This window comes from Nonomuraea sp. NPDC050643 (assembly GCF_040654715.1).
GTDB lineage: Bacteria > Actinomycetota > Actinomycetes > Streptosporangiales > Streptosporangiaceae > Nonomuraea.
In genome coordinates this window covers 55,572-112,108 of sequence record NZ_JBFAIM010000038.1, presented here as the reverse complement: position 1 = coordinate 112,108, position 56,537 = coordinate 55,572, and the positions used below count along the sequence as shown (strand labels likewise).

The following is a 56,537-nucleotide window of genomic DNA, read 5'->3' as shown; positions in this document are numbered from 1 at the left end:
AGCCGTTAGACCACTGTATGTGCATCCGGGAGCTCTATCGGGTCGTCCCAATAACGGTCGTTTGATGGACGGTGGTGCAGGGACTCCGGACTGTCGTTTCCCGTAGTCATGTTCACTGACGTCCTGGGGTTATAGGGCTGATTGCAGTGGACTTCGGAAACTTCTGATTCCTGTAGTCCTCTGCACTACCGTCGGCCTTGTCCGGACTCGTGTTCACTACGGTGAGGTCGGCATGGTCGACGACGTGGCGGGTGTGGCGGAGCTGGGTGTGCTGACGGCTTCGGCGGCGGAATGGTCGATGGCCGCCCGCCGAGCGGAGGTGATCGGCGGGCTGGCGCGGGAGCCGCAGGTCCGCATTGCGGAAGCGGATGAGGCGGCGACGCAGCTGGGCATCTCTCGCCGCCAGGTCTATGAATTGCTGAAGCGGTGGCGGGCGGGTTCGCAGGTCGCATCTGATCTGCTTCCGCGCCGGTCCAGTGGTGGCCGAGGGCGTGGTCGACTGCCGGAGGAGATCGAGGCGCTGCTGCTGGAGGTGATCCGGTCGCGGTATCTGACCAGACAGCGTCGGACAGTGAGCGCGGTCTACAAGGAGGTCGTCCGGCAGTGCCAGATCCGCGGGTTGACGGTGCCGTCGCGAGGGACGTTGGAGCGGCGGATCGGCCAGCTGGATCCGGTGGCCTCGGTCACGGCCCGGCAGGGCGCGGACGCCGCTCGGGCCCTGCGGTCGGCAGGTGGAGAGCCGCCGGTGATCGAGGGGCTGCTGGAGCAGGTGCAGATCGACCACACGGTCGTGGATCTGGAGATCGTGGACGAGCGGCACCGGCTGCCGATCGGCCGCCCGTACGTCACGGCCGCGATCGACGTGGCATCCCGCAGCGTGGTGGGCCTGGTAGTGACGCTGGAGGCGCCGTCGGCGTTGTCGGTGGGATTGTGCCTGGCACATATGGCGACCGACAAGCGGCCGTGGCTGGAGCGGCTCGGGGTCGAGGCGGCCTGGCCGATGAGTGGCAAGCCGCGCGAGATCTTCACCGACAACGCCGCGGAGTTCAAGAGCGAGGCGTTACAGCGGGGCTGTGACCAGCACGGGATCAAGCAGAGCTATCGGCCGCCGGGGCAGCCGCACTTCGGCGGGATTATCGAGCGGCTCATCGGCACGATGATGGAGATGGTGCACGAGCTGCCGGGCACCACGTTCTCCAATCCCGCCGAGCGCGGCGGGTATGACAGCCAGGCCAGCGCGGTGCTGACGCTGGCGGAGTTGAACAAGTGGCTGGCGCTGGCGGTCACGGTCTACCACGGCCAGGTGCACGGCACGCTGAAACAGACGCCGGCCGGTCGGTGGGAACAAGGCGTCGCCGAGGGCGGCCGTCCCGCGACGGTGTCGAGCGAGACGGCGTTCCTGGTCGACTTCTTGCCGGTGGAGCGGCGCACGCTGACCCGCACGGGTTTCACGCTCGATCACGTCCAGTACTACTGCGACGCCCTCAAGCCGTGGATCGCCCGGCGCAGGCAGCTGGAGAAGATCGTGCTGCGCCGCGACCCGCGCGACATCTCCCGCGTCTGGGCGCTCGATCCGGACGGGGACTCCTATCTGCCCGTGTCGTACCGGACGATGTCCCGGCCGCCGATCAGTCTGTGGGAACAGCGCGCGGCAGTTGCTCGGCTTCGGGAACTGGGCCGCGATCAGGTGAATGAGACGGCGCTGTTCGCGATGGTCGAGCAGATGCGGCAGATCACGAAGGACGCGGCGGCCAAGACCCGCCGGGCCCGCCGGGAGGGCGAGCGACGCTCCGCGACTCCCACCACGCGATGGATCCCACCTGCGCTAGTATCGCCGGCCGCGGCGCAGGATCTTCCGGTGGGGGAGCCGGTGTGCCCGTTCGAGGTGATCGAGCAGTGGTGAGCAGCAAGCCGGACATCGAGCTGGAGATGGGGCCGGAAGAGGAGCTGTCTCATCTGCATGAGGCTGCCCGGCTGGTGGCACGGCTGCCCGCCGCCGAGCGGCTGGCCCGGGTCCGGGCGGATCGGTGGATCGGCTACACCCGCGCCACGCAGTCGCTGGCTCGGCTGCACACGCTGCTGGACTGGCCTGCCAAGCAGCGGATGCCGAACCTGCTGGTGATCGGGCCGACCAACAACGGCAAGTCGATGATCGTGGAGAAGTTCCGGCGCTCCCACCCGCCGATCTCCCATCCGGACGCCGAGGAGATCCCGGTGCTGACCGTGCAGATGCCGTCCGACCCGCAGGTGGCCCGCTTCTACACCGCGCTGCTGACCGCGCTCGGCGCGCCGCTGCGGCCCCGCCAGCGGCTGGGCGAGCTGGAGCAGCTCGCGGTGCGGCTGCTGCGGCAGGCCGGCGTACGGATGCTGGTGATCGACGAACTCCACAACGTCCTGGCCGGGCGCGGCGATACGCGCCGTGAATTCCTCAACCTGCTGCACTTCCTCGGCAACGAGCTGAAGATCCCACTGGTCGGCGTCGGCACCCGGGACGCCTACCTGGCGATCCGCTCTGATGACCAGCTGGAGAACCGCTTCGCCCCGTTCACGTTGCCGCGCTGGCAGCCCGACCGGGAGGCGAGCATGCTGCTGGCCAGCTTCGCTGCCGCCTTCCCGTTGCGCCGCCCCTCCCACCTGGCCACCCCGGAGATGACCGAATACCTGCTGACCCGCAGCGAAGGCACCATCGGGGAACTGGCCGCGTTGCTCACCGAGGCCGCCGTCGCGGCGATCGAGTCCGGCGAGGAAGCCATCAACCAGCGCACCCTGCTCATGGCGACCTACCAGGGGCCGACCGAGCGGCGCCGCCTGTTCGAACGCGAACTCACATGAGGCCAGGTGAACGCGTCCGCCGCTGGCCGGTGCACCCGCCACCCCATCCCGGCGAGGCGCTGACCTCCTGGCTCGGCCGCCTGGCGAGCACCTACCACCTGTCGGTGCCGCAGCTGCTGCGGCACAACCTCGGCCCGGCCTCCGCCCTGCTGGACGACCCAGCCGCCGATGATCTGGACTGGGATCCGTCGCCAGCGATCCTGCACGCGCTCGCCGAGCGGACCGGCACGCCGGTCGGCCGACTACGCCGGATGACGATCGGCGGGTGGGTGCCCTGGCTGGCCGACACCCTCGACCCGGACCACGGCGCGGAAACCTTCCCTACCTACGTCCGGCAGGACTCCGTCCTGCTGTGGCCGGGCGAGGCCGGCCGCAACGTCGTCCAGCGATGGCGGCCCTGGTTCCCCCTGCCCCGTCACACCCCCCGGACCGTACGACGAGTCTGCCCTGTCTGCGCCGCCGAGCCCGGCCGCGGGATCCCGTTGACCGCCAGGATCCCGCTCATGCTCAGCTGCCCCACGCACGGGCGCCGCCTCGAAACCGAGAAGGCATGCTGGCTCGCCGAGGCGCTGGACCAGCCTACGCCGGACCGCGCGGCGCCCGAGCACATCCTGGTCATGGACCGGCTCACCTTCCAGGGCCTGAGTTCCGGCACGGTCAGTCTGCCCCGCCGATCCGTGCACGTCGGCGTCTGGCTCCGGTTGCTGCGCACCTTGCTGGACGAGGTCAGCCTGTCCACCTCACAAGTCCGCCAGCATGCGGCCGCCGCCCTGGAACAGATCTGGGCCACCGCCGGCTGGCCGCCCCGGGGTGGCATCACGGTATGGCGCCCGTACGAGACCTTCGACACCGTGCGCCAGGAAGCGCTGCTGGAAGCCGCCGCGACCGCGCTGAACCTCATCCGGACCGGGAAGATCACCGCGCGCGGCAGCCTCGGCCCGCTGCTGATGGTCCAGCCGCACCAGCCCGTTTACGAGGGCGACCGGCCCGGCGCGTCGCAGCGGGCGCGCACGGCAGGGCGGCAGGCCATGCACCAGTCGTGGGCCCAAGCCCAGCACGAGGTGGAGGAATGGTTCGACGCCGCGCGCATCGACGAGGCCACCGCGCGACACATCTTTGGCATCCTCACCTGTTTCTCTCGGACGAGGGAGGCCTACGACCGGGAACGCGACTTCATGATCGGCCAGGGCATCCCCGCCTCGTTCCTTCCCGATCCTGAGCCGGGCCGTTTTGCTTCCTCCGGAGGTGTCCGTTAGAGGTCCCCAACCGGACACCCGGACGCGCCGCCACGGAGATCACCGAAGCGCAGCTCGGCAAGCCGCACCCGTGTCTCAGATAAGTGGTCCGCGAAACTGTCCGGTGAAGGGAGGCTAAACCGTACGGTGGACAGGTGGCAGAACTGATCGGCTACGCCCGATGCTCAACCGTCGCCCAAGACCTCACCGCCCAGCGCGACATCCTCACCGGCCTCGGCGTGCCCGAGGACCGCATCTACCTCGACAAGGGCCTGACCGGAACCAACCGCGCCCGCCCCGGCCTCGACCAAGCCCTGGCCGCCGTCCGCTCCGGCGACACCCTGGTGGTGCCCAAACTCGACCGGCTCGCCCGCTCAGTGCCCGACGCCCGCGACATCGGCGACACCCTGCTCGCCCGCGGAGTGCGCCTGTCGCTGGGCGGCAGCATCTACGACCCGGCCGACCCCATGAGCAAGATGTTCTTCAACATGCTCGCCGTGTTCGCCGAGTTCGAGGCCGACCTGCTCAAGATGCGCACCCGCGAAGGCATGGCCATCGCCCGCTCCAAGGGCAAGCTCAAGGGCCGGGCGCCCAAGCTGACCGCCCGGCAGCAGGCCGAACTGGTCCGCATGCGCGCCAGCGGCGACTACTCCATCGCCGACCTGATGGAGCTGTTCTCCATCGGCCGGGCCACGGTCTACCGCGTCCTCGAACGCGCCGCCGGCAGTCCACCCCCCGCGGCCCGAAGTGCTGCGCCCGCGCCCTGATCATGCTCCGGCAACCGAGCGTTTCTGAGAATCCTCTAACCGGCCCCGTGCATGCAGAGGACTCCCTGTGCACGGCTGCAGGTCGCGACGCGGCCAGGCATGGCTGTGGCCACTGGAGGTGCGGTAGATGATGAGACGTGGGTGACGCCGAACTCGTCGGCGACCTGGGGCATCGGATGGCGCCGCAATCGGCGCTAATCGAACCTGGGTGAATCCGGTGACCTCGCTAAGATTTTTGGCCATAAAAATTTGCTCAGGTCAGCAATTTGACATAGCCTCAACTGTGATCGGTCCTGGGAGACCGCTACCGAAACCTCCGAGTGGGGAAAAGTGGACAAGCACTACGAGTCGGTGAGAGTGGGCTCGCTCACGGTCGATCCGTCGATGGACACCAATCGTCTGTACATGCAGCGCGATGAGAACACCGCTTGGACCGCGAAGATCACCGAGAACTGGGACGTGGAGATGCTCCTGCCGGCCCTGGTCTCGAAGCGAGCCAACGGCGAGATGGTGATCATCGATGGTCAGCACAGCAACCAGGCCTGCATCATCAAGGAAGGACCGGATTTCCTCCGCGACGCGATGGTCTACGAGGGACTCACCATTCAGCAGGAGGCGAAGCTCTTCCTCGCTGCGAACAAGCACCGCAAACCGGTGAGGCCGTACGACAACTTCCGGGTCTCGCTCACGGCAGGCGACCCCATCGCGATCCGCGTCAACAACGAGGTACAAGCTCTCGGCGAGGATCTTCAAGTAGCCGCCAGCCCGAGTGCAAACCGTGTCGGCGCCGTCCAGGCCCTGCTGGCGATGGGCAAGAAGCCGGGAATGGTCAAGCGGGTGCTGACGCTGGTAAGCGCGGCCTGGGGTCGCGACGCGAGCACCTGGGACAACCTGATCCTGAGGGGTGTCACCATGGTGCTGGACGTGCCGGGGAACTGGGAACTCGCTGACGATGCTCGGCTGATCAAGATCCTGAAGAAGGGCGGCGCTCCGGCGATCTGGAAGCAGAACTCGGTGCGCCTGACCACGAGCGGTGGTGGCTCGTCATCCCGGTCGGTGCCGATGGCACAGGCCATCGTGGGCGACTACAACATGGGACTGGATCGCGAAAAGACCCTCGTACTCGGCCGACCCAAGAAGGTGGCGTCCTCCAGCACGACAGCTGCGGCATAGTCGACCCGCGCCTGCATGACGAAGGCCCGGTCCTGGTGGGGACCGGGCCTTCGTCATGCTGCGACCAGAACCGGTCCTGGGAGATCAGCGCTGCCGCGAACACGGCAAAGATATACGACGCCTGCTCCGAAGACTGTGCGGACGGGACTGCGCAAAGGAAATCAGACATCCGTGCACGCGAACTCGGACATCGACGGCTTGCACGGCACACCCCCGGGCGAGCACTACGCCCCGTCGCCCTTGGCCAAGATCTCCATTGCAGAGGACTTCGGAAACCTGTGCAGTCGACTTCGGGAATCGACAAACGATGTCACTTCTCGAAGCCGGGTGCGCGGGTGTCCTGGGCTTTCGGGGGCCCGTGCAGAGGACTCTGAAGCGCCGGATTGACCATAGTCCTCTGCGCTACGGTGCGTTTGTTCCGTACTCGTGTGCGCGACGGTGAGGCCTCGGCATGGACGATGGGCGAGCGCAGATCATCGAGCGGGGTGTGCTGACCGCCCCGGATGAGACGTGGGACATGGCAGTACGTCGCACCGAGGTGATCGGCCGGTTGGCCGCCGAGCCGCGGGTGGGATTGGCGGCCGCGGACGCGGCGGCGGATGAACTGGGCATCTCCCGGCGCCAGGTGTACGTGCTGCTGGGCCGGTGGCGTGCGGGTGAGGGTGTCGTGTCGGATCTGCTGCCTGGGCGCTCCAGCGGTGGCCGGAGACTCGGCCGGGTGCCGACGGCGGTCGAGACGGTGATGGCCGAGGTGATCCGGTCGCGCTACCTGACCCGGCAGCGACGCTCGGTGGCGGCGGTCTACCGGGAGGTCGTACGCCGGTGCCGGACCGGTGGGCTGCCAGTGCCGGCCCGCAGCACGCTGGCGCGGCGGATCGAGGCGCTGGATCCGGTGGCGGCCGCCACGGCGCGGGAGGGTGTCGAGGGGGCGCGCCGGCTGCGGTCGGCGGGCGGCGACCCGCCGAGCATTGACGGCCTGCTGCAGCAGGTGCAGATCGACCACACGCCGGTCGATGTGGAGGTGGTCGATGAACGGCATCGGCTGCCGATCGGCCGCCCGTACGTCACCGCGGCGATCGATGTGGCCAGCCGGTGCGTGGTCGGCCTGGTGGTGACCCTGGAGGCACCGTCGGCGCTGTCGGTGGGGCTGTGCCTGGCGCACACCGTGTGCGACAAGCGGCCGTGGCTGGAGCGGCTCGGCCTGCAGGCGGTGGTCTGGCCGATGAGCGGCAAGCCGCACGAGATCCACGTCGACAACGCCGTGGAATTCCACAGTGAGGCGCTGCGCCGGGGCTGCGTGCAGCACGGCGTCACGCTGGCGTACCGGCCCAAGGGCATGCCGCACTTCGGCGGCGTCATCGAGCGGCTGATCGGCACAATGATGCAGATGGTGCACGAACTGCCCGGCACCACCTTCTCCAGCGCGGCCGAGCGCGGCAGCTACGACAGCCAGGCCAGCGCGGTGCTGACCGTCGCCGAGCTGAACCGGTGGCTGGCCCTGGCGGTGGCCGCCTACCACGGCCAGGTGCACGCCACGCTGGGCCAGACACCCGCCGGGCGGTGGGCCGAAGGCGTCGCGGCCGGCGGCCGCCCCGCGACGGTGACCGGCGAGACCGCGTTCCTCATCGACTTCCTGCCGGTGATCCGACGGACGCTGAGGCGGACCGGCTTCACCATCGACCACGTGCAGTACTACAGCGACGCGCTCAAGCCGTGGATCGCCCGCCGGGATCGGCTGGAGAAGTTCGTGCTGCGCCGCGACCCGCGCGACCTGTCCCGGATCTGGGTGCTGGACCCCGACGGGCACGCCTACCTGCCGGTGCCGTACCGGACGCTGGCGCGCCCGCCGATCAGCGTGTGGGAACAGCGCGCCGCGATCGCCCGGCTGCGCCGGGACGGCCGGGCCCAGGTCGATGAGAACGCCCTGTTCGCCATGGTCGAGCAGATGCGGCAGATCACCGAGAACGCGGCGGCCACGACCCGCCGGGCCCGCCGCGATGCCGAGCGCCGCTTGGCGACCCCCGCGCCGCGACCAGATGCGCCGGCGCCCCCGCCACCACCCTCGCTGCCGGCCGAGGAGGGTGCGGACGATGAGCCCGTGCAGCCGTTCGAGGTGATCGAGCAGTGGTGACCAGCCGGCCAGGCATCGAGCTGGAGCCGGGCCCGGAAGAGGACCTGTCGCACCTGCATGACAGCGTCCGGCCGGTGGCCCGGCTGCCCGCCGCCGAGCGGCTGGCCCGGGTACGGGCGGATCGGTGGATCGGCTACACCCGCGCCAGGCAGGCACTGGACCAGTTGCACACGCTGCTGGACTGGCCGGCCAAGCAGCGGATGCCGAACCTGCTGGTGATCGGGCCGACCAACAACGGCAAGTCGATGATCGTGGAGAAGTTCCGGCGCTCGCACCCGCCGATCTCGCACCCGGATCGCGAACAGGTCCCGGTGCTGGTCGTGCAGATGCCGTCCGATCCGCATGTAGCCCGCTTCTACACCGCGCTGCTGAGCGCGCTTGGCGCGCCGCTGCGGCCCCGGCAGCGGCTGGCCGAGCTGGAGCAGCTCGCGGTGCGGCTGCTGCGGCAGGCCGGCGTGCGGATGCTGGTGATCGACGAACTGCACAACGTGCTGGCCGGGCGGGATGGGGTGCGTCGCGAGTTCCTCAATCTGCTGCGCTTCCTGGGCAACGAGCTGAAGATCCCGCTGGTCGGCGTCGGTACCCGGGACGCCTACCTGGTGATCCGCTCTGATGACCAGCTGGAGAACCGCTTCGCTCCGTTCGTGCTGCCGCGCTGGGAGGCCGGCCGGGAGGCGAGCATGCTGCTGGCCAGCTTCGCCGCCGCCTTCCCGCTGCGCCGCCCCTCCTCCCTGGCCACCGCGGAGATGACCGACTATCTGCTGGCCCGCAGCGAGGGCACCATTGGGGAGTTGGCCGCGCTGCTCACCGAGGCCGCCGTCGCGGCTATCGAGTCCGGCGAGGAGGCCATCACCCAGCGCACCCTGCTGCTGGCCGGCTACGCCGGGCCGACCGAGCGGCGCCGCAAGTTCGAACGCGAGTTGCTGTGAGGAGCGCGGGCGTGCCGGACGGGGCGCGCCGCTGGCCCGTGCACCCCGAGCCCGCCCCCGGCGAGGCGCTCACCTCCTGGCTCGGCCGTCTGGCCGGGCTGTACCGCCTGTCGGTCGAACAGCTGCTGACCTATAACCTCGGTCCGGCGTCAGCGCAGTTCGACGTCGTACGCCCACGCGACGCAGCCCTGGACTACCAGGTGCCCGCTTTTGACGTCGTACGCCCACGCGAGGCAGACCTGGACTACCAGGCGCCCGCTGCCGTCTTACGAGCGCTCACCGCGCGGACCGGCATCGCGGTAGGCCGGTTGCGCCGGATGACGATCTCCGGGTGTGTGCCGTGGCTGGCCGACACTCTGGATCCCGCCGACGGCCAGAAGGCATTCTCTGCCTATGTCCGGCAGGACTCGGTAGTGCTGCCGCCGGGCCGGGCTGGATATCACGTCGTCAACCACTGGGTGCCCTGGCTGCCAGCGCGCAGCCGCCCATGGCGGACGGCACGACGGGTCTGCCCCACCTGCCCAGCCGACCGCGGCATCCTCCTGCTCGCCGCGCTCCCCCTCATGATCAGCTGCGCTGAACACGGATGCCGTTTGGAACGAGTCCACGAGGTTCGCCGGGCTCACCGCTACGGCGAGCCGATGACCCCCCGCCCGGTCCCCGACGCCGTCGCCGCGCTGGACAGGCTCACCTTTGAAGGCATCGCCACCGGGAGTGTCACACTACCCTCGCGCACGGTGCACGTCGGGGAATGGCTACGCCTGCTGCGTACGCTGCTGGACGAGGTCAGCATGGTCGCCTCCCGGGCCGGCCCCGGCTCGGCCACCATGCTGCACCAGATCTGGGACACCGCGGACTTGCCGTTCCGGGCTGGTCTGATCCTCTGGCGGCCGTACGAGCGGCTGAGCCCGGCACATCAGGAAGCGATGCTGCACGCGGCGGCCACCGCAGTGCAGCTGGCCGCTGACGGGAGGATCATTCCCGGTGGCACGCTCGGCGCGGCGCTGCAGCCCGCTTCCCATCGGCGGTAGGGGGGAATACGCCTCGGCTTAGTCGATGAGGTTCACAGCGCGGCGGAAGGTCGCGGCGTCTACTTCCAGGTCCGCGAGGACCTTGCGCCAGTTCGCAGTCTCGTCTTCGTCCATGTCGACCCAGTTCTGGTCGCCGAACTCGCGGGCGAACTCGCCGACGTGCTCGGCGGTCTCGGCCAGCTTGTTCAGCACAGTGCCGACGCTCATCCCGCCGGTGGGGGTGGTACGGAAACGGTAGAGCAGCAGCGGCAGGTCGGCGGCCGCAGTGGCCATGGCGGTGGCTTGCCGCTCGATCTCGCGGTTGATGTTGCCCAGGTCGGTGAGTGGACCGGTGTGGATCAGTTCCACCGCTGGGATGAGCCCGGCGTTGATCGCTGACTCCAGGTAGTTGCGGGCGCCGGGGAGGCTGTCGTTCCGCTCCTCCTCGGTCAGTTCCTCCCACGTCGGCACAAACGTGCAGTCGTGGGCGAACTGCTGGCGGGCCTTGGCCAGGGTCAGCACACGCGGGTCGTCGAGCGGGATCTGCGGCAGCGTCACAGCGCGCTCCTCAGGGAGTCGGGGGCTGGTCAGTGTGCTTGCTCTCAGCAGCGACTGCGAGGGTCTTGTGGACGACTCCGACGGAGACCTTCACCCCGGCGGCGATGGTGCGGATGGATTCCCCGCGTCGGCGACGGTCGAGGATCGCGGCGCGCTTGTCGTCGTCGACCACGGGGCGGCGGCCTCCGACTCTGCCTTGCTTTCGGGCCGTCTCCAGGCCGTTCCTGGTCTTGCGGACGATGTCGCGGCGGCGGTCCTCGGCCAGGGCGAGGGCCAGGTCGAGGATGAAGGAGCGTTCGGTGTGCTCGCCGGCGCCGATGCCCTCCAGGACCTTGACGCCCACGCCCTGCTGGAACAGGTCGTTGAGGACGATCAGTCCTTCCAGGAGGTTGCGGCCAAGCCGGTCGACTTCCTGGACGGTCAGCAGGTCGCCCTCGCGGATGTAGGACAGCGCGGTGAGCAGGTCGGGCCGGTCACTGGTGGCGAGCTTGCCGCTGGCCTTCTCCTCGATGACCTTCAGACAGATCGGATCGAGGGCGTCATGCTGCCGCTGGGTCTTCTGCTTGTCGGTGCTGACCCGGACCAGTCCGATGAGCGCCATGGCGAGCACCTCCGTTCATCAAACGTCACGTGCGAGGTACCTGAACGGTAGCAGGGCACGGCCGAAGATGAACGGCAAAATGAACATCCAAACCGGACACTGCGCACGGAGCCCCGTTCGGCCGGGCGTCCTGGGGTTGCGTTCGTCAAACGCTCGTTAGATGAACGCCGCACCTGACGGCCAGGGAGTCGCAGAGCCTGGGAAACGCACCCCACGTTTCTGGCAACCGCCAACTCGTTAGGGAGTCACCGTTGTGCTGGTGGTGTCGGGGATCAGTCCACAGTTCAGCGCAGACTGGAGCCAGTTGCGCACCTCGGGAAGGGACTGGCGGCGCTCTTCCTCGGTGAGGTCGTCCCAGAGCTGTGACGTGCCACGGTTGATGTCGCTGTTTCTGCCGCACTCTTGTCGTGCTGGTTCAGCGAAGCTTCAGGGCGGCGGCTCTGGCCCGCGATCACACCGCTTATCGCGGGCCGGGGCCACGCTCGAGCTACTTGGGAGAACCGGCTTCCCGCAAGCTACCTTTCGGTAGAGCAGCGCTCCGGCCTAGCGATGGCGCGAACCTCAAGGGTGCCTCTGTCGCGTGGCATGGCCTCGGGCATGCGGACTACCGGCTTCGCCAAGGCCCGCGTGGTTGGGGGTTTGCGTCGACGGCATGGCGGCGGGATCAACCACGGCGGACGTGCGTTCGTCGCAGGCGCAGGAGTTCGAGGACGATCCTTTCCGCTACAGGAGTGATCTGCATAACACATCTTCACTATCTCTTTTGCCTGATCTCCCACTCAGGATATAAGCTGCAATAGACAACCTGGCGGGTCTCGCCCGGCCCGCAAACAGCTCGTATGTGCGTGCAGGCGTGCACACCTTCCATGGTCACGTCAGGTCGAGGCGACGCGCGAGCTCTCCTAAGACAGGATGTCAAAATGGAAAAGGTTACCAGAGAGCAATTTCAAAAAGATCCGGCTCTCTATATGGAGAAGGCGGAGAAGGAACAGTCGGTCGCCGTAGTCGCCCACGATGGTAGCGTAGACTTCGTAATCGGTAGCTCATCCTCAGGTGTTCTACCAGTAGATGAGGCAGAAACTGCCGAGCTGGATAAACTCGGATATCTCGACGCAGAGTGAGCCCAGCTTAATTCCAACGGGATTCAGCCTTCGCCCCCCTTAGCGAGATCAAGGGAGGACAGCATGACCCATGAGGATCAACCACGGCTTGCTCGATCTGAAACGCGTCGTCTTAAAGACGATCGCGTGGGCACATGGTCCAATCTCGACGATTACCTCAAGTTCTTCATTGATATTAATTGGCTTCCTGACGGATCGACCGAGGAGACTCTTGTCGACCACCCTGAGGTCTGCAACGAAATAATCCGCCATTGGCTAGGACAGGGGCAGACCTCCTGTCGGTTCGCTTCTGGCCTGGCACGAAAGCTGCTACTAAAAGAGCAGAACCCGGAACAGGAACCGGAAATTGTCAAGTGGCGGGCATTCATATTCTCCCGAAAGCTCAGTGGCGCGACCTTCTGCGACGACATGCGGAATATCTTGAGGTCCGCTAAGGATCCTGGCGTCGAGGCGATCCATTTCGTGTTCCCATACGTCAGAAGCCCGGGCGCGTTGGTTGACCTAATAAACGCGTTGTCCTCATGTGACGGATGGTGGTGGGTCCCGATATCACAGGACTCCCAAGGCAATCCCACGCCGCGAGACGAGATGCTTATCTCGCTACGTTATCTAATCTCAACGGAAGAATCGGTCGCGAGCTGGACTCTCGGTTTTGGACCGTTTGATTTCCTCGCATTCACTCGGCGAGCGCCCATCACGACCATCGCAATGCGAGTAAACTCAAAGAAGCGGGTAACGACCGACGCTCCTGACCAACTGGGAAACATGCCCGTACATCTAGCGGACATGGATTCCTTGATTTCGAGAGAGAAGTTCCCCGGAGTAGTGTGTTCTACGGAGAACAACAAGAAAAACATCCTTAACGACGAGCTGCTTCGGGCGGCGCGAGCCAGAGTAACGTTTAGAATACCTATGGAATATGCCGACAGGCTGATTCACAAGCCGTCCCCTTGATTAGGCAGCCCCGCTGTAAATCTCAGCGAGTGTCGCAGACCCCGGCCCGTTCGGCGCATAGGCGTGTGGGGAGGCGTCGGTGCACGTCAAGAGTCGATGGGAGCCCCTTGGATGCGACTTGGGGCAGCTCAGGGAATGAACAAAAGCGGTGAGAAGGAAGGGCAACTTGAGCACGGTGCGTTCTACATGAGAGGAGCCGCTCATGCCGCCACCGACCGAGCCTGCCGGGACGCCGTTTCGGAACGTCGATAGCTTCGCCACGCCACCGCCCCCGGGCGAGAGCGTCACCGCGACAGTGCCCGCTATGCCGTTCCTCTCGGTTTACGAGCTCGCCGAGCCGGTGGAGGCGGACCCGGCGGCCGACTCGTACATGACCTTCCTCAACGAACTGCATGACGAGGAGATCGACGAGGCGCTCTTCGAGCTCGTAGACGAAGCCGCCGGACTATACCGGGACGGGCTTCAGAACGGCCAAGGCGACCCGGGGACCGCGAGGCAGGCGCTTGAGCAGCATTTCTCCCCGTTGGCGAGCGAACTGGAGGCGATGCTCGACCATCTGGCCCACGAGTTCACCGAGCGCGCCCCAGCCGGTCTTGAGGATGCCGAAGTCGGTTCGCTCGTCGATGCCTATCAGCCGGCGAACCGGCTCGGCCCTAGCTTCGAGCGCTTCTTCGGCGGGCTCAAGAGGCTCGTCAAGAAAGTGGCCGGTGCCGCCAGGAAGGGCATCGGAGCGCTCGCCAAGCTCGGCCTTGGCCCGGTCCTCGCCAAGCTCAAGGGCCTGATCAGGCCGCTGCTGCAGAAGGTGCTGACCGCCGCCATCAACAAGCTGCCGCCGGCGCTGCAGCCGATTGCCCAAAAACTGGCCCGGCGTCTGCCCTTCCTACGCGAGCTGGAGGAGGAGCCAGAGCCGCAGACAGATGCCGGTCTCGACGTCACCGAGCTGCAACACGAGTTCAACCAGCAAGTCGCGGACCTGGCGTTCGCCGACAGCGAGCCCGCGCTGGAGCTGGAGCTGGCCCAGGTGCGGGCGCAGCCCACCTTGCCGTCGGCGACGCTCGCCGAATTTGAACGGGCGCAGGAGCTGTTCATCGCCCGGCTGAGTGAGCTCAAGGACGGTGAGGACCCGACGCCCCACATTGAGAGTTTCCTGCCGGCCCTGATCCCGGTCATCCGGCTGGGCTTCCGGCTGGGCGGCCGGAAACGCGTGGTGAAGTTCCTGGCCCGCCTGATCGGCAAGCTGATCAAGAGATTCGTGGGCCCCCAGTACGCGCCAGCGCTGTCGAAGGCGATCGTGGACGTCGGCCTGCGGATGATGGGTCTGGAGGTGAGCCCGGACGAGGAGAACCGGGCGGCGCCGGCGGCGGTCGCCGCCACCGTCGTCGACACGGTGCGGCAGGTCGCTGCGCTGCCTGAAAGCACGCTCGACGACCCCACTCTCCTGGAGGCGTTCGCGCTCGAGGCGTTCGAGCAGGCGGCCGCCGCCAACCTGCCGCCGGTGCTGCCGGACGCCGTTTATCGAGAACGGCCCGATCTGCGGGTCACTGGTGGCGTGCGGGGCTGCTGGCTGCCCAGGCCGGGCTACAAGAAGTTCAGCCGGGTCTTCACCACCACGCTCACGCCGCAGCAGGCCGAGGCCGTGCCAACCGTCGGCGGCGTGACGCTAGCCGACTTCCTGCAGGAACAGCTCGGCGTGGCGCCCGGCGACACCGTGGAAGCCGAGGTGCATGTGTACGAGAGCGTGCCGGGCACGACGCTGCCCGACCTTGTACGCGCGGAGGCCGCGGTCGTGCCCGGACTCGCCAGCGGCGTCGAGCAGGCCGCCGCCCAGTTCCATCCGCTCACCCCGGCCGCCGCGGGCGTGCTGCTCGGCGAGCCGCTGCTCGGCCGCCCGGTCTCGGCCAAGGCGATGGGCAGTCGGCGGGCACTTGATCTTGGCCAGCGGCTGTACCACCTGGCTGTCCGCGGCCAGCGCGCGCTCCTAGCGGCCCAGCCCGACGGACGCGCACCGATGCGGCGCCACAGCGGGGTACACGTGACGATCGATTTCCCTGCCGGCGCCATTTGGGTACGGCTGTTCCTGGGAGAGTACCGCGCCCAGAAGCTGGCCGTCCGGCTGCGCCAGGCGGGGCACCCGGGTTCGGCGGCGGTGTCCCTGAACGGCCTGCTGGAGCGAGGGCTGCGGGCCGCGCTCAGCGGCCGGGTGCGTGGCCGGGTACGGCTCGTGCATGAGGCCCTGACCCCCGAGCAGGCGCTCGGCACCGGACTGCGGCTGCTCGCCCCCGCCGCCGTGGAGTCACTGGCGGGCAAGCTGCGGGAATGGCTGATTGCCGCGCTCACGGACTTCCTGTCCAAGTGGGGAGCGCGGCTCGTCGCCGCCACAGAGGATGCCAAGGACGGCGTCACGATCATTTTCACCCTGCGGGGCGTACCTGGCCTCGCCGCGCTGCGCCAGGCGCTCAAGGGAGGGCCGTGGACGTCGTCTGGCCAGGGGGCGCCTTCGGTCGAGGTGGACGTGGTGGCCGGGTATGACCATGGCTGAGCCAGACCTCGACGCATCACGCACCCAGGTGGCCCGGCAGGTCGCCCATTGGGCGGCAGCCGCGCGAAGCCTGCGCGATCTGGACGAGATGGCTTCCGCGCAAGCGTGGGCAGGGCTGGAAAGCTACCTCGGGCTCGCCATACGACGCCACCTGACCGGCGTCGTCGACCGGCTCCTAGGGGAGGCCGCCACGCTCAAGGCCGAGCTGGCGGCCGCCGAAACCGCTGCGGCGCTGGAGCTGGTACAGCGGCACGTGCTCGCGTTCACCCGGCGCTACCTGCGCGCCGAGATCACCGTTGACTTCTACACCGACGCTGTCAAGACCCGGACCAACCCCCGCATCGCCGGGCTGCTGCGCGCCTGCGACACACTCGCCTACCGCAGCCTGGCCCAGCCCCTGGACCAGCTCGGCCGGCCGGTTCCCGTCGTGCTGTCATACGTGGACACCGGCCGGGGCGCCGCCATCCTGAAAGCGGGGCTGCGGCTGTGGGACGGCGCAAGCGAGAGCCCCGCTGCCGCAATCAAGATCGCCAGGCACAACCTGCTCCGCCCGACGGCGCTGATCCACGAGGCCGGGCACCAGTTCGCCCACGCCTGCGGCTGGACCGGGGAGTTCGCCGCGGCGCTGCGCCGCGACCTGCCGTCCGGCGCGGCCCAGGCATGGTCGGAATGGGCGTCGGAGGTGGCCGCCGACGCGTTCGCCTTCGCCCACACCGGCTACGCCGCCGTCGCGGCACTGCACGATGTGGTGGCGGGCGAGACCGCCGAGGTCCACCGGGCGATCCCCGGCGATCCTCACCCGCCCGCCTACCTGCGGGTCCTGCTGGGCGTCCAGATGTGCCGCGCACACTACGGCGCGGGCCCCTGGGACGACCTGGCCGAGGCGTGGATCGCCGCCCACCCGGCGCGCGAGGCGGATCCGGGCACCGACGACCTGCTACGCGACTGCCTGCCCGCGCTCGGTGACGTCGTACGGCTGAGCATCGACACCCCCATGAAGGCGTTCGCGGGGCGGCCGCTGGGCGCCCTGGTGCCCCCGGCCCATGTCCATCCCAAGACACTCGACGAGCTGGAGCAGCGTCTGGGCCCGGCACTTTACAACTCGACGCACTGGATCTGGACCGAGGCGCTGCGCCTGCTGGCCCTGACCGGGCTCCGGATGGCAACCCAGCCGGACCAGGCCGCGGAAACCGTACGTGTCCAGGAGAGCTGGATGCTCCGGCTCGGCGGCGTCGTACCGGCGACATGAGCGAGGAGATAGAGATGACCACTGACATTCCACCGCTGCCGGACGAGGTCAAGGAGGCGATCGCCGCCTACGACGAGCTCAGCAAGGTACTGGCGGTGCCCGGCGACGGACAAGAGTGGCCGGCCGACCGTACCTGGCACCTGCCCCCCTTCGGGGCTGCGCAGGACCCGCAGCCCGATACCGGGGAGTCGGAGATCCCCCACGAGAACGAAGGGGCGTGACGGCGATGTTCAGACGCTTCGCGGGCAGCATCCCTGACGGGGCAAGAAGGCTTTTCCGCCTCCACCCTTTCCAGCTGTCCGCCCTGCTGGAGCTGGCATGGGATCTGCGGGCGAACGACCAGGCCGTGATCCTGGGCGAGCCTCGCCATCGGAGCGACCTGCCCGGCCTGTTCGCCGCCCTCGGCAGCGCAGCCGCGGGCGGTTTCCGGGGCCAGCCGACGAATGTCCAGTGGGATCACCTGATCTACGCCTACATGATCGAGAACACTCGGGTGTACGACATCTTCCAGCGTGTGATCGGCGAGTTCGTCTCGGGGGAACGGTTGGGCGTGCCGGACCCTGCCAGCCAGCACTGGCTTCGCAACACCGAGGAGCTCTTCTATCGGGAACCCCCGGCGTTCACGATCAGCGCCATCACCAGCTACGTCCGACCCGACCTGGACGCGATCCGGCGTAACAGCTACCAGCGCATGTTCGACATGGAACTCAACCACGGCATGGACGACAACCGCCCGTACACCTATCCGAGGGCCGACGCGGCGAACCGCACCTTCGTCGCGACCTTCGAGGAGTTCCTCCGTGAAGTCTGGATTGCCATCATCAGCGTACGCAACGAGACGGGCACCAACCCCACCGACAACGCGAAGATCGCGGACCTGGCCGACAAGCTCCGGGACATGCTCCTGGCGCGCCGGCAGAACGGAAACCTGTCGCGGGAAGAGCATGTCTTCACCGCGATGATGTCCTGGTTCCACCTCACGCTGGAATTCAACTCGCCCATTGTCGACACACTCCGGGCCCAGGCCCCGAGCCCCGAACAGCGACTCTTCAAGATCGCAGAACGGGTGGGGCTGCCCGCGCACGGGCTGTCCAAGAGCTTCTTCGACATCGCCGATCCGATCTCCAGGATCCTCATCGCGATCGAGAAAGGCCTGTTCGCCAACGTGGCGGCGGTCCCCGCACTCTACACGCCGACGGGCGCCCCGGTCCGTGACATCGGAACCATCATCACGCACTGGTCCGTGATCTCCGGCCGCGACATGAAGGCCGGCAAGGTGGCGGCGAGCTGAGCCGAAGCTCCGGCAGCAGGAGGTCATCGTGTCCGAATACCAGATCCACCCGTCCGAAAACCTGGAATCGCCCCTCCTGTACGTGGAGCCGGACCGCACGCCCGATGCGGATCCGCCCGGCGTCGCAGCGTTGGAGGCCGAGACTCCGTTCGCGGGCCCCTGGCAGCCATCGGTGACCACGCCCGCGCCGGAGGAAGGCCTGCCGTCGATGATCGAAGGGCTGCCGGTGGCCGTCCCGTCCTCCTGGCAGGAGGAGGCGTCACCGGCTGCCCGACCCAATGACGACGCCGACGACGGGCACAGCCGCCTCCGCGTCCGTCAACGGCCGGACGAGGCGATCGCCGTACCCGAGGTGCGTCAGGCCGGGGAGTCGCCCTTTGAATCCCTGGCCTCGCTGTTTGAGGCGGAGGTCCCCGCACCGGAGCCACCCCAGTGGGTATCGCCCATGGCAGAGTGGTCCGGCCATCCCTCGCGCTGTCCGCGCGACTCCGACGACGAGACCCCGCTGGAGGAGGCCTGGGGTGAGAACATCCCTGCCGAAGCCTACGAGCCGGAGGTTGAACCGGACCACGAGGACGACACCCAGGAGTTCGAGACCGGTGGCGGAGTCGTCACCCCCCAGATCTCCGAGGCCCTCAACCGGAGAGACTGGGCAGCGGCGCTGCGGGTGGCGATCGAGCAGGGCTGGCGCGACGACGCCGCGCTCACCAATCTGGTCTTCTTCGCCCAGCACCCCGAACTCGGCGGAAAGGCCCTGGACGCCAGGGCCCCCGGTGACGCAAAGCTGGCCCAGGAATGGGTCCGCATCCGAGACCATGAGGTCTGGGCCGCAGTCCAGACCTCAGCTCGCAACGCGTCGTTGGCCGTGTCCGAGGAACTGGTCGCGGACGGACACCGGCAGTTCTGGGGCAAGGCGGGGCGACGCTTCAAGGACTTGATCGTCTCCGCCGCTCGGGACGTCGACCTCGACCCCGGCCTGCTAGCGGCATCGCTGCTCGCAGAAAGGGGGCGGGCCCTATATCTCACTTCGGAGAAGGTCAGATCGTACGGGGTCGGTGCCGACGACTTCTACGACCTTCGCTCAGCTCTGGAAGCAGCCGTGCCGGCCTATCGCCACGTCGGCTGGGACAAGAGGCAGACTCCAGAAGAACACCTCAACGACGCCGACAAACCGCGGATGATCAAGACCATCAAGCTCGATTCCGGGCCTGATGCCCTGCTCGCCAGCGCCGTCTGCCTCAAGTACGGCGAGATCGTGCTGCGCAAGTTCGCCGCGGATCGGCACCGTGACTTCGACGCACTCCCCATCGAGGTGCGGTTCGCGCTTACCCGGATGACATTCCCCGCGGGCCGGCGCGGGGCCCAGACCCGTCTGGCCCTCGTCCTCGACGGAAAGGACGTACTGGTGCGTGACTGGACGCCGCCCCGCAGGAAATACACCGAACGCAACGCCACAATTCGCGCCGCGCAAGCACTGCACCTCTCGGAATGGATCTTCCATACGAGGGCGCCCGCCCCTACGTCAACACTTCCTCCGTCCACGCCGGAGGCTGGGCCGACGTGGGAGACGAGCCCTGCGTGGGAGGCCGAGCCCGCCGAGGGGACCTTCAAGGACGCGCAGACATCGCCCACCAACGACTTGGTCACCGAGGTCACCGAGACCGTCCATCGGCTACTGCTCCCCTCCATGTCGTTCGAAGGCAGTGGCTGGTTGATCGGCCGGACGCTGCGGGACGTCGCCGCGCGCATCGCCGTCCAAGACGCCATCGACCGAGGTGAGCGTAATGAGAACGCCTTGACCGACATCGGCTTCTCGGCCAGGCACCCGAGCCGACCACCCGGCGCGATCCGCCGCGACGACCCGCAGTTCGCCGAGCTGAGCACCGACTGGTGCAACGTGCGCGACAGGATCGTCCGCCCCGCGCTGGCCGGACGCTCGGCGCGAATCGGCTATGACCGCGCTGGCGCCCTGGCCTACGCCCGCAAATACTGGCGTCGGCCATGCGACGACCAATTCATCGCGACCAGGACGAGCGCCAACTTCATCAAGGTCCCGGTCGGCACCGTATTCGAGCACGAGTTCGCGAGCGACGGAACCTCGAAGGAACGCGAGCACGCTGCGCTGCCCGATGGCTCCGTCATACCGTTTGAGCAACTCGACGACTGCACGCACTTCATCTCGTGCTGCATTGGGGAGCGCCCCGGTGAGAGGTGCGGCGGCATCAAGCTCACCTACCGGCAACTCGGCTCACCGCCCCACGCGCCGTACGGCATCGTGCGGGCCAGCACCATGGTGGACCTCCTGACCGGTCGGATGAAGGGTCACCCGAAGCATGCCGAGATCGTCGCGGAGAAGACTGAGGACGAAAGCCAGGTCGCCCGTCTCGAACCCGGCGACCTCATCGCCTACTTCCACAAGCAGCACGGGACCTACACACACCTAGCAATGCTGCTGGAGGGGGGCTTGATCGCCTGTCACTCCTACGCTCGCTCCGATCAGGCTGAGTGCACCTGGTCCAACAGGTGGAACATCGGTCGCGGCACTCACCTTTGGACCTTCCTTCACCTCGGCAGGTGACCCACGCGCCGGCTCCGATGGTTATCTCGTGTAGTCAAGCGAACTGGCTGGTCAGCCGCTTGAAGGTCTGTCAGGGTCGGGTAGCCGGGGCGCATTGCTGCTATGTAAGGGACTGTACAAAGAACGGCTCTGTCTCTCTTTCGGTGGTGACGGAGCGTTAGGCCAACAGGATGCGGTGGCGGAGCAGCATGAAGCCGGCGCGGCCGTGCATCTGGCGCATGATGCGCTTGGTCTTTATGTGGTGTTCACGCCTTCGGTGCCGCCGTTGTGGAAGGGCAGAGTGACGGCCGCGTGGACGGCGTCGCGGTCCTGGTCGAGGCCGCGGATGAAGGCGTGCACGTGAGGGAGGTCGGCGGCGCGGGCGGTGGTGATCCACGTGCTGAGGCGGTCGGCGTTGCCCTTGCTCGGCCGGAGCAGGTCGGCAAAGTCGCGGACGAGCCCGGCCAGGTCGATCATCTCGGGGCAGGCCGTGGTGAGCTCGTTGAGCAGCCGGCGATGCTCGTCTTTGAGGTTGTCGGGCCGGGTGAGCAGGAGCCGGGCGAGGCGGCGTGGGGAGATGAGCAGGCGGTCGGCTTCGACCCGGCCTTGGGTGATGTAGCGGTAGAGGAGATTGAAGCTGCCCGGGTAGCCGAAGGCTTTGATCTCGTTGAACAGGTGCAGGACGGGGACGGCGGGGTCGTCGGTTCGGCGGCGTTGAGGTGGTCGCGGTAGGGGTCGACGAGGGTCGGCCGGTACTGCGGGGCGCGTTGCAGGCGTTCGGGTTCGGACACGCGCGCGTAGCGTTTGACGGTGTTGAGGCCCAGATTGAGGCGGCGGGCGCACTCCAGCAGGCCAACTCCCTTGCCGAGCAGGTCGTGGACCTGGTGCCAGCGCTCGCGGGTGGTCTGGGCGCGTTTGCCGTCCTTGATCGGGGGTCCGGCCTTGGCCCAGCAGGCACTATGTGTGGCGACTTCCTTGGTGACGGCCTCACCGAAGTTGTTGGGTCGGACCGGGGCGCCCTGCCGGGATTACTCCCGGTGGGTTTCCCCGGTCCGCCCGCCGAACCCGGCGTGCGGCTCTCACCGCACCGGGCTCTCCACGAGTTCATGCCGTTGGAGTAGGGCCGGTCAGGACCTCCGGCCAAGGGCCGTCCACCGATTACTCATCGTGAGTAGCGGACCTGGGTCGTCGGGCCGGCCGCCATCGCAGCGTCTCGAATCCTTCGCGCCCCCGACCTCTGCACATTTGGCGAACCCGACTCTGTGCCGGAATCCGTACGCCGACACCCGGGCTGAGTTCGGTCAACTTGGCCTACGTGAAAGAAGAGATCATCATCCTCTGACCTGCTGGAAGGGTCCGGCAACCCTAGATAACCATCGGCTCGGTCTCCTGCCCCCTGCTCGATAGATGGTCTGCACGCCCCGTCAGCGTGCAGACCACTTCGCGCATCCGTGCACACGACTTCGAAAAGTGACAAACGATTCAAATGATCTTGGTCTTCTCTTGAGTTTCGGGACCGTTTTAGAGTCATCCAGGTCTTTTGAGCAGTGCTCAAACGACCCAGCTCAAGATCTACAGACGTGCCGAGGGTTGCAGGTCGCGAATGGATCCTGGATCTTATTCAAGCTATGGAAGATGGATGGTCGCCGCATCGACCGCGCGTAGACGCGGCCGAAGGCGGCTTGACCAGTGCTTGGACGGGTCTGCGGTCAAGCCGGGCGTGTCCCGCCCACCAACCCTTCAGCCATGGTCTTCTGTTGGGTGTCGTTCGGGCCTGGCTTTATGGTCCGGTCTCAGGCGGTCGGTATCCGGCAGCACAAATCGGCTCATTTCGACCTTGCTGTCGGCCCGCCGATGTGCCGGACGCGTGCCGAAGAGCATGTAACGAGCATGAACTCGTCCGTCTTCGTCTCACAGAAGACGGACGATAATCGAGAAAGTGCAGGTCAGGTGGGGTATGGAGTGGTAGGGCGCCCGGGGCTCGAACCCGGAACCTACGGATTAAAAGTCCGCAGCTCTGCCAATTGAGCTAACGCCCCTCGCACCAGCAAGGGTACAGAGATTACCGCGCTGTCCGCGACGCCTCCATCACCGATAGGCCGCCAGCCCGGTCAGCGCCTCCCCCAGCACCAGTGTGTGGACCTCTTGGGTCCCCTCGTACGTCAGCACACTCTCAAGATTGTTCATGTGCCTGATCACAGGGTACTCCAGCGTGATCCCATTCCCGCCCAGGATGCTCCGGGCCTGCCGGGCGATGTCCAACGCCGCCCGTACGTTCGCCATCTTCCCGAAGCTGATCTGCCGTGGCTCCAGCCGCCCGGCGTCCTTCAGTTCGCCCAGATGCAGCGCGGTGAGCCCGGCCTGAGCGGTGCCCACGTACATCCAGGCGAGCTTCTCCTGCGTGAGCTGGAAGGCGCCGATCGGTTTGTCGAACTGGACGCGGGTCTTCGCGTATTCGACGGCCGACTCCAGGCACGCCCGCGCGGCCCCCACGACGCCCCAGATGATGCCGAAGCGGGCCTCCGACAGGCACGACAGCGGGCCCTTCAGGCCGCTCACCCCGGGGAGGACGGCCGAGGCGGGGAGGCGGACGTCGTCGAAATAGAGGGAGGAGGTGACCGAGGCCCTCAGGGACAGCTTCTTGTGGATCTCAGGGGCGGAGAAGCCGGGGGCGGAGGTGGGGACGACGAAGCCGCGGATGCCGTCGTCGGTCTGGGCCCAGACCACGGCCACGTCCGCGATGGAGCCGTTGGTGATCCACATCTTGGAGCCGTTCAGGATCCAGTCGGATCCGTCTTTCTTGGCGTACGTCCGCATGCCGGCCGGGTCGGAGCCGTGGTCCGGCTCGGTCAGGCCGAAGCAGCCGATCGCCTCGCCGGCCGCCATCCGGGGCAGCCACTCCTCTTTCTGCTCGTCGGAGCCGTACCGCCAGATCGGGAACATGGCCAGCGACCCCTGCACGGACACGAACGAGCGCAACCCCGAGTCGCCCGCCTCCAGCTCACGGCAGGCCACCCCGTACGACACCGCGTCCGTGCCGGCGCAGCCGTACCCCTTCAGATGCATCCCCAGCAGACCGAGAGAGCCCAGCTCGGGCGCCAGTTCGCGCGCGGGGAAGACGGCCTCCTCGAACCAGTCGCCCACGTGCGGCAGGACGCGGTCGGCGACGAAGGACCTGACCGTGTCGCGGATCAGGCGCTGATCCGCGTCGAGCCGGTCGTCCAGGCGCAGCAGGTCGTCCATCGCGGGAGCCTCTCCGTCGAGCCGAGTCACATAGGGGACTACCAGGGTTCTACCAGGGGTAATCCTGATGTGCGAACATCCGCCATCCGGGCAGTCTTGAGGCATGAGCGAATACAACGTCAAGAAGCTGCGTCGGACTCACAAGGGCAGGATCGTCGCGGGCGTCTGCTCGGGCATCGGCGAGTACGTCGGGATCGACGCCAACATGGTACGCATCGCGCTCGCCATCGCGACCCTCTTCGGCGGGCTCGGCGTCGGCGTCTACGCGATCGGCTGGCTGCTCATGCCCGACGAGGAGCACGACACCTCGATCGTCCAGGACCTGATCAGCAAGCAGCAGGCCAAGAGCGAGCACACCGACTGGAGTGGCGAGCAGAAGCCGCAGGCGTGATCATGCGGCGGCCTCGGCGCGCACCCGGGCGGTCTTGTCGCCCCGAGACTCGGTCCAGATCATGGCCAGCACCGCCGCGCTGGTCAGCCCGGTGACCCCCGCCAGCGCGACCACCGGCTCGGGGCCGAGTCTCTCCGCCGCGAACCCGCCCACCAAGATCCCGATCCCCTGTACGGCCATCAGCCCCGACTGCACGAGCCCGAACGCCTGGGCGCGGCGTTCGGCCGGTACGGCCTGGACGAAGGCGGCATTGGCCGCGAGCTGGTACGCCCCGCCGATCCCCGACAGGACCCACGCCGCGAGCACCACGGCCAACGGCGGCCGCATCGCGGTCACGACCAGGGGAGCGCAGCTCAGCATGGCCATCCACCCCATGAGCCGCAGCCGCCGCGGCGGCGAGACGAACCTGCTGAACAGGAACGCCCCCACCACCGTCCCGGTCGGCATCGCCGCCATCAGCAGCCCGGTGATCACGGGAACCGGCAGCGTGCCCGTGTAGAGCGTGGCCGCGTACGGCACGGCGATGCCCTCCGGCAGGATGTAGAACCCGCACAGCCAGGCGAAGAGCACCAGCGTGCGCAGCTTCCGCGAGCCGAACACCAGCCGGGCGCCGCCCACGGTCATCGTCCACATGGACGGTTTGGCGCCGTCGAGGTTCGCGGCGGGGCGGCGGCGCACGCCCGAGACCAGGATCAGCGCCGAGCCCAGGAACGTCGCGGCGTCGAGGGCCAGCGCGCGGTACGGGCCCATGGTCGCGATCAGCGCTCCGCCGGCCGCGAAACCGATCATCTGCACGGCCTGGTTCGTCATGTTCTGCAGGGCCGAGCCGATCACGTACGCGTCGCCTTCGAGCACCTCCGGCAGCAGCGCGGCCCGCGCGGCCGAGAACGGCGCGCTGAGCAGCACCACGAGGAACACCAGCGCGCACAGCACCGGGAACGGCATGCCCGGGATCGCCATCGCGCCCACCAGCACGGCCCTGATGAGGTCGCAGGTCAGCATGACGCCCCTGCGCGCGAACCGGTCCGCCAGCCCCGCCAGCAGCGGGCCGCCGACGATCGACGGAAGATAGGTCAGCGCGTAGACCGCCGCCGTGGCCAGCGGCGACCGCGTGCGGTCGTAGACGAGGACGGCCAGCGCCACCTGGGCGAGCTGGTCGCCCAGGAGCGAGAGGCCCTGGCCGTACCAGAGGGCCCGGAACTCCCGGATGGCGATGACTTCGCGGTAGGTGATCTGTCGTGCTCCGGCACGGCGATGCCGTCCCGCCGGCCGTCGCGCCATTGGACTCCGCTGTACCTGACTCAGGGTGCTCGGTATGTCACCTAAGGTGCCCGACCAGCACCGTAGCCCGCAACCGAAAGCGGCCAACCAAAAGCAAAGGGTTACCAGCCCAGCTCATGGAGCCTGGCGTCGTCGATGCCGAAGTGGTGCCCGACCTCGTGGACGACCGTGATGCGTACCTCGTCGATCACGTCGTCTTCGGTATCGCAAATCTGGCATATCGGATTGCGGTAGATCTCGATGCGGTCGGGCAAGACTGCGGAGTACCAGTCGCCGCGTTCGGTGAGGGGGACACCGGTGTACAGGCCGAGCAGGTGGGGCTCCGGCGGATCATCGACGACCGTGACGACGACATTGCTCATGGCACGCGTGAGGTCTGGAGGAATCGTGTCCAATGCCTCGGCCACGAGTTCCTCGAACTTCTCTCGCGAAACCTCGATCACACTTGCCATTGTGCCCCGTCATTCGGGTAGGCAAGAAGCTGTATGAAGTTCGTCCACAGGTCAAAGGCAGTCATCCGATCGCGCGGTGCCCGGATCGCGGCGGTGCTCATCGTGGCCGCGGTGGGCTCCTGGCTGGGCATTTTCCTCAGCGGGACCGTACGCGCTCAGGTGGGTCCGGTGGAGACCGGAATGTCGCTCCGCCCCGCCTGGAACGGCGAAACGGTCGTGGACGCCAGCCCGCTCGGCACGCTCACCTTCCGCACCCATGACGCGCCCCTCAGGCTGCGCATCACGCTCGAGAACATCGACCAGGAACGTGCCAAAGCGTTCTTCGAGGACCCGCGCCTGGCCGACCGTCTCCCCGACGTGATCGAGAGCGACCTCCTCGACGGCGTGCGCGCGCTCGTCATCCGCTCGTTGCTCTGTGCCGGGGCGGGAGCCCTGATCGCCGTCCTGATGGTCTTCAGGCGCCCGAGAGTGGCTCTGCTGGGCCTTCTGGCGGCCTCTGTGGCCCTCGCGGGCACGGGAGCCCTCGCCGCCCTCACCTTCCGCCCCAGTTCGCTCGTCGAGCCCCGCTACTCGGGCCTGATCGCCGCCGCGCCGTCGCTCGTCGGCAGCGCGGAGTCGATCGTCACCAAATTCGAGTCGTACCGCTCCCAGCTCACCAAACTGGTCACGAACGTCTCGAAGCTCTACGAAACGGTCTCGACCCTGCCCCTGTACGACGCCGACCCCAAATCCATCCGGGTCCTGCACATCTCCGACATCCACATCAACCCGATCGCCTGGAACGTCATCCGCTCCCTCAAGGACCAGTTCGCGGTCGACGTGATCGTCGACACGGGCGACATTTCCGACCACGGCACCAAGGCGGAGAACAAGTTCGTCGACGAGATCGCGACCCTCAAGGTCCCGTACGTGTACGTACGCGGCAACCATGACTCCATGGCCACCCAGAAGGCGGTCGAGAGACAGAAGAACGCCATCGTCCTGGACAACAAGGCGCAGTCGGTGGCCGGCCTGAACATCTACGGCCTCGGCGACCCCCGCTTCACCCCGGACAAGTCGGTCGCCGTCGACTCGAACCCGGAGACACTCGGCCAGTACGCCCGTAACCACCTGGCTCAGGTGGGCAAACCGGACCTGATCGCCGTACACGACCCTGACATCGGCCGCGGCTTCTCAGGCGCGACGCCCATGATCCTCGCAGGTCACACCCACGAACGTAAGACGACCATGCTCCCGACGGGCACCCGCATGCTCATCCAGGGCTCGACGGGCGGAGCCGGCCTGCGCGCCCTCGAACACGCCCAGCCGACCCCCGTACAGGCGTCCGTCCTCTACTTCGACAAGGAGACCAAGCGCCTGCGGGCCTGGGACGACATCACGCTCGGCGGGTTGGGGGAGCAGTCGGTGTACATCCAGCGTCACGTGGAGCCCGACCCACAACGTATGATTTCCCCGGAGCCAACGAACGCCCCGTCTCCAACGGGATCGATCACCGGCACCAGGTCACCGTCCGCCGGTCCGCCGCTTTGGCATCAAGGGCAATCGTCCCCTATGCTTCAGAGGTCCCCGACGGAAGGCGACAGGGAAACCTAAGCCCCCATCGTCTAGCGGCCTAGGACACCGCCCTTTCAAGGCGGCGGCACGGGTTCGAATCCCGTTGGGGGCACCGCGAGCGCCTAGCGCACCCGCAAAACGGCCGGTCGAAGACCACCGAAGAGCTGGTAAGCTAAGCGAGCGCAAACAGAACGAAAGCGCAACACAGCAAGGTCCTGTAGAGCAGTTTGGAGTGCTCGCCACCCTGTCAAGGTGGAGGTCGCGGGTTCAAGTCCCGTCAGGACCGCTCTGGGTCAGGTAGCTCAGTTGGTACGAGCGTCCGCCTGAAAAGCGGAAGGTCGGCAGTTCGACCCTGCCCCTGACCACCAGCATTGAACAGCCAGAATGCCCCGAACGGATCATCGCTCGGGGCTTTTTGATCTCCGCTGACAGCAACAGTGACAGCAACGTCGCGATGACATCTCGGCCACTGTGGCGCTGACGATCATTGACCGGCTGAAGATGCGTGACTAGCTTCCGAACCTGTGACGCCTCAGTGGATCGGTGTGATCGGGACTGCTCTTGGCGCGGCGATCGGAAGCCTGGTGGCGATCGGGTCCATCTTCTTGAGAGCTCGTCAGGAAGTAGCTGCCGAAGAGCGCCAGCACAAGAGGGAGCGAGCCCTTAGGGCCCGTGATCGCACTTGGGACATCACCGTTCAGGGGCTGGACGCGCGGCGACAGACTTATGCCACCTTGTTACGGCGATCTGGAGCGTACGGTCGGCGACTCGAAGTGATCACCACTCAGGCCCTGATCGCGGCTGACGAGGTTCCACATCTTCTGAAGGAAGGCCTCGACACAGCCAGGGCAGAGCTTGAAGATCTTGTCTTCGAGGTTGACGTTCATGCTCAGCACCCCCTGGTTGGAGATGGGCTGCGGCAACTCCTACAAGGGGGCCAAGCGGTTCAGGACGCCCTCGAAGCAGGAGACTGGGACAAGGCCAAGGAGTCGATGTCTCTTGTAGGAACCTTGACGACGAAGCTACGGGATAGATGCCGTTGGGATCTTGGGTTGTACGCACCTGATCCGTACGAGGACTCGAACAGCGTGCCGGAATCGATCTCCGCTGAGAAGAAGGCGGTCAGAGCAGAACAATGCGCCCCAGCCGAAACGAGCTGAGGCGCAATGAGAAGGGGCAGATCAGCCGAGAGCATCACTGAGCTTGCCTAGGGCGGTCCGCTTGTCGTCGAGCGAGACGTGAGCGTAGATCGTCATGGTTACATCGATGCCGCGGCGGCGCGCGTGCCGCAAGCGGCACACCGTAAGCAGAAACGGCGCCCTGGGCGACTTGGAGCACTACCCCCCACTCCGATCCATCGATCTCCCAGCACAAGGCACAGGGCCTTCAGCGGCCACCCGCACAGCCCACGCGTCAGCGACGTCAAAGAGGGTGGAGAACACTCGCAGCCACGCCCCGAGGAGCAGAAGACCGCACGGCGAGACGGACGGTTCCGGGGGTCACCGAATTGTTTCGGAGCCAGATCCATGGGGACCCCTCCAAGATCGCAAAAGGGGGCGGAGGGGGAAGATCGCGGGCAGGGGCGCTGCCCCTCCCCATTAACTTGATCATTGTAATACCCCCTTTTACGATCTTGCCCCATGGATCCAGCACCACCGCAACAATTCGTCAACCCCCTTTGAAGGCGCTCCTTGCGCAGCGACACGAGGACAACAACCGATCAAGGGGATGGCCAAACAGCCCACGAACACGGCAAACTCGACGCCATGACCCAGCACGGCATCGACTACAGCAGGCTCAAGGTCACATCCCGGCAGCAGATTGCCAACCTGCGCGGCCGCCGCGCCCATGAACGCGAATGGCGCCAGGTGCGTAAGCTTGCCCACCTCTACCGGCGGGTGCGGTTCGCCGCGATCCTGATCGGCGTAACCGTCACGGTCGTCGTGGCGCTCCTACGCGGGTGGGACATTCTGCCGCCCCTGCCGTAAGCGAAGGACCCAGGCGCTACGGAATACCTCCGGAACGATCACATCAGTATCATGCAATCTCTACCTTGTTTCCGCAGGTCATCTCCATAGCGAACATCGAGTCGCAAACACTCTCCTAAAGCGAGTGTGGGTTCTCCGTTGATCGTCCGGCATGTCCTTTAGGCACACGAACGCGAGGAGCGCACGCGGCTGCTCCCAGTCCCCGCACGCCGCGGAGTTGCGCGGCCAACGCGAGTGTCGCTCATCGAAGACTTTAGGTCCCCGCCGTATCACTCGGTCTGAGATGATCAGTCAGCATCGACGCCCTCGGCATGGTTACGTAGCGTCCCGACCTAAGCGAAATTCGGTGAAGAACCGGGTCTCCGTAAGGGATACTCGCCCTATGGGAGAACTTCGCCCCGAGGAGATCTGGGCCGCGGCATGTATCCGGACCGCACTGCCTGGCATGGACGTGCGTCAGCACGACGACGGCTCGAAGCCGGGGATGCACGACCTTGATCTGGTCTCCGAGGGAGATGTTCTTCAGGGAGCCGTGGAAGTCAGCGCGGCGGCGGACGGAGGGTTTATCGAGCTCTGGAACCTTGTGAATGGTCAAGGTCGGCGTATCTACCCCGATCTTGACGGAGGGTGGATGCTTGAACTCCGGCCGGCGACGCGGGTTAAGCCACTTCTCCAGGCGCTTCCCGCGCTTCTCGCCAGGTGGGAGCGGCGCGGAATCCGTGAGGTCTCTCAGCGTGGCGGCTTTGGCCCAGCATCTATGCAGGCATCGCAACTGGGCATCGTTAGGGCGCATCAAGGTGGGACGGACTTCCCCGGAAGCGTCTACTTCACAATTGACCTACCGCTCGACAAAGCGGGCGGGTTCGTCGCCGACACCGGGGACGCCTTGGCGCTTTGGCTGGGAGATTGGCTGCGAGAGCCTCGGCAGGCGGACGTGCTTAAAAAGCTGGCCGCGTCTTCCGCTCCGCGTCGTCATGCGTTCATCCTCTTCCCGGGCTTCACGACCGCTCCCTTCGAGGTAGCCGACTTGTTGATGCGGCAGTCCGCGCCGCTTCCGACGGTTGCACCGAACCTGCCCACAGAGGTAACAGACGTGTGGGCCGTGAGCACTTGGGACTCTGGCGACGGGTTCCGGTGGTCTGAGACAGACGGATGGATGCGCTTCGCGAAGTCTTCCGAGATCGACTCGCAAGAGATCGTTACTGCAAATCACAAGACCGACATATCGACATGCGCCGAGTGACGAACAGGGTGACAACCATCACGCACACGCCTGCACAAGCGTGGACTGCCATGGACGCTCTGTCCCAGGTCAGGGCGAGATTAGCCCAGGTTCCAGCGCCGCCATCATTGCCTGAAAAGCGGAAGGTCGGCAGTTCGACCCTGCCCCTGACCACCTTTTTTGAACAGCACGAATGCCCCGAACGGATCACCGTTCGGGGCTTTTGATCTCTGGTGACAGCAACGTCACCAGTCTTCTTCAGCCAGCTCCCAGCAGGTCGCCGGACCCGGGCGTCTCGGCGAGCAGGTGGTACAGCTGCTTGCCCGCGATGAGCCTTTGATGTGGGTTGACGGCGACGGCCAGGTGCTCCCTCGGGAGCGCCCCGACTGCCTCGCTCGGGTAGCGGAAGAAGCGCCGAGTGATCCGCGCCCGTCGCAGGCACCTTCGGCGGTGGCGGCGTTCGTCCCGATCAGCCGTCTTGCGGCCCCTGAAACGAGGCGAACCCCGCCGCCTGCTCATCGGACAAGAACTCGACCGGCACCGTGAACCTCCATGGGGTCTACGACAAGACCCTCGAAGTTCCCGGAAGCGATCATGGACGGTCAAACCGATGCTTACCACGACAAACGCTTAGCGCACGATCCGGTTCCCATGTTCCTCAGACACCGAACCGTGCACGCCGTGCTCTCGCTCGACGGCTTCCTGTCCTCACTCGAGATTCAAGGCCCTGGATGACGCGTTGCGCCCGTACCCCTCCGGCTGAACCGTCCCCGGGCCCTCCCACCACCCCGAGGCGGTAGTCGCGGGTCGAGGGCCTGATCGCTGGTAACGGCGGTCAGGCCCTCGATCGTTCGGCCGTCATGTGACCGTCCCTGGGGGCGCCGACGGATTCAGGGTTTCGTGGGCGCGGCGTCAGCAGGGCCGGGTGACGGCGGTGGATGGACGTACCTCTGCTCGCGGGATCAGCAGGAGAGGGTGTAAGTCGCGGACCCGCCGCTCATCACGAGGGGTGAGTTCGCGTAGCCGGCCTTCGTGAATCGCGCGGCCCCCAGAGACTGGTAGGTGGCGCTTCCTCCCGGGCACGCGACGGATCTGGAGTTCCCCACTTGCGAGACGTTACTCCCCGTCGTGATCTCCCAGGGTAGTCCGGTGCCGTTGACGACGAAAGTCATGGCGAGGTCGATCGTGTCGACGAGGGCGTCGCACTGCGCGGAGGCGGTGGCGACCACCTGGGCGCCGACCACGGTCGGGTTGGAGATGCCCCCACTGCAGGTGATGATGGCCGCCGGAGCCTGCCCGCTCGTCGGCACCGCGGCGGCCGTCCGGACGAGAGTCACGGTGTACGAGCGCTTGTAGCCCTTCCAGGGGGTGTTCTGGTTCTCGGTGGCGAACGGCGTGGACGGGGTACGGTCCGCGTCGGCCGGGCTGGTGGTGAAAGCGGCGATCAGGGCGCAGTTCATGGCCACCAGGGCGGCCAAGCGCATGGCGCGCGTTCGGAAATGCATTGTGATCCCTTCGCGTGAGTGGTTTCCTTTGCCGGACTGTTTCTGAATGGGATCCAGTCAGGAGCGCGCGGTCGATCGAGCAGGCCGGGATGTGCGCGAGTAAGCGACTTCAAGAGTCGCTGCTCTATTTACTCCTGACCTCGTGCACAGTCGCAAGAAACGGTTTATGACGAAGCCTGAAAGGGTGTCTTCAAATCCGGCTGCTGGGGTCAAGGATAACTCAGAAATGCCCTGGGAAGAATGCGCTGTACCTGGCTTGTTCCGGCCAGATCGAACGGTTACGAAAGGAGCAGCTCATCAGGGTTGACCACTAGTTTGGCGCAGTGCTGAGATTGGTGCAGGCCAGGGCCGGATTCATTGATCTCAGACCATAACCTGTGATGTGGAAATTCCGTATCATCGGAGTAAGCTGTTCTCCGTAACTGAAGATCACGTTATGTGATGGCGACATGGTCCGGTCATGCTCGTGATGACGCAGGACGAGCGCTGCCTGGAGGATTTTCCGATGCGCCAGGGATCGAGGGTGACCCGGCGCAGAGCTTTGAAGGTGACTGTGAGCAGAGCACGCTGCCGCAAATGAGTCAACCTTCGAACCGGTGTTAGATGACTTGCGAAAAAAGCCCATCGACTCTGGTTGGCGTCATGGAAGCGACTACGCTCTTCCGCGCCCAAAAGATCTCAGTAGTGAGCAATACGAAGAGCAGATCCTCACGCAGATCCAGGGCTGTGAAGAGACGCTTTGTGACCTGTGGAGGGCCGGCGCCGCGACGTCGCCGAAGTTCTTGGCGCAGGTGCTTCTGCCGGAAGTGGTGGTCGATGCCGTGCGCAAGGAGCTTCGACGCCAGACGAACTACACCGCCGACTTTGCCGAGGTTCACGGCGCTTTGCGTGACGAGGTGTTACGTGCGGAGATTTTGTCCTAACCGCAGGTGCCTCGAATGAGCGTCCCGAATGGCTTGGCCTGTTCGGGCCGCTCCATCGTCTGTCGGATGTTCAGGCGACAGCAGCGCTGACAGCAACGTCCCCGCACGTAGACCCCACCTCGGCCACCGTCCACCACCCTCTGACCATGGTCTCCGCTGCCCGGCCAGGATGATTGGTCCGCCTGAAAAGCGGAAGGTCGGCAGTTCGACCCTGCCCCTGACCGCAAGCATTGAACACCAAGAACGCCCTGAACGGATTACCGTTCGGGGCTTTTTGATCTCCACTGACGGCAACGTCATTCACCTTCTCGGCGGAAGCGCGGAGCTTTCGTCGTAGGAAGCTGCAGCTCGCACCTTGATGCAGCAAGCAGGTTGATCTTCATGCGCACCTGTGTACCGACCCGTTATGTACATCATCATGTACACTGATGGCGTGAAGGTGATGACCATGTCCGAATCGCGGGCCAACTACGCCGCCACCCTCGACGCCGTCATCGACGACCAGGAAGAAGTCCTCATCACCCGCCCCGGTGGAGAGGGCGTCGTCATGGTGTCGCAGCGCGAATACGAATCGATGCGCGAGACGCTCTACCTGATGGCATCGCCCGCCAACCGCAGGCGGCTGTCAGAGGCGGTCGCCCGTCTGGAGGCAGGCGACGGCACCGTCCGCGAACTGGCCGACGAGGACACCACTTCGTGAAGATCGTCTTCGACGAACTTGCCTGGGATGACTACTGCTACTGGCAGCGAGAAGATCGACGCATCCTCGGAAGGATCAACCAGCTGATCGCCGACATAGCCCGAAACGAGAACGAGGGCATCGGCAAACCGGAGCCGCTGAAATACGAATGGTCCGGCTACTGGTCTCGGCGCATAACCTCAGAACACCGGCTCGTCTACCGCGTCAACGACGACACCATCATGATCGCCGCCTCTCGCTATCACTACGAGAAGTAGCGTCCGTCCGGCCGGTAAACCTCAGCATCCCACCTCGTTTTGAAGAGCAAGTGGAGGGCTTTGCGCTGTCTGCGGCTCCTCTAGCGCAAGTTGTCTGCCACTCACCGGCTGTGGCCAGGGCGATCGACGCCGGGGCTCGACGAAGGGCCCGGCACGGGTGACCTTGGTCGAGGTGACAGCAGCACTGACGGCAACGTCCCACACGCCCGCGCATCCGCGCCACCGTACACGCGCGTCTGACCACAGACATTGGACGGGAAGAATGCCCTGAACGGATTACCGTTCGGGGCTTTTTGATGTTCAATGACGGCAATGTCTCCCAATGAGCCGTCTTCCTGGCGCCGGCCTCATTTCCGCGGCCGAACGTGTGCGACGAGAGCGATCTCGCCGCCGTCGGGCGGCCCTCCAGAGGTTCTACGCTGCGGGGAGGCAGGGATTTGTGGCGAATGAGCGGATGTAGGCCAGCGTGGCGTTCATTGACGCCTCGAGGGGCTGCACGTTGAGCATGGTCTGGGAGAGCAAGGTGCCGCCTTGCAGCGCGGACAGCAGTGCGTAGGCGAGTTCGTCGAGGTCCGCGTCGGCTCGAAGTTCTTCGCGCTCGCGCATGGCCCGCAGCCCGTTGAGGATCAGGTCCTTCCAGCGCAGGAAGCCGTTGGCGAGGTCGGTACGGGACTCCTCGTCGGTGGTGCTCAGTTCGCCGGCCAGTGAGCCGAGGTCGCACCCGCCGCGGCAGCCGTTCTCCTGCTGCCGTTCGATCGCCGCGTCGGCCCAGGCGCGCAGGGCTTCGAAGCTGTCCAGGGCCGCGATCCGCGGCTGGCCGGGCTGGAGGAGCGAGTCGGCCTGCCGGGTGATGACCGCCCTGATGAGGGCCTGCTTGCTGTCGAAGTAGTGGTAGAGCTGCGAGCCGCTGACCCCGGCCGTCGCGCGTACGCCCTACTTTCTGGACAGAACAACCCAGAAAATGAGGCAGGCATCGGTGTCCGGATCAACGGGGTTTCGCCGGGGCCGGTCCGCACCGCGGGCACCAGGGCCATGCTCGGTGAGAACGTCGACGCGCTGGGACGGGCCAATCTCCGCGACCGGATCGGAGAGCCCGAGGAGATCGCCTCGGTCGTCCAGTTCCTCATCGAGGCCGGGAGCAGCTACATCAACGGCACCGTCGTCGTCGCCAACGGCGGCGAGCCCAGCTCGTTGCCGGAGTAGCGGGTACGACGACCCGCCGGCAGCATGTGCGCCGTCCTCGGTATGCCCAGGCGTCTCGTCCGTGGGCGCGCGGAGAGGCGGGTCTGCCTCAGAAGGTGCGTTTGTCCTCGATGTGGACGACCGTCAGATCGTGCCCGTCCTGGCTGCGCTTGCTGCGGCCGAAGAGGCCGACCCTGAGATCGTCGTGGTCGTCCAGCTCGCTCGGGTCGACGTAGGTGAGGATGTCGGGGTGGTGGCCGGTCACGGCCCAGCCGGGTGCGTCGTCCAGGTTGATGATGTCGAAGTCTCCGGCCGGCGTGCCGGCGTGGACGGGACCGTATTCGCGCAGGAGGGCGGTCGCCTGCTGGGCGAGATCCTCGGCCGGCTCCATCAAGATCACACAGGTTCCCTGGGCGAACAGCACCCAGGACTTGGCGGGGTCGAGCAGGCGGCGCCAGGTCTCGATCGTGGCCGTTTCGGTCATGCCGGGCAGCGTAGAGGACGACACCGACAAGCCCGCTGTGCCGGCGCGCGCCGGCCGATGGGGATGGGCGCGGCGCCGAGGTGGCTGGAGAGCCGGCGCGTGATCGCGTATGCGTGTCACAACCTGCCGCACGATTCCCGCCCAAACGGCTGAAGACCGTGAGCGGAAGGTCATCGAGATTCTCTGGTGCCAAAGGGGGTCATTGCGGTGGCCGGAGGTTGGTGGGCCGGATATTGCCGCCATGCTTGGGGATGTCGCGGGGTATGGGCTCAGTCATGATCTTCCTGAGGCGGGCAGCGCATGTCGCCGTACTCATCCTTGTGATCATCCCGATCACCGCTGCCCTCACCGCGTCACCGGCGGCGGCCGAACCGCGTAAGCGATCGCAGGCCGAGGCCCGGCGCATGCTGGCCCAGCTCAAGGTCGCCAGGCCGTTATCCATTCGCGGTTACAGCCGCGCGCGGTTCCACTCCCGATGGGCGCACCACAAGGGCACGTGCAGCACGCGGGAGATGGTGCTGGCTCGTGACGGGCGGCGCGTGCGCCGTAACGCGGCCTGCCATCCGGTCAAGGGGACCTGGTACAGCCCGTACGACGGCAAACGCCTCAAGAGTGTGAAGTACGTGGACGTCGACCACGTCGTGCCGCTCGCCTACGCCTGGCGTTCGGGGGCCAAGCGGTGGAGTCAGGCCAAGCGGCGCGCCTTCGCCAACGATCTCACCCGGCCCGAGCTGCTCACGGTCAGCCACTCCGCCAACATCGCCAAGGGCGGTCAGGGTCCCCAGAGCTGGCGTCCGCAACGTCGCGCCTACTGGTGCCGGTACGCGATCTCCTGGATCACCGTCAAGCGCCAATACCGGCTCTTCGTGACCCGTCCGGAGCGGGCGGCCTTGCTCAACATGCTCCGCACCTGCTGACGCGGGTCGGGGGTGCCGTATCCGTGGTGCCAGGCGTGGGCGGTGTGCTCGGGTGTCGTACGGCTGATGGATGTTGACCGGCGGCGGGCGATTCCGTACGTTCCCAGCGAGCCTGTTGGACGACGGCATTGCCCGGAGGCGGCTTTGACAGAACAGTCCAGCACCACCCCGACCTGGCCGGACCTTCCCCCGGCCCGTACGGCACCCTCTCGCCCGATCTGGTCCGGCGGCACGCCGAGGCGCCGATGGAGCCGGCCACCTTACCGAGCGGCGACCGTGTTCCGATGCTCGTCCGGTACGCGGACGTCCGCGGCCTGCTCATGTCGCCGGCCAGCAGCCGCAACCTGCGCGAGCCGGGCCTGCCCCGGCTGGTCAGAGGGACGTTCCTGGATGACGACCCGGCGGCGCTGATGAACCAGGACCCGCCCGAGCACACCCGCTACCGCCGCATCATGCACGGCACCTTCACCCCCAGGCACATCGAACGCTGGCGGCACCGCGCGGCGGCCATCGCCGGTGAGCTGATCGGCGCGGCCGGAGAGGAGTTCGACCTGGTCGCGGGCTTCGCGCTGCCGCTGCCCGCCCGGGTGATCTGCGAGATGCTCGGCGTGCCGATGGACGCGTACGAGCAGTTCCGCGGCTGGACGGAGATGTTCCTGTCCACCTCCGACGCCAACGCCGAGGCCAGGGCCGAGGGGCTGGCGGAGTTCACGGTCTACACCCGGGAGCTGATCGAGCGGCACCGCGCCGAGCCGGGCGAGGATCTGATCGACCTGCTCATCGGGGCGCGCGACGAAGGCGACGGGCTCAGCGAGGACGAGCTGACCAACATGGTCTTCACGCTGATCCTGGCCGGGCACGAGACCACGGCCTCGATGATCATCCGGGGCGCGTTCCGCCTGCTGTGCCATCCCGGCCAGTACGCGGAGCTGGCCGCCCGTCCTGAGCTGGTCGACGCGGCGGTGGAGGAGATCCTGCGCCACGAGGGCCCCGGCAGCAACGGCATGCTGCGGCGGATCACCCAGGACGTCGAGGTGTCCGCCGGGTGCATCCCGGCCGGAAGTGTCGTGCTGCCCAACCTTTCGGCCGCCAACCACGATCCGGCGGTGTTCGAGGATCCGCTGCGGTTCGACGTCCACCGGTTCGGGGGTGCTCAGCCGATCCCGCATCTGGCGTTCGGTCACGGCCCGCACTACTGCCTGGGCGCGAACCTGGCCAGGATGGAGCTGCAGGAGGCGTTCCGTGCCCTGGTGACGCGCCTGCCCGGGCTGCGGGCCCGGGAGGAGTTGGCGACCGTGCGGTGGAGCGACGGCGGCTTCGTCCACCGGCCGCTCCGGTTGCTGGTCAAGGCCGGTTAACGGCTCCTGCGGACATGAAGTCCTCGCTCGCGGGCCGGGGCGTGGAGGTCAGGGCGAACTCCTGGTGCGCCTGCTCCCTCGCCTCTCCAGCGCCGTGTCGAGCTTGGTGAGGTAGTCGTTTCCAGAACGAGGCTTGCCGAAGGCGGCGCTGGTGAGCACCGACGAGATCGGTACATGGGGGATGACGTGACCGTGCGGGTTCTGGTGTTGTCCGGTCCGCCTGCCGTGGGCAAGAGCACCGTGGGGCGGCTGCTCGCCGAGAGCCGGCCGGGGCGGTGCGCCTTCATCGACGTGGACGATGTGCGTCCGTGGCGGTCATGGTGGTGGGTCTGCACGTCGCGTTCGGTGACGCGCGTGAGCGGGCCCTGCGGCGGCCGGTGTACCTGAGCTGGGACGAGTTCGAGCTGCTGCACCGGGAGCAGGAGGCGGTGGACGGTGCCGACGCGTGGCTGGACACGACCGGGCTGAGCGCCGAGGAGACGGCTGAGCGGGTGGCGGCGGTGTGGGCTGCGGGACCGGGTGGCTGACGGACGAGTTGTGCCGTCGCGGGCTGGACGTCTTCGGGATCGACCTGTCGCCGGAGGCGGGCTGGTGGCCACCGTGGTGCCGGGGCCGGAGCCCGTGGAGCGGATGCCCCACGGGCGCGGGACGGCCCGCAAGCCCTGCTGGAAGAGCGCAGGAACTACTGGAGGGTGCAGACGCTGCCGTTGAGGGTGAAGACGGAGGGGAGGACGTTCGGGCCGGTGTAGTTGCCGACGAAGCCGATCGTGGCCGTCGAGCCCGTCGGCAGTGAGCCGTTGCCCGTTTCGCTGACGGCCTTGACGTCCGGCCCGGTCTGTGTCCAGGCCGCGCTCCAGCCGCTGCCCAGGCTCTGCCAGGTCCTGGGCCAGGCGAAGGCCAGGGTCCAGCCGTTGATCGGGGCGCCGTTGTTGGTGATGTCGATCGCGCCGACGTACCCGCTGGCCCAGTCGGTCTGGATGGTGAGCTTGACCGAGCACGAGCTGGTGGCGGGGGTGCCGGTCGTGAAGGTCAACGGCGGGGAGCTCCACGAGAGGGCGCCGCCGGTGTCCCTGGCGATCACGTTGACCGTGTAGCGGGTGCCGGGGTTGAGGTTGCCCACTGTGAACGTGGTGCCGGAGGTCTCGCCGAGCTGCTCGGTGACGGCGCCGTTCTGGCGGTGGAGCTCGTACTTGGCGATCGGGCGGGCGCCGGGGGCGGCGGCCGGCCAGGTGATCTTGGCGCTGTTGTGCGTCACCTCGGTGGCCTTGGGCTGGCCCGGCGCGCCCGGGCGGCCCGCCGGCGCGGACGAGGGGCGCAGGACGAGCGTGGTGAGGGAGAGCGGGGGCAGCGTCTGGGCGGTCGGGGTGCCCGTGGTGGAGGTGGCGATGCTCGTGGCGCCGTTGGTGTGGGTCAGCACGGTCGGCGCGCCGGCGGCCGGCTTGAAGCCCTCGTAGTCGAGCGCGACGGGGTACGACGTGTCGGACGAGGTGTTGATCAGCAGGACCGACAGGTCGCCGTTGGTACGCCGGGTGGCGTGCGCGGTGACCTTGGGCTGGTCGGTCGCGGCCCTGATGAACTGGTCGCCGGGCCGGGCGAATTTGCTCATCATCTGCAGCGCGTAGTACGGCGCGAAGGGCGTGTTGAGCGGCGGCTCGCAGACCGTGCCGTCCGAGGTGCACACACCGCTCGACAGCAGCCCGAAGTCGCCGTAGTCGGTGTGTCCCTCCACCTCGGTGACGGCGCCGATGCCGTTGTGGACGTTCCACCAGTCCACCGTGAAGACGCCGCCCGCGAGGAGGGAGGCGTAGGCATCGGCGGCGGCCAGGGCGCCGGGCTGGGTGTTGGTGCCGTTGCTGCTCGAACCCGTGTTGAACTCGGTCATGGCGATGCCGATGCGCTCGGAGCCGGGCCCGGCGTATTTGGCGATCTGCTCGCGGGTGAGCTGGATCAGGTCGGGGATGTGGCCGGACTTGTCCAGGGCGCCGGGATACCAGTGCACGATGACGAAGTCGATCTTCGAGCCGGCGGCCGACAGGACGACCTTGTTCCAGCTCCCGTCGTCACCCGTGCCCACGATGGCGTCGGGCCAGTTGGCGGGCGTGGTGAGCACCGCGCCGATCTTGATGGTGGGGTCGACGGCCTTCATCGCGTCGGCGTAGGAGACGACGTGGCGGGCGTACTCGTTCGGGCTCTTGTCGGCGTGATCGTCGGCCTCCCAGGCGGTGCCGTAGTGGCCGTTGCCGTAGTTCTCGTTGCCGATCTCCCAGTACTTGATGCCGTACTTCTTGGTGATGTTGGCCTGGCGTACCCAGGCGGCGGCCTCCTCGGCGGTGCCGGTGCCGTAGTTGGCGGTCACCATCGCCTGCGCCCCGGTACGCCGCACACCGCCCATGAACGTGTCGAAGTCGGTGTTGGGCGCCACGTAGCCGCCGGGGGCGGTGTGGTCGGCCCAGTGGTAGATGTCGGAGTACGAGCCGCCCGGATAGCGCAGCAGCTTCATGCCCGCCGACTTGAGCAGGTCGGCGGTCTCGTTCGTGCCCAGATTCGTGTCCCAGATCGCGTGGTTCGTACCGAGGCCGGTCTCGGGGACCTTCGCGAGCGCGGCACGGGCGTTGACGGTCACCTCGACCGGGGTGACCTCGTCCGCGTGCGCGGCGGGGACGTTCAGCGCGGTCAGCGTCAGCAGGACGGCGAACGCGGCTCGTAAGGGACTGTTCGGCATCGGCGCACCTCGCCATGGCTAGCGGAATTCACTCGACGCCTCCTCCTGACCAGGAAGCATCATGATCATGCGGGGGCGGCCTCGCGCACGTCAATCGCGGCTGAAACTTTCACGGGTGCCATCATGGACCGCATGCTGGAGGTTGCCGGGCTGGGCGAGGTGGAGGAGCGGGCGTACCGGTTACTCGTGCGTGCGGGCGAGGCGGACGTGGCGGACCTCGCCGAGGAGCTGGGGCTCACGACGGAGGCGGCGGCCGGCGCGCTGGCCGCCATGCGGAGCGCGGGGCTGGCGCGCGAGGTGGGCGACGGCGGGCGCAGGTTCGCGCCGGTGGCGCCGGAGGTGGCGCTCGGCCCCCGCCTCGTACGCCAGCAGGAGACGATCGACTGGGCCAGGCAGGCCGTGGAGCAGTTGACCGAGGAATACCGGGGCAGCCTGCGCCGCAGGAACGCCGACCGGCTGATCGAGGTGCTGCCGGGCCGGGCCGCGCTGCGCGAGCGGCTGCGCCACCTCCAGGACACCGCCCGCGAGGAGGTCATGTACTTCTGCCGGGCCGGACACGTGGTGATGCCGTCGCAGGACAACACCGAGTCGCTGGAGGCGCTCCAGCGCGGCGTGGCCTACCGGGTCATCTACGAGCGGGCCCTGCTGGAGGAGCCCGGGATGGTGGCCAACGTGGCCTACGGGATCGGGCTGGGCGAGCAGGCCAGGGCCGTGCTGACGCTGCCGGTGCGGATGATGATCGTGGACCGGGCCGTCGCGGTGCTGCCGCTGGTCCAGCACACGCACGGCACGACCGAGCCGACGGCCGCCCTCGTGCGGGGAAGCAGCCTGCTGGAGGCGCTGATCGCGCTGTTCGAGGCCCAGTGGGAGCGGGCCACGCCGATCAGGTTCCGGGAGGACGGCCGGCTGGCCGACGCCGCCGCGTGCCCGCTGGACGAGGACGAGCTCTACCTGCTGTCGCTGCTGGTCGCCGGGGTGCCCGAGAAGACGATCGCCAGCCAGCTCGGGCTCAGCCTCCGTACCGTGCAGCGCCGCGTCTACCACCTCATGGAGCTCGCGGGCGCGCAGACCAGGATGCAACTGGCCTGGCATGCGGCCCGCGAGCGATGGTTGTGAGCTACCTGATCCCGTACGCCCGGGTCACGGTCTGCTCGAAGCGGCTGCCCGCCGCCCCGGTCGCGGTGACCCGCAGGGACACCCCGGTCGTGGTGGGCCGGTGGGCGACCAGCGAGGTGTACCTGCCGTGGCCCAGGGGGACGAGCGGAAGCCGGCGCCAGGTGGCCCCGTCGTCGTAGGAGAGCTCGACGGTCAGCGACTTCGCCTCACGCGCGGTGAAGCCGAGGACGGCCGTCCTGGTCACCTTTCCTTCGAGGTCGGCGGGCACGTCGTAGTCCACGCCGAGCAGCGGCAGCGGCCGGGTGCCCTCGGGGCGGGCCGAGCGGAACGTCCAGGCGCTCCGGGTGGCCGTCGCGTAGCGCCACTCCTCCGAGGTCCGCGTGGTGGACAGCTCCAGGCGGTACTCGGCGTCCTGCGGCACGGCGGGGAAGGCGCCGCGCAGGTTCGCGCGCTCCTCCTGGAGTTGCCCGTCCCGGTAGAAGCGGGCCGAGGTGGTGTCCTTGTCGGCGCTGCCGGACGCGTATCCGCGGTGCCCGTCGGCGTCCACGAACTCGGGCACGTCCACGGACAGGGTGTCACCCGTACGGGCGGCGGTCCGTACGGCCGGGCGTACGACGGGAGCGAACCAGCGCTCCTTGACGACCTCGCCCGCCCGGTACGACCTCGGCTCGTCCGTCACACCCCCGCGCAGCCGGCTCATCGACTCCCACGTGAGCGCGTGCTGGACCACGTGCTGCCACTGGGTGTCGCCCGAGCTGACGTACTCGGCCCGGCGCAGCGGGGTCGGCAGCACCCGCTGGGTCTCCATCTGCAGGCCCAGGTCGTACTGCTGCCAGGGCCGCCAGCCGAACCGCTGGTCCTTGCCGTGGCCCCCGCCGCCGGACTCGTGGTAACCGGAGTCCACCAGGGCGGTGTTGTGCCGGCCCACCTCGTGCACGATCCGCTCGGGGACCCGGCCGGAGGAGACCTGCATGACGTCGTACAGGTACGGCGTCGCGAACGCGCCCGTCACCTCCAGCACCGCCTTGCCGGCCTTGTCCCGCAGCACCTGGCCGCGGTCGTGCGTGATCATCAGGGTGGGGATCGGGTCGCGGTCGCCGACGGGGGACCAGGGCTGCCACATGGCCCGGCCGTCCGGGCCGACGACGATCGCCGCCGCCGCACCGGCCTCGGCCAGCTCCCGCATCTTGTCGTCCCAGTCGCCGAACACCTCGCTGGTGACGACGACGGCCTTGCCCTTGACGTCGCCTCCGGGCTTGACCAGCGGCCAGCGCCTGGTGCCCGTGATCTCCGGTGACCTGATCGTGGGCCGCACGATCAGCGGGTCGCGGCCCAGTCTGACCGTCACCCGGGGCGCGGCGAGCTGCCAGCGGGAGGCGAACTCGAAGGTGCCGTCGGTGACCGGTGCGGTCGGGGTGACCGCGAGGCCCTCGACGGAGGGGAAGTTCATCGAGCCCAGGCTGATCTTGCGGGAGCCGTACGTGCGGTGGGTGAAGTAGGTGGAGATGCCCTCCTGCATCACCGGCTGCGAGGTCTTGATCTCCACCGGGACGGCCGTCCTGGCGTCGAGCGCCACCTCCATGTCCGAGGTGACCCGCAGCTCGGGCTTGACGACGAGGGTGTCCATGGGCAGCTCGTCGCTGGTCTCGCCCATGATGGCCTGCGTGTGGTAGGTGCCCTCGGGCACCTCCACGGTCCAGCCCTCGTGCTCGCGCAGGATGTAGCCGTAGACGTCGTCGCGGCTCGCGGCGCCGTACATGGCGATGAACGGGACGCGGGCGGGGCCGCCGTCGCGGTTGACGCCGGTGAAGTGCACCTTGTGCATCTTGCCGCGGCGGGTCAGGGCGAGCGTGGTGTGCGCCGGCGCCGTGCCGTCCGCTGTGCCGTCCGCCGTCGTGGCGGTGACGTAGCCCGCGTGCCTGCCGTGCGTGAGCTTGGCCAGGTCCACGGCGGCCTCGACGGTGGCGGTCGAGCCCGGGGCCACCGTGAGCGTCGTGGCGGACAGGGTCACCGCTCCCTCGCCGGGGGCGGCGCCGTCCAGGTTGGTCAGGGCGGGGGCGAGCGTCAGGGTGACGGGCTCCTGGCCGGCGTTGGTGTAGGTGAGGGTGCCGCCGGGGGTGGCGGTGGCGCCGTCCTCGTGCACGCCGAGGCTGAGCGAGGCCGTGGCCGTGACGCTCTGCCGCAGGGCACGGGCCACGTCGAGGCGGCCGCCGCCCTGCTCGTACGGCGTCTGCCCGGCGATCGTCTTCGCCGTGGACACCAGGGCGTCCTTGAGCTGCCCGGCCTTCCAGTCGGGGTGCCGCTGGGCCAGGATCGCCGCCGCGCCGGCCACGTGCGGCGTGGCCATGGAGGTGCCGGAGAGCCGGGTGTGCCGGTCGTCGACGGGCGTGCCCAGGCCGGTGCCCGCGGCCCTGGCGGCCGTGATGTTCACGCCCGGCGCGGTGATGTCCGGCTTGAGCGCCTCGTCCAGGCGCGGGCCGCGGCTGGAGAAGGACGCGAGCGCGTCGCCGGCGTCCACGGCGCCGACGGTCAGCGCGGAGGTGGCGGCGCCCGGTGAGCCGACCGTGTACGCGCCGCCCTCGTTGCCGGCCGCGATGACGAACAGGGCGCCGGTCTCCGCCGTCAGCGCGTCCACGGCGGCGCTGAGCGGGTCGGTGCCGTCGGTGGGGCCGCCGCCGAGGCTCATGTTGACGACGTCGGCGCCGCTCTCCCTGGCCGCCCACTCCATGCCCGCGAGCACCTGGGACTCCGTGCCGCTTCCTGAAGCGTCCAGGACCTTGCCGATCACCAGCTCGGCGCCGGGGGCGACGCCCTTGCGCAGCCCGTCCGAGGCCGCGCCGACGCCCGCCACGGTGGCGGCGACGTGGGTGCCGTGGCCGTGCCCGTCCTTGGCCGAGGGGTCGTCGGTGAAGTTGCGGGCCTCGGTGACCTTGGTGGCGACGTCGGGATGGGTCTCGTCGACGCCGGTGTCGAGGACGGCCACCTTGACGCCCTTGCCGTCGTACCCGTCCTGCCACGCCTGCGGCGCGCCCACCTGCGGGACGCTGTGCTCCAGCGACGCGGTGACCCGGCCGTCGAGCCAGATCTTGGCCAGGCCGTCGCGCAGGCGCGGCTCGTTCGCGGTGCTCCACAGGACGGGCAGCTCGTCCTTGTCCGCCCGCAGGGCACGCGCCTTCACGCTGCGCAGCGTGATCGCCTTGTTGTCGCTCTCCTTGTAGGACAGGAGGAGCGGCAGTGTGCCGGTGCTCTCGTCGTCGTACCCCTGCTCGATGAGGTCGCCGACCGAGAACAGCCGCTCGTCCATGAGCCCACGCGACAGGTACGGCACCATGTCGGCGGGGGTGATCACCAGGTCGCCGTTCTCCTCGCGCGTGAAGAACCTGATGTCCTCCCGGCCTTCGCCGGGCTGTACGGTCGCCGTGCGCTTTCCGCCGGATAACTCCCGCACCGTCACCACGTCACCGGTGATCAGCGTGACGTGGCGCAGGGTGCCGGGGGCGACCGGGCCGGGCGCGGCGTGCGCCGGCACCGGTACGGCCAGCAACGCCAGCCCCAGACCGGCGGCGCCGAAGCGGGTGATCCATCGCATGAACGAACCTACTTTGACTAGGTGCTTTACTCGTTCATGAGGATGAGGGATCGGCCCCGCCCGCAGGCACCCTTTTGGCCTGACCAATGAGCGACATGTCATGAACATGACAGCGTCGCGAGGGCCGTGAAGAGGGATGCAGGATGTGCTCATGCGTCGCACCCACATCCTCTTCGACTTCTTCGGCACGCTCGTCGACTACTCGCCCAGCCGCACGGAGCAGGGCTACGACGCGTCGTACGCCTTGCTGCGGCGCTTCGGCGCCACCCTGTCCTACGAGGGGTTCCTCGAGACCTGGTCGCGGGTTTCGGCCGAGCTCGACCGGCTGAGCGACGTGGACGATCACGAGTTCTCGATGGCCGAGGCCGGCACGGCGCTCCTGCGCGAGATCCTGCCGCGTGAGCCGGGGCCGGCCGAGGTCGAGGAGTTCGTCACCGCGTACGTGGGGGAGTGGAACACCGGCGTCCACTACCTGCCCGGGCTGGCCGGGCTCGTCGAGGAGCTGTCGGCCGGCCACCGGCTCGCCGTCGTGACCAACACTCACCTGCCCGCGCTCGTCCCCGGCCACCTGGCGGCCATGGGGCTGCTGAGCGCGTTCGACGCCGTCGTCACCTCGGTCGAGGTGGGCTGGCGCAAACCGCACCCGAAGATCTACGCGAAGGCGCTCGGCGAGCTCGGCATCGAGGCGTCCGCCGCCGTGTTCGTGGGCGACACCTACGGGCCCGACTTCGAGGGGCCCGAGCGCTGCGGCATGGCGGCCTATCTCATCGACCCGCACCGCCGTGCCCCGGTTCCGGAGGCACGGCGGCTGAGGTCGGTGTTCGACCTGCCGGAGCGGCTGCGTTAGGCGCACGTGGCGCCGCGGGGCGGGAGCGCGCCGGTCGTGACGTACCGGCTGACGTGGTCGATCACGCACGGGTTGGCCATGGCGGCGAACAGGTTGTGGCCGGGGCCGTCGAACGTGATGGACCTGCTGCCCGGCACCTGCCGGAGTACGCGGGCGGTGGGCGCGAAGTCCAGCCACGTGCCGGCTCCGAGCATCGGCGGCAGCTTGCGGGGCAGCGGCGACGGCGGATTGGAGACCGGGGCCGGCCAGCCGGCGCAGGAGAGCGGGGCGTGCCAGGCGAGCGGGAACGCGGCGCCGGTGCTGGGCGCGATCGTGTCCAGGCGCTCGATCGACCGGGTCACCTCCCGCAGGCCGGTGGCCCTGGGGAAGTCGAGGCATTCCTTCACGCCGCCGCCCGGGATCCCCGGATACGGGTACTTCTCCGAGACGGCGAAGCCCGAGGCGTCCCCGCGCTCGGCGGCCGCGATGTTCGCCACCACCTCCTCCCACTTCTCGGGGCCCCGCTTGACCTGCTGGAACGCGAGCATCCTGAGCTGCGCGCCGTCGTAGGCGGCGTTGACCTTCGGGGCCGGGATCGGCTGCTTGTCCGCCGCGGCCACCAGGGCCCGCCAGCGCCGCTCCATCCCCTTGTCCTTCTTGCCGGCCCAGGTGAAGAAGCGGCCCATCTGGCCCTCGTAGTCGCGGGCGATGGCGTCGAGCTCGCGCTGCCAGTTCCGGGCGGCGTGGTTGCCCGTGCCGTCGATGTACAGGGTGCGTACCCGCTGGGGGAACTGCCGGGCGTACGCCTGCGCGATCGAGCCCCCGTACGAGGTGCCGATGAAGTTCATCCGCTCCTCGCCGAGCGCCCTGCGGATGGCGTCGGCGTCGCGGGCGTCGTCGGCGGAGCTCATGTGGTCGAACAGCACCGGATCCGTGCTGCGGCATTTGTCGGCCCTGGCCCGGTTGCCGGCCACGAGGCGGTCGAAGGCGGCCTGGTCCTTCGGGAGATCCGGCGTGCGGACGAAGCCCCAGTCGCAGCGCAGCGCCGGCGTGGTGAGCCCGGGGTAGCCACGCGGATCCCAGGTCACGACGTCCATCGACTCCCGGATCTTGGCGAAGATCTGCACCCGGGTCCGCATGATGGCGATCTGGTCACCTTGGGGGCCGCCGAAGTTGATCATCACGGTGCCGCGCTTGGTGCCCGTGGCGGGCAGGCGGGCCACCTTGAGGTTGATCTTCCGGGTGCCGCCCGGCGCCACGGCCACGGGAAGGTCCGCGCATCGCAGCTCGGACGCGGTGTCCCCGGGACAGGCGCTCCACGAGAGTTCCTCCGGGGCCTGGGCGGGCGAGGTGAGCATGGTGAGGGCCAGCAGAGTTCTGATCACGGGACGAACGCTACGAAGGCGGGGCCGGGCCGCTCTGCCGCCGGAAGTCGTCGCCGCTGTTGTCGAAAGTCGTTCTCGAAACCGATGAGTAGGGTGTGGCGCATGACGCGGGTCGTGGCGGTGATGATCGCCGATGCGGTGCTGTTGTGGCTGGACGGGACGGCGGGCTGGACGCCGGCCGCGTACGCGGTGCTGACGGCGCTCGCCATGACGGTCTCCCGCCGCCTGCCCTTCGTGGCGTTCCTGGCCGCCCTGACCATGGCGGTGTTCAGCGGCGGGTCCTACGCGCTGCTGGTGTGCACCGGCTACCAGGCCGGGCAGCGCATCACCGCGCGCGGGCACGTGGTGGCGACGGGCGGCGCGGTGCTGGCGTACATGAGCGTCCTGCTGATGGCGGCGGAGCGGTCGTCGCTCGCGGACGAGCCGTCGGGGGTGCTGGCCCGCGCGGCGGTGCTGACGGTGCTGCCCGTGATGGCCGGGCGTTACCTCGCCCAGCAGCGGGAGCTGACGGCCACCAGGGAGCGGCTGCGGATCGCGCGTGACATGCACGACTCGCTCGGCCATCTGCTCAGCCTGGTGTCGGTGCAGGCGGCGGCCCTGGAGGTGGGGCCGCTGCCGCCCGACCAGCGGCAGGCCGTGCGCGGGCTGGCGGGCGCGGCGCGGGCCGCCGCCGCCGAGCTGCACGACGTGGTGGGAGCGCTGCGGGACACCGGCTCGCCCGGCCTCGACGAGGTCGACGGGCTCGTCGAGCGGTTCCGCGCGGCGGGCGGTGACGTCACGCTCGAACGGTCCGGGCAGGCCGTGCCGCTGGCGGGGGAGTCGGCGTACCGGGTCGTTCAGGAAGGGCTGACGAACGCGGCCAAGCACGCGCCCGGCGCGCCCGTGCGCGTGTCGCTCGACTGGCAGCCCGACGTGCTCCTGGTCACCGTGGCCACGCCCGGCGAACGGGCGGCGGGCGCGGGCGGGCACGGACTGGAGGGGCTGGCCGAGCGGGTGCGCGAGGACGGCGGGCTGCTGCGGGTGCACGCGGGGCCGCACGAGTTCCGGCTGGTCGCGATGGTGCCGGTCCGGCTGGGGGCGGCCGCTTGATCAGAGTGCTGATCGCCGACGACGAGCCGCTCATCACCGCGGGCATCAGGACCGTGCTGGAGTCGGCCGGGGACATCGAGGTGGTGGCCGGCGTGACGAACGGGCGCGAGGCCGTGGAGGCGGCCCGCCGACATCGCGTGGACGTGGCGCTGCTCGACATCTCGATGCCGGTGCTGGACGGCCTGGCGGCGGCGGCCGAGCTGCGGGGGCCGCGGGTGGTGCTGCTGACGGCGTTCGGGGACGAGGAGAACGTACGGAGGGCCGTTCAGCAGGGCGTTTCTGGATTTGTCGTGAAAAGTTGTGAGCCTGCGGAGCTCATCCGCGCCGTCCGCGCCGCACACGCCGGCCAGGCGTACCTCTCCCCGGCCGTGACCCGCCACGTGCTCGGCATGGTCTCCTTCGGCGGCGGCGACCGGGCCCGCGAGGCGGAGCGGCGGCTGTCCGTCCTGACGCCCCGCGAGCGCGAGGTGCTCACCCACGTGGCCGAAGGGCTGTCCAACGCCGAGGTGGGCGGCCGGGTCCACATGAGCGAGGCCACGGTCAAGACGTACGTGAGCCGGGTCCTGGCCAAGCTCGGCTGCGCGAACCGGGTGCAGGCCGCGATGCTGCTGCGGGATGCTGAAGATTGATCATGTACCCCTGGGAGGCGCGTCGATGGCTTTCGATCACAACGACCACTACCACCGCCGGCTCCTGAGGCTGGCGCCCAGCGGCGGCGGGAAGGCGCTCGACGTCGGGTGCGGCACCGGGCGGTTCGCGCGGCGGCTCGCGGAGCGCGGGCTGGAGGTCGACGCGGTCGACCCGGCCTCGGAGGTGATCGAGGCCGCGACCCCGGCTCCCGGCGTGCGTTACCACCACGCCGACGTCACGCGGATGGAGCTGCCCCACGACCACTACGCCTACATCTCGTGCCTGGCGAGCATCCACCACATGCCGTTCGGCACCGTCGCCACGCTGCGGGACGCGCTGGCCCCCGGCGGCGTCCTGGCCATCCTCGGCTGCTACCTGGAGAGCACGGCCACGGATTACGCCTGGGCCCTGGCCGCCGTCCCGGTGAACGCGGCGGCCCGGCTCGCGAAGGCGGGCAGGGGCACGGCCAGCCCCGCCCCGGTGAAGCGGCCGGAGCTGTCGCTGACGGAGATCAGGCGGGAAGCGGCGGTGCTGCTGCCCGGCGCCAGCCTGCGCAGGCTGCTCTTCTGGCGTTACCTGCTGGTCTACCGGCGGCCCTGACCCATGGACCTGCTGGTGGCCCGGCTGCGCCGAGCCGGATTCGAGACGGAGCACGTACGCGCGGCGCCCGGGGGCGTGGTGGCCGTGGCCGGTCTGGCGACCCTGCGCGACGGCTCCCAGGTGTTCGCCAAGACGTTGCGGACGGCCGGCTCCGACCTCTTCGAGGTCGAGGCGGAAGGGCTGCGCGTGCTGCGCGAGCTGGGCGGCGTGCCCACGCCCGAGGTGCTCGCGGTGACGCCTGACCTGCTCGTGCTCGAGCCGTTGCCGCCCCGCCGGGAGGAGGACGAGCGGTTCTGGGAGGAGCTGGGCCGTACCGTGGCCGTCCTGCACACCGCCACGGAAGGCGAGCGGTTCGGCTGGCACCGGGACGGCTGGCTGGGACGGCTGCGCCAGGACAACACCTGGGACACGGACGGGCACGCCTTCTTCGCCGCCCGCCGCATCCTGCGCTGGCTGCCCGAGCCGCTGGTGGCGGCGGCCTTCGACGCACGGGAGCGGCGGGCGCTCGAACGCCTCTGCGCGGCGCTGCCCGAGCTGCTGCCGCCCGGCCCGCCGGTGCTCACGCACGGCGACCTGTGGCGCGAGAACATCCTCGCCACGAGCGCGGGCGGCCCGGCGCTGATCGACCCGGCCGTCTCCTACAGCTGGGCCGAGGCCGACCTCAGCATGCTCTGGTGCTCACCCCGCCCGCCCGCCGCAGACCGCTTCTTCGAGGCGTACGCGGCCACCGCGCCCCTGCCCGGCGGCTGGCAGGAGCGCATGCGGCTGTTCCACCTGCGCGAGCTGCTGAGCAGCATCGCCCACGACGACAACGCCGCTGAGTGCGCCGAGGCCATACGCGAGACCATCGCCCCCTTCACCCGGCGCTAGCCGGAGGCGGGGGTCAGTTGTACTTGTAGAGCCGGCTGCCCTTGCGGCGCCCGTGGTCGAACACCGAGGCGCGGTACATGCTGACCGACAGGTCGCCGTGTTCGGCCTTGCCGCAGGTGTTCAGGCCGGCGAGCTGGTGGATCTCGAAGCGCGCGGTCGGGTCGCCGCCCACGAAGTACTCGGCGCGGGCCTGGTACTGGTCGGCCTTGGTGTCGCAGGCGAAGACGACGGTCGCGCGCTCGGTGAAGCAGGTGGTCGCGGCGCCCTTCGTCGAGGTGCACACCCTCGACCTGTCCTGGGCGGCGGCGGGGCTGACGCGGGTCTCGCGCTTGACGGGGTATTTGGCGATGTTGCGCACGGTCTTCCAGCGGCCGTACTTGACCCGGTGGCCGCCCCGGTACAGGGCCGCGCGGAAGGTCACGGTCCGGCCGATCTCGCGGCTGCCGCGCACCTCGCCGTTCCTGGCGAGGTTGTGGATGACGTACTTGGTGCCGAGGTAGCCGTTCAGGTAGTACTCGACCGCGGGATGCATCTTGTCGTCGGCCGTGTCCTCGATCGTGACGCCCGGCCGGTTGCTCCCGTCGGGCCCCACGCACGCCTCCGCGCCCTTCAGGCGGGCGCACACGGGCTCGGCGGTGGTCTCCGTGGTGCTCTGCTTCGTGGTGGCGGCCGCGGGAGCCGCCGTCGGCGCGGTGGCCTGGGCCACGGGCGCCTGGACCGCCCGGGGCGCGACCCCCGCCGACGCGCCCTCCGCGCCGAACACGGTGGCCACCATCACGACCGTCGCGATGAACGTGCGCTGTAACGCCACTCGAACCTCACCAGCCTCATTCGTCCCAGTGCTTTGCCTCGATGTGACGTGAAAAGTACGGGAAAGGTTCCGAATCGTTCATAAAGCGGCAAGAAAAGCCTTCATCTCCAGCAGGTCCACCTTCTCGACGTCCGCCCGCCGGATGACGACGACGAGCTCCCGGCAGATGGGACACGTCCTGGACTGGGCGACGAACGACAGGATGGTCATCTTGAGCAGGTTCTCGCGGTCGAGGGCGTGCACCCGAGCCAGCTCGGCCCCCATGATGGGCACCGCCACCCGGTTGAGCTGGCCCTTTCGCGCGATGGCCGCCCAGAGATGCCCCAGGCTCAGCCACAGGTCGTCGATCGACGACCGCGCGGTCAGGTCGTTGCCCATCCGGCTGTAGGCCACGCAGTAGATCCGCCGGAACGGTGACCCGATGGTCGCGACGGTGCCCAGGGGATAGCGCTTCAGCTTGCCCTTGGGTTTGTCCGCCCTCGTCTCCACGGAGATCGGCACGACCGCCGCCATGGCCTGCTCCAGCTCCTCGTCCAGCCGCGCGAGGTCGCCGTCGTACATGCGGCCCAGCAACTGGCCCTGCAGGCTGCCCCGGTTGATGACCGCGTTGTCGCCGATGTCGGTGTCGAACGTGTCGGTGAAGCCGATCACCAGGTCCGCGTCCTGGTTCAGCAGGTCGCCGACCCTGATCGTGATCGTCACGTCGGGATGGACGAGGTCGCGGGAGATCCGGCCGCGCGGGAAGGCGCGCAGCAGGCCCCAGGCCAGGCACGCGGCCAGCGAGATCGCGGTGACCCCCGCCGGGTTCGCGAAGCGCGCGCCGAACACCTGGCCGACGAACTGGACGGCGGCCGAGACGATCCCGAAGGCGATGAAGAACTGCGTCGCCAGCAGGATCCGGCCGCGCGACGTACGGACGACCAGCCTCAGCCCCTGCGCAAGGCGCATCGCCGGCCGCCTAACGCGGAGGCCGGCGCGTGTAGGCCGCGAGGTCGCGCAGCAGGGCGGGATCGAAGTAGTCGACGCCCGTCCCCAGCGGCTTGCACCCCGCGTTCTCGAGTCGCAGCCGCAGCTTCTGCACGCTGCCGGGGGCGCCGTCGAGCTGGACGTAGTTCAGTCCGGCGATGTCGGAGACCGGCCGCATACGCCCGAGCCGCACCAGCAGCGTCCGCCTGGGGCTCACCCCGAACGCCATCCCGGCCTCGAACAGCACGTTGGGCCGCGCCTGACAGCCCACCCCGCCGTCCTCCTCGTCGTCCCCGGCGAGCCCGGGGTGGAGCTGGACGACGTCGTCGGGCGTCATGAGCACCACGACCGCCTGCGCCATGGTCAGCGCCTGGCCGACCACGTCCAGCAGGTGCGGGCTGGCGCTCGCGGTCTCGCGCACGAGCGTCTCCCATTCGAGCGGGACCAGGCCCATCCGGCGCAGCAGGTCGAAGACGGCCAGGCGCGCCTGCTCGTCGCGGCCGTGGATGACGAAGACGTTGCGCTCCTTGTCGGGGCTCGGCTTGAGGGGCTCGGGCTCGGGCGCGGACCCGTACGAGATCGCCCGCGCGCCAGGCCCGGCCGCGATGGAGGAGCCCGTCACCTGTCCACCACTGACGTGTATGCCGTAGTTGTCACCCACAGCGGCTCACCTTCTGCCGTCTCCGCCAGGCGCGTACTGGAAGCTGCTGGCCTGCGCGCCACTGCCGGCCGCGACGCTCTGCGCCTGGATGGAGCCGCCGCCGGTCACGAGCACTCCGTGGTTGAGTATCGTCGTCTGCCGTTTGATCAACTCCCCGGTGTCCACTTCGTGGCCGTCCAGGAACTGCACCAGGGCGTCGAAGATACGCTGCTCGACGACCTTTGTGTACATCTCGCTGTCCAGTTTCTGGAAGTAGCGGTGATAGCGCTTGTCACTGGCCGCCTCACGCACGCTGTAGGACGCGCCGTGGTCGAAGTTCCGCCGGTACGGCATGACCGGCGCCTCGCCCAGCGCCCGGCGATCGCAGGCGTGCTCGGCCCGGTGCGAGAACGCCGACATGACGTCCCCGAACATGCCCACCCCGCGCGCGGCCAGCCGCACGAAGTCCCACGGTGACGAGATGGGCCGGATCTTGTCGTAGACGTCGAACTTCTCCTGCAGCGGCGTGAGGATGGAGTGGCTCGCCTCGATGAACAGGTTCCGCTTCACGATCACGAAGCGCAGGAAGATGGTCAGCGCCAGCTCGCCGTCCCAGCCCACCAGCCGGATCACCGTGTACGGCCGCGCCCTGCCGTCCCGCTCCCCGAGCAGCCGGTCGAACCGCGCGCCGTCCACCTCGGCCCGGGGCCGGCCGGCCGCGTCCACGAAGTCGTGGTCCCCGTGCACGTCACGGCCGCTGACGAAGACCCGGTCCTCGACCTCGAGCCCGATCCATTCGAGCGCCTCGACCTGGGCGGTCACGTGACTGCGGATGTCGTGGACCTCGAACGGCAGCGTCGTGCCGCCCTCGTGGCGGGGCTTGTCCACGTCGATGGCGAAGGACCAGCCGCCGATCACCTTCCCGTAGCCGCTGAACGGCTTGAACCCGCTGTAGATCGAGACGTTGCCGCGCGCCAGGGCCGCGATCTCGTCGATGCGCGCCCGCAGCAGCCGCTTCACCGGCGCGGGGGCGGCGCGCGGGTCGAACCGGTCGGGGTGGAGCGTTCTGGTGATCACCCGGTTGTAGGCCAGCTCGGACAGCGACTTCACCAGCGTCGTGCCGACCAGCAGCAGGCCCAGCGCCCACGGCACGAGGCGGAGCGGGTCGAAGGAGAGCGTGAGGACGGCGAGCATGATCGAGACCAGCACGGCGGCCAGCGCGAGCAGCTCCGCGGCCGTGAGCAGGCAGTCGCGCACCGCCCTGCGCCGCCGGCCCGCGCAGGCGTGCTTCAGCACGGCCGGGAGGTCGACGCCGGGGGAGACCGAGACGCCCAGCCTCGGTTGACGGATGACGTGGTCGAACAGGCGCTGGGCGAACATCAGGTCGGACTGCGCGGCGCAGCACAGCCGCCGGGTCACCTCGGTGTCGGCCTTGCCGATGTCCACGGCGCGCGGGTGGCGGCGTGAACCGCCCGGCGCCGCCGGTGGGGCGTTCGCCTCGACGTCGAGATCCATCAGGGGACACTCGGCACAGGCGTCGGCCCCGGACCAGCGGCCCGGGCATACGGCGCAATGCATCCTCTTGCCCATCCCTCACGCACTCCCTCGCCGGCGTAGCTTGCGGGATCAGTCGCCTGAACAGAGGGACGGCGCGTGCGGCCGGATACCGGCGGCCGGGTAAAGAAGGGCGGTCAGGACGCCGGTTTGGTCTTGGAGATCAGGCTGGCCAGCAGTAGGAGCAGCGAGCTCTGGGCCAGCATGCCGGGGGCGAGGGGCGGGGCGTTGCCGACCGACTTCGTGAGCGCGTACCACCATTGGGTGAGCGGCGTGAGCGAGTCCCAGGAGGAGTCCATCCCGCCCATGCCGTGGTTCACGGACACGTGCATGAACACGCCGTACGCCGAGGCGAGCAGCACGGCGCCGGCCAGCACGCGGACCACGGTCACCACCCGGGGAGAGTCGCGCAGGGCGAGCAGCGCGAGCGCGGCCACCAGGAGCGCCAGGGCGAACCAGGGGATGAGCTGGGTGAAGCTCTGCCAGTGGCGTTCGAAGGCGAGCTCGAGAGCCGCGCCGCCGATGCCGATGGCGACGAGCGCCAGGAGCCCCAGGCGCAGGGCCGTGGTGCCCGCCGGGGCGCGCCGATGGGTGGGCCGGTCAGTGGTGCGAGGGGGAGTTGAGGTCATTCGGGGGACCACCGTCCGATGCGAGGGTCTCTTCGTCGCCTTCAAACTCTCCGGGAATCCTTGGAGGAACCTCAGCGAAGTCTGAAGATCTCGTGAGAAGTCAGGTGATCTCCCGCCGCAGGACCCCGTCGAAGATCTCGGCCAGCTCGGCGGCGTCCTCACCCGCGTGATGCGTGTGCGGCAGTCCGTCGAGGCCCAGCCGCCGCTTGATCGCCCGCTTGTGCGTCTCGCCCCACTCGCAGCCGGTCGAGCCCATCCAGTAGCTGCGCAGGTCGACCCCGGAGCCGGTGGTCCCGAACGGGTTCCTGCCGGTGTACCGGACGAAGTACCAGTGCACGAACATGCCGTCCCACACCGCCGGCGCGGCCAGGAACACGGGCCGGCCGATCCGCCGCAGGCCGTTCACCCAGCGGGCGGCCGCCGCCATAGCCGCCTTCGGGTGCGGCGCCTCGCGCAGCAGCCGGTCGCGGTCGAGGCCGGAGACGGCCAGCGCCTCGGGCACGAAGTCGTCGGAGATCGGTCGCAGCTCCGTGTAGAACGTCAGGTCCGGCCGCCCCGCGACGGCCATGCCCAGGGAGATCATGCTGTACGGGCCCGGGATCGGCCCGTCGGCCTCGACGTCTACGGCCACATAGAGCTCAGGAAGTGCGGACACGGCCGAAAGGATAGCTGCACGACATCTTCACGACATTCGCACACCGGCCTG

At 68.3% G+C, this 56,537-nt stretch carries 51 protein-coding genes, 5 tRNA genes and 3 pseudogenes; 38 read left to right on the top strand and 21 right to left on the bottom strand.

Going from position 1 to position 56,537, the window contains the following annotated elements:
* Positions 1–232: 232 nt before the first annotated feature.
* The 8 genes from AB0I15_RS39025 (at position 233) to AB0I15_RS38990 (ending at position 10,098) form a co-directional block, all read left to right on the top strand.
* Positions 233–1,903: a Mu transposase C-terminal domain-containing protein gene (locus tag AB0I15_RS39025; RefSeq protein ID WP_358107356.1), complete on the top strand. Its 1,671-nt coding sequence runs from the start codon at positions 233–235 to the stop codon at positions 1,901–1,903.
* 26 nt (positions 1,904–1,929) lie between these two features.
* Positions 1,930–2,832, top strand: coding sequence for a TniB family NTP-binding protein (locus AB0I15_RS39020; protein ID WP_358107409.1), 903 nt, complete (start codon positions 1,930–1,932; stop codon positions 2,830–2,832).
* Positions 2,829–4,088: a TniQ family protein gene (locus AB0I15_RS39015; RefSeq protein ID WP_358107353.1), complete on the top strand. Its 1,260-nt coding sequence runs from the start codon at positions 2,829–2,831 to the stop codon at positions 4,086–4,088. Before AB0I15_RS39020 ends, AB0I15_RS39015 begins: the two co-directional genes overlap by 4 nt.
* Before the next feature lie 134 nt (positions 4,089–4,222).
* Complete coding sequence (locus AB0I15_RS39010; protein WP_358107350.1) at positions 4,223–4,834, top strand: recombinase family protein; 612 nt, start codon at positions 4,223–4,225, stop codon at positions 4,832–4,834.
* Positions 4,835–5,164: 330 nt separating this feature from the next.
* Positions 5,165–6,007 carry a DUF6551 family protein gene (locus AB0I15_RS39005; RefSeq protein ID WP_358107347.1) on the top strand — a complete coding sequence of 281 codons (843 nt, stop codon included), beginning with the start codon at positions 5,165–5,167 and terminating at the stop codon, positions 6,005–6,007.
* 451 nt (positions 6,008–6,458) lie between these two features.
* On the top strand, positions 6,459–8,138 hold the full coding sequence (locus tag AB0I15_RS39000) for a Mu transposase C-terminal domain-containing protein (RefSeq protein ID WP_358107344.1): 1,680 nt from the start codon (positions 6,459–6,461) through the stop codon (positions 8,136–8,138).
* Positions 8,139–8,158: 20 nt separating this feature from the next.
* Positions 8,159–9,067, top strand: a complete 909-nt coding sequence (locus AB0I15_RS38995) for a TniB family NTP-binding protein (RefSeq protein ID WP_358107406.1) — start codon at positions 8,159–8,161, stop codon at positions 9,065–9,067.
* 11 nt (positions 9,068–9,078) lie between these two features.
* Positions 9,079–10,098, top strand: coding sequence for a TniQ family protein (locus tag AB0I15_RS38990; protein WP_358107341.1), 1,020 nt, complete (start codon positions 9,079–9,081; stop codon positions 10,096–10,098).
* An 18-nt stretch (positions 10,099–10,116) separates the two neighbouring features.
* Here the strand turns inward: AB0I15_RS38990 and AB0I15_RS38985 are convergent, their stop codons facing one another.
* Both AB0I15_RS38985 and AB0I15_RS38980 read right to left on the bottom strand, forming a co-directional pair.
* Positions 10,117–10,635, bottom strand: coding sequence for a hypothetical protein (locus tag AB0I15_RS38985; protein WP_358107338.1), 519 nt, complete (start codon positions 10,633–10,635; stop codon positions 10,117–10,119).
* Between the two features lie 10 nt (positions 10,636–10,645).
* On the bottom strand, positions 10,646–11,236 hold the full coding sequence (locus AB0I15_RS38980) for a recombinase family protein (RefSeq protein WP_358107335.1): 591 nt from the start codon (positions 11,234–11,236) through the stop codon (positions 10,646–10,648).
* Between the two features lie 920 nt (positions 11,237–12,156).
* Here AB0I15_RS38980 and AB0I15_RS38975 point away from each other — a divergent pair.
* From AB0I15_RS38975 to AB0I15_RS38945, 7 genes are all read left to right on the top strand, one after another.
* On the top strand, positions 12,157–12,357 hold the full coding sequence (locus AB0I15_RS38975) for a hypothetical protein (protein ID WP_358107332.1): 201 nt from the start codon (positions 12,157–12,159) through the stop codon (positions 12,355–12,357).
* A gap of 63 nt (positions 12,358–12,420) precedes the next feature.
* Positions 12,421–13,311: a hypothetical protein gene (locus AB0I15_RS38970; protein ID WP_358107329.1), complete on the top strand. Its 891-nt coding sequence runs from the start codon at positions 12,421–12,423 to the stop codon at positions 13,309–13,311.
* A 304-nt stretch (positions 13,312–13,615) separates the two neighbouring features.
* Entirely contained in the window at positions 13,616–15,850 is a 2,235-nt protein-coding gene (locus AB0I15_RS38965) for a hypothetical protein (protein WP_358107326.1), read from the top strand.
* Positions 15,843–17,099 carry a hypothetical protein gene (locus AB0I15_RS38960; RefSeq protein WP_358107323.1) on the top strand — a complete coding sequence of 419 codons (1,257 nt, stop codon included), beginning with the start codon at positions 15,843–15,845 and terminating at the stop codon, positions 17,097–17,099. The genes AB0I15_RS38965 and AB0I15_RS38960 overlap by 8 nt, the downstream gene beginning before the upstream one ends.
* A gap of 14 nt (positions 17,100–17,113) precedes the next feature.
* The gene (locus tag AB0I15_RS38955) at positions 17,114–17,320 is read left to right on the top strand and encodes a hypothetical protein (protein ID WP_358107320.1); all 207 of its coding nucleotides are present in this window, start codon (positions 17,114–17,116) and stop codon (positions 17,318–17,320) included.
* On the top strand, positions 17,317–18,390 hold the full coding sequence (locus tag AB0I15_RS38950) for a hypothetical protein (RefSeq protein WP_358107317.1): 1,074 nt from the start codon (positions 17,317–17,319) through the stop codon (positions 18,388–18,390). Before AB0I15_RS38955 ends, AB0I15_RS38950 begins: the two co-directional genes overlap by 4 nt.
* Before the next feature lie 28 nt (positions 18,391–18,418).
* The gene (locus AB0I15_RS38945) at positions 18,419–20,968 is read left to right on the top strand and encodes an amidase domain-containing protein (RefSeq protein WP_358107314.1); all 2,550 of its coding nucleotides are present in this window, start codon (positions 18,419–18,421) and stop codon (positions 20,966–20,968) included.
* A gap of 157 nt (positions 20,969–21,125) precedes the next feature.
* On the opposite strand, the pseudogene AB0I15_RS38940 reads toward AB0I15_RS38945, so the two are convergent.
* The 3 genes and pseudogenes from AB0I15_RS38940 to AB0I15_RS38930 form a co-directional block, all read right to left on the bottom strand.
* Positions 21,126–21,879 (bottom strand): annotated as a pseudogene (locus AB0I15_RS38940) (transposase); the annotation flags it as partial.
* Between the two features lie 1,031 nt (positions 21,880–22,910).
* Positions 22,911–22,986: transfer RNA gene (locus tag AB0I15_RS38935), tRNA-Lys, on the bottom strand.
* 49 nt (positions 22,987–23,035) lie between these two features.
* A complete protein-coding gene (locus AB0I15_RS38930; protein ID WP_358107311.1) occupies positions 23,036–24,190 on the bottom strand; it encodes an acyl-CoA dehydrogenase family protein in 1,155 nt (384 codons plus the stop codon).
* Positions 24,191–24,293: 103 nt separating this feature from the next.
* Between AB0I15_RS38930 and AB0I15_RS38925 the strand changes: the two genes are divergently transcribed.
* On the top strand, positions 24,294–24,581 hold the full coding sequence (locus tag AB0I15_RS38925) for a PspC domain-containing protein (RefSeq protein ID WP_358107309.1): 288 nt from the start codon (positions 24,294–24,296) through the stop codon (positions 24,579–24,581).
* Here the strand turns inward: AB0I15_RS38925 and AB0I15_RS38920 are convergent, their stop codons facing one another.
* Entirely contained in the window at positions 24,582–25,862 is a 1,281-nt protein-coding gene (locus AB0I15_RS38920; RefSeq protein ID WP_358107306.1) for an MFS transporter, read from the bottom strand.
* A gap of 101 nt (positions 25,863–25,963) precedes the next feature.
* Positions 25,964–26,305, bottom strand: coding sequence for a metallopeptidase family protein (locus tag AB0I15_RS38915; RefSeq protein WP_358107303.1), 342 nt, complete (start codon positions 26,303–26,305; stop codon positions 25,964–25,966).
* Positions 26,306–26,347: 42 nt separating this feature from the next.
* Here AB0I15_RS38915 and AB0I15_RS38910 point away from each other — a divergent pair, with 42 nt between their 5' ends.
* The 8 genes from AB0I15_RS38910 (at position 26,348) to AB0I15_RS38875 (ending at position 31,252) form a co-directional block, all read left to right on the top strand.
* Complete coding sequence (locus AB0I15_RS38910; RefSeq protein ID WP_358107301.1) at positions 26,348–27,907, top strand: metallophosphoesterase; 1,560 nt, start codon at positions 26,348–26,350, stop codon at positions 27,905–27,907.
* Positions 27,908–27,980, top strand: a tRNA-Glu gene (locus AB0I15_RS38905). It abuts the gene before it with no gap.
* A 99-nt stretch (positions 27,981–28,079) separates the two neighbouring features.
* Positions 28,080–28,154, top strand: a tRNA-Asp gene (locus AB0I15_RS38900).
* Positions 28,155–28,159: 5 nt separating this feature from the next.
* Positions 28,160–28,236 (top strand) — tRNA-Phe (locus tag AB0I15_RS38895).
* Between the two features lie 156 nt (positions 28,237–28,392).
* A complete protein-coding gene (locus tag AB0I15_RS38890) occupies positions 28,393–29,028 on the top strand; it encodes a hypothetical protein (protein WP_358107298.1) in 636 nt (211 codons plus the stop codon).
* A gap of 606 nt (positions 29,029–29,634) precedes the next feature.
* A complete protein-coding gene (locus AB0I15_RS38885) occupies positions 29,635–29,856 on the top strand; it encodes a hypothetical protein (protein WP_358107295.1) in 222 nt (73 codons plus the stop codon).
* 445 nt (positions 29,857–30,301) lie between these two features.
* Positions 30,302–31,099: a hypothetical protein gene (locus AB0I15_RS38880; protein WP_358107292.1), complete on the top strand. Its 798-nt coding sequence runs from the start codon at positions 30,302–30,304 to the stop codon at positions 31,097–31,099.
* A gap of 82 nt (positions 31,100–31,181) precedes the next feature.
* Positions 31,182–31,252: transfer RNA gene (locus AB0I15_RS38875), tRNA-Phe, on the top strand.
* A 788-nt stretch (positions 31,253–32,040) separates the two neighbouring features.
* Here the strand turns inward: AB0I15_RS38875 and AB0I15_RS38870 are convergent.
* Together AB0I15_RS38870 and AB0I15_RS38865 are read right to left on the bottom strand one after the other, a co-directional pair.
* Positions 32,041–32,583 (bottom strand): hypothetical protein, encoded by a 543-nt coding sequence (locus AB0I15_RS38870; protein ID WP_219532519.1) that lies wholly within the window; start codon positions 32,581–32,583, stop codon positions 32,041–32,043.
* A 451-nt stretch (positions 32,584–33,034) separates the two neighbouring features.
* A pseudogene (locus AB0I15_RS38865) lies at positions 33,035–33,147 on the bottom strand (IS5/IS1182 family transposase); the annotation flags it as partial.
* 32 nt (positions 33,148–33,179) lie between these two features.
* Between AB0I15_RS38865 and AB0I15_RS38860 the strand changes: the two are divergent.
* The 3 genes from AB0I15_RS38860 (at position 33,180) to AB0I15_RS38850 (ending at position 34,463) form a co-directional block, all read left to right on the top strand.
* The gene (locus AB0I15_RS38860; RefSeq protein ID WP_358107289.1) at positions 33,180–33,506 is read left to right on the top strand and encodes a hypothetical protein; all 327 of its coding nucleotides are present in this window, start codon (positions 33,180–33,182) and stop codon (positions 33,504–33,506) included.
* Between the two features lie 406 nt (positions 33,507–33,912).
* Positions 33,913–34,206, top strand: coding sequence for a type II toxin-antitoxin system prevent-host-death family antitoxin (locus AB0I15_RS38855; RefSeq protein WP_358107286.1), 294 nt, complete (start codon positions 33,913–33,915; stop codon positions 34,204–34,206).
* On the top strand, positions 34,203–34,463 hold the full coding sequence (locus AB0I15_RS38850; protein WP_358107283.1) for a Txe/YoeB family addiction module toxin: 261 nt from the start codon (positions 34,203–34,205) through the stop codon (positions 34,461–34,463). Before AB0I15_RS38855 ends, AB0I15_RS38850 begins: the two co-directional genes overlap by 4 nt.
* Before the next feature lie 414 nt (positions 34,464–34,877).
* On the opposite strand, the gene AB0I15_RS38845 is transcribed toward AB0I15_RS38850, so the two are convergent.
* Together AB0I15_RS38845 and AB0I15_RS38840 are read right to left on the bottom strand one after the other, a co-directional pair.
* Positions 34,878–35,243 (bottom strand): TetR family transcriptional regulator C-terminal domain-containing protein, encoded by a 366-nt coding sequence (locus AB0I15_RS38845; RefSeq protein ID WP_358107403.1) that lies wholly within the window; start codon positions 35,241–35,243, stop codon positions 34,878–34,880.
* Between the two features lie 81 nt (positions 35,244–35,324).
* A pseudogene (locus tag AB0I15_RS38840) lies at positions 35,325–35,378 on the bottom strand (hypothetical protein); the annotation flags it as partial.
* Between AB0I15_RS38840 and AB0I15_RS38835 the strand changes: the two are divergent.
* Positions 35,361–35,666 carry an SDR family oxidoreductase gene (locus tag AB0I15_RS38835; protein ID WP_358107400.1) on the top strand — a complete coding sequence of 102 codons (306 nt, stop codon included), beginning with the start codon at positions 35,361–35,363 and terminating at the stop codon, positions 35,664–35,666. The pseudogene AB0I15_RS38840 and the gene AB0I15_RS38835 overlap by 18 nt on opposite strands.
* 88 nt (positions 35,667–35,754) lie before the next feature.
* On the opposite strand, the gene AB0I15_RS38830 is transcribed toward AB0I15_RS38835, so the two are convergent.
* On the bottom strand, positions 35,755–36,129 hold the full coding sequence (locus AB0I15_RS38830; RefSeq protein WP_358107280.1) for a hypothetical protein: 375 nt from the start codon (positions 36,127–36,129) through the stop codon (positions 35,755–35,757).
* 275 nt (positions 36,130–36,404) lie between these two features.
* Here AB0I15_RS38830 and AB0I15_RS38825 point away from each other — a divergent pair, with 275 nt between their 5' ends.
* The 4 genes from AB0I15_RS38825 to AB0I15_RS38810 all read left to right on the top strand — a co-directional run bounded on the left by AB0I15_RS38825 (position 36,405) and on the right by AB0I15_RS38810 (position 39,197).
* On the top strand, positions 36,405–37,046 hold the full coding sequence (locus AB0I15_RS38825; protein ID WP_358107277.1) for an HNH endonuclease family protein: 642 nt from the start codon (positions 36,405–36,407) through the stop codon (positions 37,044–37,046).
* A 284-nt stretch (positions 37,047–37,330) separates the two neighbouring features.
* Positions 37,331–38,404, top strand: coding sequence for a cytochrome P450 (locus AB0I15_RS38820; RefSeq protein ID WP_358107274.1), 1,074 nt, complete (start codon positions 37,331–37,333; stop codon positions 38,402–38,404).
* Between the two features lie 308 nt (positions 38,405–38,712).
* The gene (locus tag AB0I15_RS38815; protein WP_358107271.1) at positions 38,713–38,931 is read left to right on the top strand and encodes a hypothetical protein; all 219 of its coding nucleotides are present in this window, start codon (positions 38,713–38,715) and stop codon (positions 38,929–38,931) included.
* Entirely contained in the window at positions 38,907–39,197 is a 291-nt protein-coding gene (locus tag AB0I15_RS38810) for a hypothetical protein (RefSeq protein WP_358107268.1), read from the top strand. The genes AB0I15_RS38815 and AB0I15_RS38810 overlap by 25 nt, the downstream gene beginning before the upstream one ends.
* Here AB0I15_RS38810 and AB0I15_RS38805 read toward each other — a convergent pair.
* Positions 39,087–41,126, bottom strand: a complete 2,040-nt coding sequence (locus tag AB0I15_RS38805) for a cellulose binding domain-containing protein (protein ID WP_358107265.1) — start codon at positions 41,124–41,126, stop codon at positions 39,087–39,089. The genes AB0I15_RS38810 and AB0I15_RS38805 overlap by 111 nt on opposite strands.
* 132 nt (positions 41,127–41,258) lie before the next feature.
* Here AB0I15_RS38805 and AB0I15_RS38800 point away from each other — a divergent pair, with 132 nt between their 5' ends.
* A complete protein-coding gene (locus tag AB0I15_RS38800) occupies positions 41,259–42,242 on the top strand; it encodes a helix-turn-helix domain-containing protein (RefSeq protein ID WP_358107261.1) in 984 nt (327 codons plus the stop codon).
* A 1-nt stretch (position 42,243) separates the two neighbouring features.
* On the opposite strand, the gene AB0I15_RS38795 is transcribed toward AB0I15_RS38800, so the two are convergent.
* Positions 42,244–45,831 carry a S8 family serine peptidase gene (locus tag AB0I15_RS38795; protein ID WP_358107257.1) on the bottom strand — a complete coding sequence of 1,196 codons (3,588 nt, stop codon included), beginning with the start codon at positions 45,829–45,831 and terminating at the stop codon, positions 42,244–42,246.
* 151 nt (positions 45,832–45,982) lie between these two features.
* On the opposite strand from AB0I15_RS38795, the gene AB0I15_RS38790 reads away from it, so the two are divergent.
* Positions 45,983–46,678, top strand: coding sequence for an HAD family hydrolase (locus AB0I15_RS38790; protein WP_358107254.1), 696 nt, complete (start codon positions 45,983–45,985; stop codon positions 46,676–46,678).
* Here AB0I15_RS38790 and AB0I15_RS38785 read toward each other — a convergent pair.
* The gene (locus tag AB0I15_RS38785; RefSeq protein ID WP_358107251.1) at positions 46,675–48,042 is read right to left on the bottom strand and encodes an alpha/beta hydrolase; all 1,368 of its coding nucleotides are present in this window, start codon (positions 48,040–48,042) and stop codon (positions 46,675–46,677) included. The genes AB0I15_RS38790 and AB0I15_RS38785 overlap by 4 nt on opposite strands.
* A 102-nt stretch (positions 48,043–48,144) precedes the next feature.
* On the opposite strand from AB0I15_RS38785, the gene AB0I15_RS38780 reads away from it, so the two are divergent.
* From AB0I15_RS38780 to AB0I15_RS38765, 4 genes are read left to right on the top strand one after another with little or no spacing between them, the layout of a single operon-like run.
* Entirely contained in the window at positions 48,145–49,131 is a 987-nt protein-coding gene (locus AB0I15_RS38780) for a histidine kinase (protein ID WP_358107248.1), read from the top strand.
* A gap of 5 nt (positions 49,132–49,136) precedes the next feature.
* Complete coding sequence (locus tag AB0I15_RS38775) at positions 49,137–49,760, top strand: response regulator transcription factor (protein ID WP_358107397.1); 624 nt, start codon at positions 49,137–49,139, stop codon at positions 49,758–49,760.
* 25 nt (positions 49,761–49,785) lie between these two features.
* The gene (locus tag AB0I15_RS38770; RefSeq protein ID WP_358107245.1) at positions 49,786–50,361 is read left to right on the top strand and encodes a class I SAM-dependent methyltransferase; all 576 of its coding nucleotides are present in this window, start codon (positions 49,786–49,788) and stop codon (positions 50,359–50,361) included.
* 3 nt (positions 50,362–50,364) lie between these two features.
* Positions 50,365–51,231: a fructosamine kinase family protein gene (locus tag AB0I15_RS38765; protein ID WP_358107242.1), complete on the top strand. Its 867-nt coding sequence runs from the start codon at positions 50,365–50,367 to the stop codon at positions 51,229–51,231.
* Between the two features lie 13 nt (positions 51,232–51,244).
* Here AB0I15_RS38765 and AB0I15_RS38760 read toward each other — a convergent pair whose 3' ends face one another.
* The 6 genes from AB0I15_RS38760 to AB0I15_RS38735 form a co-directional block, all read right to left on the bottom strand.
* A complete protein-coding gene (locus tag AB0I15_RS38760; RefSeq protein WP_358107239.1) occupies positions 51,245–52,042 on the bottom strand; it encodes a hypothetical protein in 798 nt (265 codons plus the stop codon).
* A gap of 78 nt (positions 52,043–52,120) precedes the next feature.
* Positions 52,121–52,990 (bottom strand): macro domain-containing protein, encoded by an 870-nt coding sequence (locus AB0I15_RS38755; RefSeq protein ID WP_358107236.1) that lies wholly within the window; start codon positions 52,988–52,990, stop codon positions 52,121–52,123.
* Positions 52,991–53,000: 10 nt separating this feature from the next.
* A complete protein-coding gene (locus tag AB0I15_RS38750) occupies positions 53,001–53,669 on the bottom strand; it encodes a nucleotide-binding protein (RefSeq protein ID WP_358107233.1) in 669 nt (222 codons plus the stop codon).
* Positions 53,670–53,675: 6 nt separating this feature from the next.
* The gene (locus tag AB0I15_RS38745) at positions 53,676–55,163 is read right to left on the bottom strand and encodes a hypothetical protein (RefSeq protein ID WP_358107230.1); all 1,488 of its coding nucleotides are present in this window, start codon (positions 55,161–55,163) and stop codon (positions 53,676–53,678) included.
* Positions 55,164–55,339: 176 nt separating this feature from the next.
* Positions 55,340–55,831 carry a hypothetical protein gene (locus AB0I15_RS38740; protein WP_358107227.1) on the bottom strand — a complete coding sequence of 164 codons (492 nt, stop codon included), beginning with the start codon at positions 55,829–55,831 and terminating at the stop codon, positions 55,340–55,342.
* 100 nt (positions 55,832–55,931) lie between these two features.
* The gene (locus tag AB0I15_RS38735; protein WP_358107224.1) at positions 55,932–56,486 is read right to left on the bottom strand and encodes an exonuclease; all 555 of its coding nucleotides are present in this window, start codon (positions 56,484–56,486) and stop codon (positions 55,932–55,934) included.
* Positions 56,487–56,537: the final 51 nt, after the last annotated feature.

What these genes read in the sequence shown, in the direction of transcription:
- AB0I15_RS38740 (WP_358107227.1), bottom strand. Translation starts at nt 55,831, where the DNA reads ATGACCTCAACTCCCCCTCGCACCACTGACCGGCCCACCCATCGGCGC.
- AB0I15_RS38870 (WP_219532519.1), bottom strand. Translation starts at nt 32,583, where the DNA reads ATGCATTTCCGAACGCGCGCCATGCGCTTGGCCGCCCTGGTGGCCATG.
- AB0I15_RS38925 (WP_358107309.1), top strand. Translation starts at nt 24,294, where the DNA reads ATGAGCGAATACAACGTCAAGAAGCTGCGTCGGACTCACAAGGGCAGG.
- AB0I15_RS38805 (WP_358107265.1), bottom strand. Translation starts at nt 41,126, where the DNA reads ATGCCGAACAGTCCCTTACGAGCCGCGTTCGCCGTCCTGCTGACGCTG.
- AB0I15_RS38920 (WP_358107306.1), bottom strand. Translation starts at nt 25,862, where the DNA reads ATGGCGCGACGGCCGGCGGGACGGCATCGCCGTGCCGGAGCACGACAG.
- AB0I15_RS38755 (WP_358107236.1), bottom strand. Translation starts at nt 52,990, where the DNA reads ATGCGCCTTGCGCAGGGGCTGAGGCTGGTCGTCCGTACGTCGCGCGGC.
- AB0I15_RS38765 (WP_358107242.1), top strand. Translation starts at nt 50,365, where the DNA reads ATGGACCTGCTGGTGGCCCGGCTGCGCCGAGCCGGATTCGAGACGGAG.
- AB0I15_RS39025 (WP_358107356.1), top strand. Translation starts at nt 233, where the DNA reads ATGGTCGACGACGTGGCGGGTGTGGCGGAGCTGGGTGTGCTGACGGCT.
- AB0I15_RS38745 (WP_358107230.1), bottom strand. Translation starts at nt 55,163, where the DNA reads ATGGATCTCGACGTCGAGGCGAACGCCCCACCGGCGGCGCCGGGCGGT.
- AB0I15_RS38825 (WP_358107277.1), top strand. Translation starts at nt 36,405, where the DNA reads ATGATCTTCCTGAGGCGGGCAGCGCATGTCGCCGTACTCATCCTTGTG.
- AB0I15_RS38975 (WP_358107332.1), top strand. Translation starts at nt 12,157, where the DNA reads ATGGAAAAGGTTACCAGAGAGCAATTTCAAAAAGATCCGGCTCTCTAT.
- AB0I15_RS38960 (WP_358107323.1), top strand. Translation starts at nt 15,843, where the DNA reads ATGGCTGAGCCAGACCTCGACGCATCACGCACCCAGGTGGCCCGGCAG.
- AB0I15_RS38795 (WP_358107257.1), bottom strand. Translation starts at nt 45,831, where the DNA reads ATGCGATGGATCACCCGCTTCGGCGCCGCCGGTCTGGGGCTGGCGTTG.
- AB0I15_RS38770 (WP_358107245.1), top strand. Translation starts at nt 49,786, where the DNA reads ATGGCTTTCGATCACAACGACCACTACCACCGCCGGCTCCTGAGGCTG.
- AB0I15_RS38800 (WP_358107261.1), top strand. Translation starts at nt 41,259, where the DNA reads ATGCTGGAGGTTGCCGGGCTGGGCGAGGTGGAGGAGCGGGCGTACCGG.
- AB0I15_RS38820 (WP_358107274.1), top strand. Translation starts at nt 37,331, where the DNA reads ATGCTCGTCCGGTACGCGGACGTCCGCGGCCTGCTCATGTCGCCGGCC.
- AB0I15_RS39020 (WP_358107409.1), top strand. Translation starts at nt 1,930, where the DNA reads ATGGGGCCGGAAGAGGAGCTGTCTCATCTGCATGAGGCTGCCCGGCTG.
- AB0I15_RS38980 (WP_358107335.1), bottom strand. Translation starts at nt 11,236, where the DNA reads ATGGCGCTCATCGGACTGGTCCGGGTCAGCACCGACAAGCAGAAGACC.
- AB0I15_RS38855 (WP_358107286.1), top strand. Translation starts at nt 33,913, where the DNA reads ATGTACATCATCATGTACACTGATGGCGTGAAGGTGATGACCATGTCC.
- AB0I15_RS38830 (WP_358107280.1), bottom strand. Translation starts at nt 36,129, where the DNA reads ATGACCGAAACGGCCACGATCGAGACCTGGCGCCGCCTGCTCGACCCC.
- AB0I15_RS38955 (WP_358107320.1), top strand. Translation starts at nt 17,114, where the DNA reads ATGACCACTGACATTCCACCGCTGCCGGACGAGGTCAAGGAGGCGATC.
- AB0I15_RS38910 (WP_358107301.1), top strand. Translation starts at nt 26,348, where the DNA reads ATGAAGTTCGTCCACAGGTCAAAGGCAGTCATCCGATCGCGCGGTGCC.
- AB0I15_RS38790 (WP_358107254.1), top strand. Translation starts at nt 45,983, where the DNA reads ATGCGTCGCACCCACATCCTCTTCGACTTCTTCGGCACGCTCGTCGAC.
- AB0I15_RS38965 (WP_358107326.1), top strand. Translation starts at nt 13,616, where the DNA reads ATGCCGTTCCTCTCGGTTTACGAGCTCGCCGAGCCGGTGGAGGCGGAC.
- AB0I15_RS38930 (WP_358107311.1), bottom strand. Translation starts at nt 24,190, where the DNA reads ATGGACGACCTGCTGCGCCTGGACGACCGGCTCGACGCGGATCAGCGC.
- AB0I15_RS39015 (WP_358107353.1), top strand. Translation starts at nt 2,829, where the DNA reads ATGAGGCCAGGTGAACGCGTCCGCCGCTGGCCGGTGCACCCGCCACCC.
- AB0I15_RS38780 (WP_358107248.1), top strand. Translation starts at nt 48,145, where the DNA reads ATGACGCGGGTCGTGGCGGTGATGATCGCCGATGCGGTGCTGTTGTGG.
- AB0I15_RS38885 (WP_358107295.1), top strand. Translation starts at nt 29,635, where the DNA reads ATGACCCAGCACGGCATCGACTACAGCAGGCTCAAGGTCACATCCCGG.
- AB0I15_RS38970 (WP_358107329.1), top strand. Translation starts at nt 12,421, where the DNA reads ATGACCCATGAGGATCAACCACGGCTTGCTCGATCTGAAACGCGTCGT.
- AB0I15_RS38880 (WP_358107292.1), top strand. Translation starts at nt 30,302, where the DNA reads ATGGACGTGCGTCAGCACGACGACGGCTCGAAGCCGGGGATGCACGAC.
- AB0I15_RS39000 (WP_358107344.1), top strand. Translation starts at nt 6,459, where the DNA reads ATGGACGATGGGCGAGCGCAGATCATCGAGCGGGGTGTGCTGACCGCC.